This is a genomic window from Pseudomonas sp. NFACC51, from assembly GCF_900103575.1.
Classification (GTDB): Bacteria; Pseudomonadota; Gammaproteobacteria; order Pseudomonadales; family Pseudomonadaceae; genus Aquipseudomonas; species Aquipseudomonas fluorescens_Q.
On record NZ_FMXH01000006.1, the window covers coordinates 115,344 to 173,014 of the forward strand.

At 60.9% G+C, this 57,671-nt stretch carries 39 protein-coding genes and 1 pseudogene (2 of these 40 cut by a window edge); 24 read left to right on the forward strand and 16 right to left on the reverse strand.

The features are described 5' to 3' along the window. The 5 genes and pseudogenes from selO to BLT00_RS32505 form a co-directional block, all read right to left on the reverse strand. Nucleotides 1-1,041: the 5' portion of a protein adenylyltransferase SelO gene (gene selO, locus BLT00_RS14065; RefSeq protein ID WP_092146720.1), read on the reverse strand. The gene continues 423 nt to the left of window position 1, outside the view; the window shows 1,041 of its 1,464 coding nt (coding positions 1-1,041); the start codon lies at nucleotides 1,039-1,041; the stop codon falls past the left edge of the window. A 37-nt stretch (nucleotides 1,042-1,078) separates the two neighbouring features. Continuing rightward, a complete protein-coding gene (gene mscK / locus BLT00_RS14070) occupies nucleotides 1,079-4,441 on the reverse strand; it encodes a mechanosensitive channel MscK (RefSeq protein ID WP_092146718.1) in 3,363 nt (1,120 codons plus the stop codon). A gap of 34 nt (nucleotides 4,442-4,475) precedes the next feature. Next, nucleotides 4,476-6,218, reverse strand: coding sequence for a potassium/proton antiporter (locus tag BLT00_RS14075; protein ID WP_092146716.1), 1,743 nt, complete (start codon nucleotides 6,216-6,218; stop codon nucleotides 4,476-4,478). A 278-nt stretch (nucleotides 6,219-6,496) separates the two neighbouring features. Continuing rightward, entirely contained in the window at nucleotides 6,497-7,369 is an 873-nt protein-coding gene (locus tag BLT00_RS32500; RefSeq protein ID WP_371914213.1) for a methyl-accepting chemotaxis protein, read from the reverse strand. Nucleotides 7,370-7,399: 30 nt separating this feature from the next. Further along, nucleotides 7,400-8,122: pseudogene (locus BLT00_RS32505) on the reverse strand (MCP four helix bundle domain-containing protein); the annotation flags it as partial. A gap of 268 nt (nucleotides 8,123-8,390) precedes the next feature. Between BLT00_RS32505 and BLT00_RS14085 the strand changes: the two are divergent. Together BLT00_RS14085 and BLT00_RS14090 are read left to right on the forward strand one after the other, a co-directional pair. After that, nucleotides 8,391-8,621 (forward strand): hypothetical protein, encoded by a 231-nt coding sequence (locus tag BLT00_RS14085; protein WP_063323244.1) that lies wholly within the window; start codon nucleotides 8,391-8,393, stop codon nucleotides 8,619-8,621. Continuing rightward, entirely contained in the window at nucleotides 8,618-8,920 is a 303-nt protein-coding gene (locus BLT00_RS14090; protein WP_003197073.1) for a cell division protein ZapA, read from the forward strand. Before BLT00_RS14085 ends, BLT00_RS14090 begins: the two co-directional genes overlap by 4 nt. Nucleotides 8,921-9,134: 214 nt before the next feature. Here the strand turns inward: BLT00_RS14090 and BLT00_RS14095 are convergent, their stop codons facing one another. Both BLT00_RS14095 and putA read right to left on the reverse strand, forming a co-directional pair. After that, nucleotides 9,135-10,937 (reverse strand): acyl-CoA dehydrogenase, encoded by a 1,803-nt coding sequence (locus BLT00_RS14095; RefSeq protein ID WP_092146712.1) that lies wholly within the window; start codon nucleotides 10,935-10,937, stop codon nucleotides 9,135-9,137. 156 nt (nucleotides 10,938-11,093) lie between these two features. Further along, nucleotides 11,094-15,047, reverse strand: a complete 3,954-nt coding sequence (gene putA, locus BLT00_RS14100; RefSeq protein WP_092146710.1) for a trifunctional transcriptional regulator/proline dehydrogenase/L-glutamate gamma-semialdehyde dehydrogenase — start codon at nucleotides 15,045-15,047, stop codon at nucleotides 11,094-11,096. A gap of 463 nt (nucleotides 15,048-15,510) precedes the next feature. Here putA and putP point away from each other — a divergent pair, with 463 nt between their 5' ends. Then, complete coding sequence (putP, locus tag BLT00_RS14105) at nucleotides 15,511-16,995, forward strand: sodium/proline symporter PutP (RefSeq protein ID WP_092146708.1); 1,485 nt, start codon at nucleotides 15,511-15,513, stop codon at nucleotides 16,993-16,995. Nucleotides 16,996-17,134: 139 nt separating this feature from the next. On the opposite strand, the gene BLT00_RS14110 is transcribed toward putP, so the two are convergent. Together BLT00_RS14110 and BLT00_RS14115 are read right to left on the reverse strand one after the other, a co-directional pair. Next, nucleotides 17,135-17,899 (reverse strand): heparin lyase I family protein, encoded by a 765-nt coding sequence (locus tag BLT00_RS14110; protein WP_092146706.1) that lies wholly within the window; start codon nucleotides 17,897-17,899, stop codon nucleotides 17,135-17,137. A gap of 90 nt (nucleotides 17,900-17,989) precedes the next feature. Next, nucleotides 17,990-18,484: a DUF2165 family protein gene (locus BLT00_RS14115; protein ID WP_063323239.1), complete on the reverse strand. Its 495-nt coding sequence runs from the start codon at nucleotides 18,482-18,484 to the stop codon at nucleotides 17,990-17,992. A 268-nt stretch (nucleotides 18,485-18,752) separates the two neighbouring features. Here BLT00_RS14115 and BLT00_RS14120 point away from each other — a divergent pair, with 268 nt between their 5' ends. From BLT00_RS14120 to BLT00_RS14130, 3 genes are all read left to right on the forward strand, one after another. Beyond that, entirely contained in the window at nucleotides 18,753-20,807 is a 2,055-nt protein-coding gene (locus BLT00_RS14120; protein WP_092146704.1) for a type VI secretion system Vgr family protein, read from the forward strand. Next, on the forward strand, nucleotides 20,804-21,535 hold the full coding sequence (locus tag BLT00_RS14125; protein WP_175456237.1) for a DUF4123 domain-containing protein: 732 nt from the start codon (nucleotides 20,804-20,806) through the stop codon (nucleotides 21,533-21,535). The genes BLT00_RS14120 and BLT00_RS14125 overlap by 4 nt, the downstream gene beginning before the upstream one ends. Nucleotides 21,536-21,616: 81 nt before the next feature. Next, nucleotides 21,617-22,456, forward strand: a complete 840-nt coding sequence (locus BLT00_RS14130) for a 23S rRNA (adenine(2030)-N(6))-methyltransferase RlmJ (protein WP_003197086.1) — start codon at nucleotides 21,617-21,619, stop codon at nucleotides 22,454-22,456. A gap of 213 nt (nucleotides 22,457-22,669) precedes the next feature. On the opposite strand, the gene msrA is transcribed toward BLT00_RS14130, so the two are convergent. From msrA to aceE, 5 genes are all read right to left on the reverse strand, one after another. Beyond that, nucleotides 22,670-23,317, reverse strand: a complete 648-nt coding sequence (msrA, locus tag BLT00_RS14135) for a peptide-methionine (S)-S-oxide reductase MsrA (RefSeq protein ID WP_072340029.1) — start codon at nucleotides 23,315-23,317, stop codon at nucleotides 22,670-22,672. Nucleotides 23,318-23,402: 85 nt separating this feature from the next. Then, the gene (locus BLT00_RS14140; protein WP_092146702.1) at nucleotides 23,403-26,096 is read right to left on the reverse strand and encodes a putative bifunctional diguanylate cyclase/phosphodiesterase; all 2,694 of its coding nucleotides are present in this window, start codon (nucleotides 26,094-26,096) and stop codon (nucleotides 23,403-23,405) included. 182 nt (nucleotides 26,097-26,278) lie between these two features. Beyond that, nucleotides 26,279-27,670 (reverse strand): alkaline phosphatase D family protein, encoded by a 1,392-nt coding sequence (locus tag BLT00_RS14145; RefSeq protein WP_092146700.1) that lies wholly within the window; start codon nucleotides 27,668-27,670, stop codon nucleotides 26,279-26,281. 396 nt (nucleotides 27,671-28,066) lie between these two features. Beyond that, on the reverse strand, nucleotides 28,067-29,707 hold the full coding sequence (gene aceF, locus BLT00_RS14150; RefSeq protein ID WP_092146698.1) for a dihydrolipoyllysine-residue acetyltransferase: 1,641 nt from the start codon (nucleotides 29,705-29,707) through the stop codon (nucleotides 28,067-28,069). A gap of 11 nt (nucleotides 29,708-29,718) precedes the next feature. Next, nucleotides 29,719-32,364, reverse strand: coding sequence for a pyruvate dehydrogenase (acetyl-transferring), homodimeric type (aceE, locus tag BLT00_RS14155; protein WP_063323231.1), 2,646 nt, complete (start codon nucleotides 32,362-32,364; stop codon nucleotides 29,719-29,721). A 382-nt stretch (nucleotides 32,365-32,746) separates the two neighbouring features. On the opposite strand from aceE, the gene glnE reads away from it, so the two are divergent. The 11 genes from glnE (at nucleotide 32,747) to BLT00_RS14210 (ending at nucleotide 47,421) form a co-directional block, all read left to right on the forward strand. Next, nucleotides 32,747-35,698, forward strand: coding sequence for a bifunctional [glutamate--ammonia ligase]-adenylyl-L-tyrosine phosphorylase/[glutamate--ammonia-ligase] adenylyltransferase (gene glnE / locus BLT00_RS14160; protein WP_092146696.1), 2,952 nt, complete (start codon nucleotides 32,747-32,749; stop codon nucleotides 35,696-35,698). 187 nt (nucleotides 35,699-35,885) lie between these two features. Beyond that, nucleotides 35,886-36,920, forward strand: coding sequence for a lipopolysaccharide heptosyltransferase II (gene waaF / locus BLT00_RS14165; protein WP_092146695.1), 1,035 nt, complete (start codon nucleotides 35,886-35,888; stop codon nucleotides 36,918-36,920). 1 nt (nucleotide 36,921) lies between these two features. Next, on the forward strand, nucleotides 36,922-37,980 hold the full coding sequence (waaC, locus tag BLT00_RS14170; RefSeq protein ID WP_063323228.1) for a lipopolysaccharide heptosyltransferase I: 1,059 nt from the start codon (nucleotides 36,922-36,924) through the stop codon (nucleotides 37,978-37,980). Next, entirely contained in the window at nucleotides 37,980-39,104 is a 1,125-nt protein-coding gene (locus BLT00_RS14175; RefSeq protein WP_092146693.1) for a glycosyltransferase family 4 protein, read from the forward strand. Before waaC ends, BLT00_RS14175 begins: the two co-directional genes overlap by 1 nt. Then, nucleotides 39,101-39,907, forward strand: coding sequence for a lipopolysaccharide core heptose(I) kinase RfaP (gene rfaP, locus BLT00_RS14180; protein WP_092146691.1), 807 nt, complete (start codon nucleotides 39,101-39,103; stop codon nucleotides 39,905-39,907). Before BLT00_RS14175 ends, rfaP begins: the two co-directional genes overlap by 4 nt. After that, entirely contained in the window at nucleotides 39,907-40,641 is a 735-nt protein-coding gene (locus tag BLT00_RS14185; protein WP_092146689.1) for a lipopolysaccharide kinase InaA family protein, read from the forward strand. The genes rfaP and BLT00_RS14185 overlap by 1 nt, the downstream gene beginning before the upstream one ends. Next, nucleotides 40,638-41,390, forward strand: coding sequence for a lipopolysaccharide kinase InaA family protein (locus tag BLT00_RS14190; protein ID WP_092146687.1), 753 nt, complete (start codon nucleotides 40,638-40,640; stop codon nucleotides 41,388-41,390). The genes BLT00_RS14185 and BLT00_RS14190 overlap by 4 nt, the downstream gene beginning before the upstream one ends. Next, nucleotides 41,390-42,850 (forward strand): lipopolysaccharide kinase InaA family protein, encoded by a 1,461-nt coding sequence (locus tag BLT00_RS14195; protein ID WP_092146685.1) that lies wholly within the window; start codon nucleotides 41,390-41,392, stop codon nucleotides 42,848-42,850. Before BLT00_RS14190 ends, BLT00_RS14195 begins: the two co-directional genes overlap by 1 nt. 644 nt (nucleotides 42,851-43,494) lie before the next feature. Further along, nucleotides 43,495-45,243 (forward strand): carbamoyltransferase family protein, encoded by a 1,749-nt coding sequence (locus BLT00_RS14200; RefSeq protein ID WP_053181410.1) that lies wholly within the window; start codon nucleotides 43,495-43,497, stop codon nucleotides 45,241-45,243. Beyond that, the gene (locus BLT00_RS14205) at nucleotides 45,236-46,138 is read left to right on the forward strand and encodes a glycosyltransferase family 2 protein (protein WP_092146683.1); all 903 of its coding nucleotides are present in this window, start codon (nucleotides 45,236-45,238) and stop codon (nucleotides 46,136-46,138) included. The genes BLT00_RS14200 and BLT00_RS14205 overlap by 8 nt, the downstream gene beginning before the upstream one ends. An 8-nt stretch (nucleotides 46,139-46,146) precedes the next feature. Further along, entirely contained in the window at nucleotides 46,147-47,421 is a 1,275-nt protein-coding gene (locus BLT00_RS14210) for a glycosyltransferase family protein (RefSeq protein ID WP_256572772.1), read from the forward strand. Between the two features lie 17 nt (nucleotides 47,422-47,438). On the opposite strand, the gene BLT00_RS14215 is transcribed toward BLT00_RS14210, so the two are convergent. Further along, nucleotides 47,439-48,071: a BUD32 family EKC/KEOPS complex subunit gene (locus BLT00_RS14215; RefSeq protein WP_092146681.1), complete on the reverse strand. Its 633-nt coding sequence runs from the start codon at nucleotides 48,069-48,071 to the stop codon at nucleotides 47,439-47,441. A 220-nt stretch (nucleotides 48,072-48,291) separates the two neighbouring features. Between BLT00_RS14215 and BLT00_RS14220 the strand changes: the two genes are divergently transcribed. The 7 genes from BLT00_RS14220 to hldE all read left to right on the forward strand — a co-directional run bounded on the left by BLT00_RS14220 (nucleotide 48,292) and on the right by hldE (nucleotide 57,084). Further along, a complete protein-coding gene (locus BLT00_RS14220; protein WP_092146679.1) occupies nucleotides 48,292-49,398 on the forward strand; it encodes a capsular polysaccharide export protein, LipB/KpsS family in 1,107 nt (368 codons plus the stop codon). 12 nt (nucleotides 49,399-49,410) lie between these two features. After that, on the forward strand, nucleotides 49,411-50,595 hold the full coding sequence (locus BLT00_RS14225; protein ID WP_139199620.1) for an O-antigen ligase family protein: 1,185 nt from the start codon (nucleotides 49,411-49,413) through the stop codon (nucleotides 50,593-50,595). A 133-nt stretch (nucleotides 50,596-50,728) separates the two neighbouring features. Next, on the forward strand, nucleotides 50,729-52,519 hold the full coding sequence (gene msbA / locus BLT00_RS14230; protein ID WP_092146675.1) for a lipid A export permease/ATP-binding protein MsbA: 1,791 nt from the start codon (nucleotides 50,729-50,731) through the stop codon (nucleotides 52,517-52,519). 53 nt (nucleotides 52,520-52,572) lie between these two features. After that, nucleotides 52,573-53,415, forward strand: a complete 843-nt coding sequence (locus tag BLT00_RS14235; RefSeq protein ID WP_371856958.1) for a GNAT family N-acetyltransferase — start codon at nucleotides 52,573-52,575, stop codon at nucleotides 53,413-53,415. Nucleotides 53,416-53,431: 16 nt separating this feature from the next. Next, nucleotides 53,432-54,847, forward strand: a complete 1,416-nt coding sequence (locus tag BLT00_RS14240) for a PIG-L deacetylase family protein (protein ID WP_092146673.1) — start codon at nucleotides 53,432-53,434, stop codon at nucleotides 54,845-54,847. A 121-nt stretch (nucleotides 54,848-54,968) separates the two neighbouring features. Then, a complete protein-coding gene (gene cysC / locus BLT00_RS14245; RefSeq protein WP_063323215.1) occupies nucleotides 54,969-55,577 on the forward strand; it encodes an adenylyl-sulfate kinase in 609 nt (202 codons plus the stop codon). A gap of 85 nt (nucleotides 55,578-55,662) precedes the next feature. Then, entirely contained in the window at nucleotides 55,663-57,084 is a 1,422-nt protein-coding gene (hldE, locus tag BLT00_RS14250) for a bifunctional D-glycero-beta-D-manno-heptose-7-phosphate kinase/D-glycero-beta-D-manno-heptose 1-phosphate adenylyltransferase HldE (RefSeq protein WP_092146671.1), read from the forward strand. Nucleotides 57,085-57,229: 145 nt separating this feature from the next. Here hldE and BLT00_RS14255 read toward each other — a convergent pair whose 3' ends face one another. Beyond that, on the reverse strand, nucleotides 57,230-57,671 hold the final stretch of the coding sequence (locus tag BLT00_RS14255; RefSeq protein ID WP_092146669.1) for a metal ABC transporter ATPase. It continues 524 nt past the right edge of the window; only the last 442 of its 966 coding nucleotides appear in the window; its start codon lies off the right edge, out of view; its stop codon occupies nucleotides 57,230-57,232.

A 57,671-nucleotide genomic window follows, 5' to 3' on the forward strand; every position in this document is an offset into this window, starting at 1 on the left:
GTCTTCTTCGGCTCGGCTCAGGCCGAGGCGGCGGCGCATCAGGTCCAGGTAGTGGGCCTGGTACAGCGGCAAGTACAAACCGAGGGTCTCACGCAGGGCTTCGACGCTGATGAACGGCGTCAAGGCCTGGGCCAGGGCGCTGAGGTTCCATTGGCCGATGGGCACCTGGTTGCTGAACGAGTAACGGCCCTGGTCATCAGAGTGGTTGCAGATGAAGTTGGCGTCGAAGTCATCAAGGAAGGCGAACGGCCCGAAGTCGAAGGTGATGCCCAGGATCGACATGTTGTCGGTGTTCATCACGCCATGGCAGAAACCGTAGGCCTGCCATTTGGCAATCAGCTCGGCGTTGCGCTCGATGATTTCGCGGAACATCGACAGGTACGGCTCCGGTTGTTCACGGCACTCGGCAAAGTGCAGGTTCAGCACATGCTCGGCGAGGGCCGCGTGCAGCTCGGGCTTCTTGGTGTAGTAGAAATATTCGAAATGCCCGAAGCGCACATGGCTGGGGGCCAGGCGCAGCACCATGGCGGCGCGTTCCTGCTTTTCCCGCCACACCGGGGTGTCCGAGCCGATCACACACAAGGCCCGGGTGGTGGGGATACCGAGGGCGTGCAGGGCTTCGGAGGCGAGGAATTCGCGGATCGAGGAGCGCAGCACCGCGCGCCCGTCGCCCATCCGTGAGAACGGCGTCTGGCCGGCACCCTTGAGGTGCAGGTCCCAGTGCTCGCCCGCCTCGTTGTACACCTCGCCCAGCAGCAATCCTCGACCGTCGCCCAGTTGTGGGTTGTAGTGACCGAACTGATGCCCGGAATACACCATCGCCCGTGGCTCGGTTTCGGCCCAGAGCTTGTGGCCGCCAAAGATCTCGGCGAACAGCGGTGCCTGGGCTTCTGCCGGGTCCAGGTCCAGCAACGCCATGGCCGCCGGGCTGGCGACCACCAGCCGTGGATTGTCGATGGGCTCGGGCAGCACGTGGGTCGAGAAACCGTCGCCCAGGCGGGCGAAACGGTTATCGAAGGTCAGGGTTTCCAGCGTTTTCATGGCCGTCTCCGGCGGGACGCCCGCAGGCAACCCGCAATCAGTCGAGTGTGCCTTGCGGCGGCTCAGGCACCGGCTTGATGCTGGCGACAGCCGACGGCACGGGCGTGATGGTCTTTTTGTCGGGCTCGGCAGGCACCAGTTTGTATTCCTGGCCTTGCAGGTTCTTCAGATAGATTTCCATCTGCCGGAAGGAGATGTTGATGTGCTCCTTCTTGAACTCACGGTTGATGAAGCGGTTGATCTCGTCCAGTACCGGGTTGCGGTCACCGAGGTCGCGTACGTGCATGCGCAGCTCATGGTCGAGAGTGCTTTCACCAAAGTTCAGGAAGTACACGATCGGCTCCGGTTCCTTCAGCACCCGTGGGTTGTCGCGTGCGGCCTTGAGCAGCAACTCACGCACCCGGTCCAGGTCCGAGCCGTAGTCCACGCCCAGTTTCAGGGTTACCCGGGTGACGGTGTCGGTCAGCGACCAGTTGATCAGTTGCCCGGTGATGAAGGTCTTGTTCGGGACGATGATGTCCTTGCGGTCGAAGTCGGTGATGGTGGTCGCGCGGATGCGGATCTTGCTGACCGTGCCCGACAGGTTGCCGATGGTGATGGTGTCGCCGATGCGCACCGGGCGCTCGAACAGGATCATGATCCCGGAGATGAAGTTGGCGAAGATCTCCTGCATGCCGAAGCCCAGGCCCACCGACAGCGCGGCCACCAGCCATTGCAGTTTGTCCCAGCTCACGCCGAGGGTGGACAGGGTGGTGACGAAACCGACACCGGCGATCACATAGGACAGCAACGTAGTGGTGGCGTAGGCGCTGCCCTGGGCCAGGTTCAGCTTCGACAGCACGAACACTTCCAGCAGGCCCGGCAGGTTGCGCGCCAGGGCGAAGGTGATGCCGATGATGATCAGCGCGCCGAGCATGTCGCCGATGCTGATGGGCACCATGCTCATGTTGGCGCCAGTGCCGCTGGTATATTCGTAGAGGGTGATGTTGTCCAGGTACGAGAACACGCTGATCAGGTCCGACCAGACCCAGTACAGCGCGGCGATGAAGCCGCCCAGCAAGGCCAGGCGGATCAGGCGCAGGGACTGTTCGTTGACCTTCTCGATATCCAGTGTCGGCTCTTCGATCACCGCTTCGCCGTCGCCGGCCTCCTTGGCCGCCTGACGCTTGGCCAGCGCGCGCTGGTAGGCCAGGCGCCGCGCCGCGACCGACAGGCCACGGACGAAGGTGGCCTCGATCACCAGCCAGAACATCAGCAGGTACAGGGTGTTGATCAATCGATCGCTGAGTTTCAGCGCGGTGTAGTAGTAGCCGAAGCACACCGCCACGAACAGCGCGATCGGCAGCGCGGTGAACAGCACCCCGACCGCCTTGCGGAACAACGAAGTGTTCTTGTGGGTCGGGCTGCTCAGCAGCAGACGGCTGAGTAACCACGCCATCAGCGCGTAGCAGGTCAGCACTACCGGCATGCCGAGCACGTCATCGGCCAGGGTCGAGGGTTGCAACTCGGCCACGGCCACCACAGCCACCAACGCCAGCACCACCAGCCCGAGCCGGCGAATCCAGCCCTGGAGGAATTCGACCTGGGGTTTCTCCCAGCGGAAATGCAACTCGGCCACGCCGCCGGGGGCCAGCACGCGATAGGCCGTGTAGAACACCAGCCAGGCCTGGCCGATCTGCAGCAGCGCCGCACCGAGGTTGGCGTTCTGGCCGCGGGCGTCGATCTGCAAGGCGTAGCCGCAGAGGGTCAGTGCCAGGGCCACCGGCATCGCCAGCAGGATATTGATCAGGATAGCCTGGGGGGTGTGCCACTGGCTGTCGCGCTTGAAGTGACCGACGTCCTGGTGAACCTTGTTCAGGCGAGCATAGAGATTCTTGCGCCGCCACAGCAACGCCCCGATCAGCAGCGCCAGGGGCAGGAACAGCAGTGGCCGCTGGGTCAGGCCATCGGCCAGTTCACTGAGGCTCGAAGCCCAGGGCAGCGAGTCGATCTGTTTTTCCAGGCGCGTCGGCACCGCACGCATCCATTCGAAATCCAGCGGTTTGTTGCTGGGAATCCAGAACATCTGCTCTTCGAGGGTCGCCCGCAGGTTCTGGGCGGTGCTGAGCAGCTGTTTCTGGTTGAGCTGCAAGGTGATCGATTCGTTGAGCACTGCGCTCAACTCACGGTTCAGCCGTTCCAGCAGGTCGACACGGGTCAGGGCCAGTTCCAGCAAGGTCTTGCGCAGTTGCGGGGTGACTTGTTCCGAGGGCTGGGAGGCCAGCAGGCTGTCGACGTAGGCGCTGGGGTTGTTCAGCAGTTCACGTTGCTGGCTGACTTCGAACTGGTACAGGCGGATGTCGGCGATCTGGTCGGCCAGGTTCTGGTCCAGCTTGAGGCGCGGCAAGGTCTGGCGCTGCTTGTAGAGAATCTTGGAGAGCAGCAGGCTGCCCTTGAGCACGCTGATCTGCTCGTCCAGTGCCGCGTCGGTCTGGGTCACGCTGTCCAGCAGTTGCTTGGTCTGCAGGTTCTGTTGGGTGACCTCGTTGAGGCGGTCGGTGCTTTTGAGCAGGTAGTCGGAGAGCTTCAGGTTGGCCGCGCTCTCGGTCGCCAGCAAGCTGCTGCCACCGGCCTTCTGGGCTTCGATGGATTGCTGGGTCACCGTCTCCTGGGACTGGGCCAGGCGCTTCTGGTTGATCAGGTTTTGCAGGTCCTGGATTTCCTGCTCCGTGCGGGCGATTTTTTCCATCAGCAAGTCGTGCTGGCCGTTGCCCAGATCCTGCAGTTGGCTGTTGCCGGCCAGTTCCTGGCGGCGCAGCGGAATCAGCGCATTGAGGGCCGCCAGCTCGGCGGTGAGCTGGTCGCGTTGCTCGCCACTCAGGGTCTTGCCGGCATCCCGGCCGGCCTTGAGGATGGCGTTGATCTGCTGGATGCGGGTCTGGCTGCTGGAAATTTCCGCCTGGGCCCGCTCGGGACGGGTCTGGGCGGTGATGATCAAGCTGTTGGCATCGGCCAGGGCTTTTTGCAGATCGCCCTGCTGGGTGGAGCGATCCGTGAGCATTTGCTCGAGCTGGGGAATCGGCAGGTTGGCGTAGCGTTGCGCCACCGGCACCACCGCGGTGCCTTTGAGCCGCGCCAGTTCGCGCTGGTTTTCGATGTTCTGCTTGGGGGCGGTAGCCAATTGCTGCTTGAGGGCGAGCAGCTTCTGTTCGTAGTCGGCCTTGTTGTTGAGCTGGGTCAGGGTGTTTTGCAGCACCGCCTGCAAGGCCTTCTGCTCGGCTTCCGGCAGTTTGCGGTCGGCGATTTTGTCCAGGCTGGCTTCTACCGAGGCGCTGGTCAGCGGTTCAGCGGCTTGCAGCGTGCAGATGGAAAGACTCAGGCCCAGCAGGGCGATGGTGATAAAGGAGCGCAGGGTAGGCATAGAGACCGGTCAAGCAAGTGAGAGTGGGAGCAGTTTAGAGGAACAAGCCGGGACCCGGGCGACTTCCTTCGGGGAATCTGACGCCCACTTTGCCTATCTTGTTCCCGTCCATGACCGCGACGGTCCACAGGGTGTTATTCCATTCCACCTGGTCGCCGACCACCGGCGCGCCACCGACTTTCTGAGCGATGAAGCGCCCCAGGGACATGTCTGGATCGATGCCGTCCAGTTGCAACCCGTACAACGCCGCAACCGCGGCCAGCTGGGCGTCTCCTTCGAGTACGAAGTCGCCGAAGAAACGCAGATCAAGGCCCCGCTGAGGCGCTTGGCTGAACAGTTTTCCAAGGGCTGGCAAGTCGTGTTCATGGCCGATAACACACAGCAAATCACCGACTTCCAGCACCGTACTGCCCGACGGATGGAGCAGTTGCTGGCCACGAAACAGTGCCGCGATGCGGGTGCCATCGGGCATTTTCAGGTCCCGCAGGGGGGAGCCGATGCACCATTTTTCAGCGCCCAGGCGATAGATGAACAACTCCCACTCGCTGGTGACGTGCACTTCCAGCGCGGCCCGGGAAATCGGCAGGGGCTCGGGTGGGACGGTCACGTGCAGCAGCTTGGCGACCCACGGCAGGCTCGTGCCCTGCACCAGCAGCGAGACCAGCACGATAAAGAACGCCAGGTTGAAATAGAGCTGGGCGTGAGGCAGGCCGGCCATCAACGGGAACACCGCGAGGATGATTGGCACCGCGCCGCGCAGGCCGACCCAGGAGATAAAAGCTTTTTCGCGACCGTGGAATGCCTTGAATGGCAACAGGCCCACCATGACCGAAAGGGGCCGTGCAAACAGAATCATCCACAGCGCCAGGCCCAGGGCGGGCAGGGCGATGGGCAGCAGGTCATGAGGCGTGACCAGCAGCCCTAGCACCAGGAACATGCCGATCTGTGCCAGCCAGGCCATGCCATCGAGCATGTGCAGGATGCCGTGGCGGCTGCGCACCGGACGGTTGCCGATCACCAGGCCGCACAGGTAGACCGCGAGGAAGCCGCTGCCGTGCAGGGCGTTGGTCAAGGCGAATACCGCCAGGCCGCCGCTGATGACCAGGATCGGGTACAGGCCGTTGGCCAGATTGATGCGATTGACCAGTTGCAACATCAGCCAGCCACCGCCCAGGCCAAGCACCGCGCCGATACCAAACTCGCGCACCAGATGCCCCAGCAGGCTCCAATGCAGGCCGGTTTCGCCACTGGCGAGCATGCCGATCAGGGTCACGGTCAGGAATACTGCCATGGGGTCGTTGCTGCCAGACTCGATCTCGAGGGTGGCGCTGACCCGTTCGTTCAGGCCCTTGCCGCCCAGCAGCGAGAACACCGCCGCGGCATCGGTCGAGCCGACGATGGCGCCGATCAGCAGGCCTTGGATCAGGTTCAGGTTGAACAGCCACGCCGCCGCCAGGCCGGTCAGCCCGGTGGTGATCAACACACCGACCGTGGCTAGCGACAACGCCGGCCACAGTGCGACGCGGAAACTCGAGACCCGCGTGCGCAAGCCGCCGTCCAGCAGGATGACGGCCAAGGCGAGGTTGCCGACCAGATAAGCCGTGGCGTAGTTATCGAAAAGAATACCGGCGCCGTCGACACCGGCCACCATGCCCACGGCCAGGATGATCACCAGGATCGGGATGCCCAGGCGGGACGAAAGGGAACTGACCAGGATGCTCGCACCTACCAGCAACGCGCCGATCAAGAACAGGCTGTTGATGGTCGTAGCAGTCAAAGGCAGTACTCCGGAAAAGCTAAGGGCGGGCGCAGACTGACCATGCAGTCTGCGTGCCAGCGATTCTAACCTGTTGAAATGTGATGCTGTCAAAAAAGGTTGGGAGGGAGGGGAGCTGATCATACCGTGGCGAGGGAGCTTGCTCCCGCTCGGCTGCGAAGCAGTCGTCGCTTTTGAGGTCCTGGGGCCGCTTCGCAGCCCAGCGGGAGCAAGCTCCCTCGCCACAAAAGCTGGAGGGTTGATCGCTCACGGTCTGTGGACGATCAACCGTTAGTGGGTTACAGGCTGAACCGCCCAACCATGTTGTTCAAGTCCACGGCCAAGCGCGACAGTTCCGCACTGGCGGCGCTGGTCTGGTTGGCGCCGGTGGCCGATTGCACCGACAGGTCGCGGATGTTCACCAGGTTGCGGTCCACTTCACGGGCCACTTGGGCCTGCTCTTCGGCGGCGCTGGCAATCACCAGGTTGCGTTCGTTGATCTCGACGATGGCGGTGTTGATGGTGTCCAGGGACATGCCGGCGCCGCGGGCGATGTTCAGCGTCGACTCGGCGCGCTCGGTGCTGTTGCGCATCGAATCCACGGCGTGTTCGGTGCCGCTCTGGATGCTGCCGATCATGCGTTCGATCTCGCTGGTCGACTGCTGGGTGCGATGGGCCAGGGCGCGGACTTCGTCGGCCACCACGGCAAAACCACGACCGGCCTCACCGGCACGGGCGGCTTCGATGGCGGCGTTCAGGGCCAGCAGGTTGGTCTGGTCGGCCAGGCCACGGATCACATCCAGCACCTTGCCGATGTCACGGGACTCATCGGCCAGGTTGCCGATCAACGCCGCGGTGCTTTGCACATCGGCGCTCATGCGTTCGATGGCGCTGACGGTTTCCTGCACCAGGTCGCGACCGTCGCCTGCGGAGGTGGTGGCGTTTTTCGATGCTTCGGAGGTGCTCACTGCATTGCGCGCGACTTCTTCCACGGCGCTGGTCATTTCATTGACTGCGGTGGCGGCCTGTTCGATTTCGTTGTTCTGCTGGGTCAGGCCACGGGCGCTTTCATCGGTGACACTGTTGAGTTCTTCGGCGGCGGAGGCCAGTTGTGTGGCCGAGCCGGAAATCCGCTGCAAGGTGTCGCGCAGTTTTTCCTGCATGGTCGACATTGCCCGCAGCAGGCGACCGGCTTCGTCGCTGCCATCGACGACAATCGGTCGAGTCAGGTTGCCCTTGGCGATTTCTTCAGCCGCATCCAGGGCGTTGGCAATCGGCTTGGTGATGCTGTTGGTCAGGAGCCAGGCGAACAGCAGGGTCAGGCCGGTGGCAACCACCAGCAGGACCACCACCATGTTGAAGGCCGAGCCGTACTGATCGACCGCCTGCTTGTTATACCCTTCGGCCTGTAGATTATTGATCTGCAGGAGACGGTCGAGCGCCGTGTTGATCGCTTCGGAATTACTCAGCAGTTCAGTGTTCAGCAGCACCTTCAGTTCGTCGACCTGGTTGTTGCGCGACAGGGTTTTCATACGGTCTTCGAGTTGACGGTATTGGCTCAGCAATTGAACGTACTGATTGTAGGCGGCGCGTTCATCGGCGGCGGCGATGAGTTTTTCGTACTCAGCCTGGACTACGCTGATCTGCTGGCTGCGCTGGTCAAATTGTTCGAGGGTTTTTTTCTGGAGGTCTGGTTCGCGGCTGCTCAGCAGGCGATAGGACAGCACCCGCAGGCGCAGGGTGAGTTGGGTCAGGTCGTTCAGGGCCTTGATGCTGGGCACACTGTTGGCAACCACGCTCTCGCCGGCTTCGCGAATTTTGCTCATCTGGTTGAGGGCAAACACCCCGAGAACCAGCATCATGGCGCCAATCATGGCGAACCCCAGGAACGCCCGCGGCGCGATGTTTATATTGCGTAACGACATGACAAAGTACCAGACAGGTGCACGTTCGTGCTGGGTTGGAGGACTTACTTAAAGCTATCGGGACAGCGGCTGGAGTCTTGAGAGATGTGTGCGCTTGGGCGGCCTCGGGGCGACGAAATGCAGGAACCAGATAGTCTGTCCATAGTCTTTAAGGCTCACCAGGAGAGTCTAGTCGCTTCGCCGACACAGGCTTGGCCTGAATAAAGCGTGGCATCGACCAGGACTTTTCCTTATCGTACGCGCCCCTTGAAAAAGCCTGGAAATCAACATGTTGGAAACATCCCTCAGCCAACTGGAGCAACTGGTCAATGACCTGGTGCAACAGAACCGTCACCTCACCGGCCTGAACGAAACCCTGAACACCGAGCTTGCCAAGGCCAAGGATGAAAACGAAAGCCTGCAACTGAGCCTGATGGAACAGGAAGAACTGCACGGCACCACCGCGGCCCGCATCCAGGCCCTGATCGAGCGCGCCAGCGCCGGTCCTGTCAGCGCATGAAGCACGGCGCCGATGGGGTGACAGTCATCTCGATCCTGGGAGAAGACTATTCAATCAAAGCGCCGGCCGGGCAGGAACAGGCCCTGTTGGACGCCGCTTCGATGCTCAAGGCCGCACTGGCCGATACGAAAAGGAAGTACCCGACGCTGATCGGTGATCGCCTGCTGGTGCTGGCGGCCATGAACCTGTGTTCGCAGCAGATGGAAATGCAGAAGCAACATCAAGCGGAACTCGACCGTTACCAAGAGCAAGTCAGCGCCACGGTCGATGTGATTGCCAAGACGATCCAGCAGGCCTGAACCGGTTAGCGAATGTTGACTGTGGGGCTTGTGTGGGAGCGAGCTTGCTCGCGATGGCGTCAGCCCAGCTACCTGTGTGTTGGCTGAAACACTGCTATGGCGAGCAAGCTCGCTCCCACAATGGATCGGTGGTGAACGCAGATGTCGCGTCCACTTGGAACCCCTTGTGGAAGCGAGCCTGCTCGCGATTGGATGTCAGCCGCACCAAGCTGGCTCAGAACCACTCATCCCGCATCCCCAGGCACGTATCATCCCGCGCTTCGAGAATCGCCAGCTCATGATGACAACCCGGCACTTCCCAGGTCAGGAAGTAGCGCGCCGCTTGCAGCTTGCCTTTATAGAAGTCGCTGTCCGCGGTATTCCCCTTGGCCAGGCCCTCCTCGGCACGGATCGCCTGTTCCAGCCAGCGCCAGCCAATCACCATATGGCCAAACACTTTGAGGTACAGGGCCGAGTTGGCCAGGCTGCTGTTCACCTTGCCCTGGGCCAGGTCCGTCAGCAGTCCGAGGGTGACGGTTTGCAGGCGTGCCACGAGGGCTTCCAGTGGTTGGCGCAACGGCGTTAACGATGGGTGCGCCTGGGCGCGTTCGGTGGTGTCGGCCACCAGGCGGACCAGTTGCTTGAGCCCGGCACCGCCGTTCTGCGCCAGTTTTCGCCCCAGCAGGTCCAGGGACTGGATGCCGTGGGTGCCTTCATGGATGGGGTTCAGGCGATTATCGCGGTAATACTGCTCCACTGGGTATTCGCGGGTGTAGCCGTGGCCCCCCAGAATCTGGATCGCCAGCTCGTTGGCCTTCAGGCAGAACTCAGAGGGCCAGGATTTGACGATCGGGGTCAGCAGGTCCAGCAGCTCATGGGCGCGTCTGCGCTCGGCTTCGCTTTCCAGGGTGGTGGTGTCGTCGAACAAGCGCGCCGCGTACAGGCCCAGGTCAAACGAACCTTCAACGTAGGCCTTCTGGGTCAGTAGCATGCGGCGCACGTCGGCGTGCTGGATGATCGCCACCGGGGCGGTGGTCGGGTCCTTGCTGTCGGGCACCCGGCCTTGCGGGCGTTCGCGGGCGTATTCCAGGGAATACAAGTAGCCGGCGTAACCCAGCATTACAGCGCCCATGCCGACGCCGATCCGCGCCTCGTTCATCATCTGGAACATGTAGCTCAGGCCGTGGTGCGGTTTACCTACGAGGTAACCGACACACGCGCCGTTGTCGCCGAAGTTCAGCGCGGTGGAGGTGGTGCCGCGCCAGCCCATCTTGTGGAACAGCCCGGCCAACAGCACGTCGTTACGCTGGCCGAGGCTGCCGTCATCGTTGACCAGGAACTTGGGCACGATAAACAGCGAAATGCCTTTCACACCCGGCGGCGCGTCCGGTAATTTCGCCAGGACCATGTGCACGATGTTTTCCGACAACGGATGATCGCCGCCGGAAATGAAGATCTTGTTGCCCTTGAGTCGATAGGTGCCATCGGATGCCGGCTCTGCACGCGTACGAATATCCGCCAGCGAAGAGCCTGCATGGGGTTCGGTCAGGGCCATGGTGCCGAAGAAACGACCGTCGATCATCGGTTGCAGGAAGCGTCTTTTCTGTTCTTCGCTGCCGAAGCTTTCGATCAGGTTCGCCGCGCCCATGGTCAGGAACGGATAAGACGTGGACGCGGCGTTGGCCGACTGGAAGTGCGCGAAGCAGGCCTGGGACAGCAACGTCGGCAGTTGCATGCCGCCTGCCTCGAAACTGCGTGCGGCGTTGAGAAAGCCCGCCTCGAGGAAGGCATCCACCGCCGGTTTCACCTCGGGAATCAGAATCGCCTCGCCGTTCTCGTAGCGCGGTTCGTTTTCGTCATTCTTGCGATTGTGGGGGGCGAAAAATTTCTCGGCGATGTTTCGCGCCGTCGCGAGGGCCGCGTCGAAGGTTTCGCGATTGTGTTCGGCGAACCGCTCGCGCTGGGTCAGGCCCTCGGCATCGAGGACTTCATACAGCTCGAAAGCCAGATTGCGGGAACTGAGCAGCGTCTCGGACATGGCGGCTTACCTTTTTTTGGGATGGGCCGAGTCTAGGCGTGCTGATAAAGGCTGAACAGGATGATTGATGGGGGTGATAGAGCAGCACAAGCTGCAAGCTGAAGCAAAAGCATCTGCTTTTACTTGCCGCTTGTAGCTTGCCGCTCGCAGCTGCTTTCAGCCGATAGTCATCAAGCTGGCGTTACCACCCGCGGCCGCGGTGTTGACGCTCAAGGCTCGCTCGATCACCAGACGCTCCAGCGCCACGCTGGTCTCGCCCTGGGACAAACCATGGACCCCGACGATGGCACCGGCACGCTTGGCCACTTGCTGGCAAACGCTGCGCAGTTGATCCGAATCGCCGTGGTGCAGGACTGCGTCGAACAGCACCTCGTCCTTGGTCCAGTCGGCCACCCGCTGGATGCGCGCCTGAATCTCTTTCGGCAAGCGGGCGAACAAGGCCTTGCTGGTGTCGGTTTCCGGCCACACGGCCGAGCCGCCCACGGCCAGTACGGCCGCCAGTTGCGTCAGCAGGTCGCCTTCCACGTCGGCCAGGCACAACACGTGCTCGCGGGGCAGGATGGCGTAGCTGTTGCGTTCGCCGGTCGGCCCGGTCAGAGTCCGGGTAATACCGCTTTGCGATTGAGCCGCGAACTGCACGCACAGGGCGCTCAGCTCGGCGAGTTTCTGGCTGTCGGCCCAGGCTTGCAGGGCGGTCAGCGGTTTGCTCATGGCGTCGCGCAAACGCAGGTCCGGCGCGGTGAGGGCATCACCACGGGCGAAGGATTGCTGGATCGCATCGGTAGGACGTGTCGACAACAGGCGGTACAGGTACAGCGGACCACCGGCCTTGGGACCGGTGCCCGACAGGCCTTCGCCGCCAAACGGCTGCACGCCGACCACCGCGCCGACAATGTTGCGGTTCACGTAGACGTTACCGGCATGGACATTGTCGATGACCTTGGCGATGGTCTCGTCGATGCGCGTGTGCACGCCCAGGGTCAGGCCATAGCCGGAGGCGTTGATCTGGTTGATCAACTGGTCCAGCTCCTTGCGCTTGTAGCGCACCACGTGCAGCACCGGACCGAAGATCTCGCGTTGCAGCTCGTCGAAGCTTTCCAGCTCGATCAGGGTTGGCATCACGAAGGTGCCGCGCTTGCACTCGTCACTGTCGGCGATTGCCATCTGGTACACGGTGCGACCTTTATCGCGCATGGCCTGGATGTGTTTCTCGATGCCAGCCTTGGCTTCGGCGTCGATCACCGGGCCGATGTCCACCGACAGGCGCTCAGGGTTGCCGAGGCGCGATTCGGCCATGGCGCCCTTGAGCATTTCGATGACGCGGTCGGCGGAATCTTCCTGCAAGCACAGGACCCGCAGGGCCGAACAACGCTGGCCGGCACTGTCGAAGGCCGACGACACCACGTCGATGACCACTTGTTCGGTGAGCGCCGAGGAGTCGACGATCATGGCGTTCTGGCCGCCGGTTTCGGCGATCAGCGGGATCGGACGGCCCTGGTTGTCCAGGCGCCCGGCGATGTTACGTTGCAGCAGGCGAGCGACCTCGGTGGAGCCGGTGAACATCACGCCCTTGACCCGCTCGTCACCCACCAGGCGGGCACCGACGGTTTCGCCGCGCCCCGGCAGCAATTGCAGCACGCCTTCCGGAATGCCGGCTTCGAGCATCAGGCGCACCGCCTGGGCAGCCACCAATGGCGTCTGCTCGGCGGGCTTGGCCAATACCGGGTTACCGGCGGCCAGAGCGGCGGCGACCTGGCCGCTGAAAATCGCCAGCGGGAAGTTCCACGGGCTGATGCAGACCACCGGACCCAGTGGGCGGTGGGCATCGTTGGTGAAATCGTTGCGGGCCTGCACCGCGTAGTAGCGCAGGAAATCCACGGCTTCACGCACTTCGGCGATGGCGTTGGCGAAGGTCTTGCCGGCTTCGCGGGCCAGCAGGCCCATCAGCGGCTGGATCTCGCCTTCCATCAGGTCGGCGGCACGTTCGAGGATCGCGGCGCGCTCGGCTGGCGGCGTGGCTTGCCAGATCGGTGCGGCGTTGAGGGCGCACTGGATGGCGTTGTCGACATCGGCGACCGTGGCTTCCTGCACATGGCCCACCACGTCGCGGTGATCGGACGGGTTCAGTACCGGGGCCGGGGTTTCTTCGCTGGCGGCGCAGCCGAGCATCGGCACGGCTTTCCAATCGTTATGGGCAGTGGCAAGCAGGGCGCAGGACAGCGACGCCAAACGATGTTCGTTGGCCAGGTCGATGCCGCTGGAGTTGGCGCGGTCGCTGCCATACAGGTCGCGCGGCAGTGGAATGCGCGGGTGCGGCAGGCCGAAACCGCCTTCCAGCGTCGCCATCTGCTCGATGCTGGCCACTGGATCGGCCACCAGTTCCTGAATCGAGATGGACTGGTCGGCGATACGGTTGACGAACGAAGTGTTTGCGCCGTTTTCCAGCAGGCGACGTACCAGGTACGCCAGCAGTGTTTCGTGAGTGCCGACCGGAGCGTACACACGGCACGGACGGTTCAGCTTGCCTTCGGAAACCTTGCCTACAACCTGTTCGTACAGGGGTTCACCCATGCCATGCAGGCACTGGAATTCGTACTGGCCCGGGTAATAGTTCTGACCGGCGATGTGGTAGATGGCTGCCAGGGTATGGGCGTTGTGCGTGGCGAACTGCGGGTAGATGACTTCCGGCACCGACAGCAGTTTGCGGGCGCAGGCGATGTAGGACACGTCGGTGTACACCTTGCGGGTATAGACCGGATAGCCTTCCAGGCCTTCGACCTGGGCGCGCTTGATTTCGCTGTCCCAGTACGCGCCTTTTACCAGGCGAATCATCAGGCGATGACGGCTGCGACGAGCCAGGTCGATCACATAGTCGATCACGTACGGGCAACGCTTCTGGTAGGCCTGGATCACGAAGCCGATGCCGTTCCAGCCGGTCAATTGCGGCTCGAAGCACAGGCGCTCGAGCAGATCCAGCGACAGCTCGAGGCGGTCGGCCTCTTCGGCGTCGATGTTCAGGCCGATGTCGTATTGCTTGGCCAGCAGGGTCAGCGACAGCAGGCGTGGGTACAGCTCGTCCATGACGCGCTCGTACTGGGCGCGGCTGTAACGTGGGTGCAGGGCGGACAGCTTGATGGAAATGCCTGGGCCTTCATAAATCCCACGACCGTGGGACGCTTTGCCGATCGAGTGGATGGCTTGTTCGTACGAGGCCAGGTACTTCTGCGCATCGTGTTCGGTGAGTGCGGCTTCACCCAGCATGTCGTAGGAATAGCGGAAGCCTTTGGTTTCGAACTTGCTGGCGTTGGCCAGGGCCTCGGCGATGGTTTCGCCGGTGACGAACTGCTCGCCCATCAGGCGCATGGCCATGTCGACGCCCTTGCGGATCATCGGCTCGCCGCTCTTGCCGATGATGCGGCTCAGGGAAGAGGTCAGGCCTGCTTCGTTATGGGTAGCGACCAGCTTGCCAGTCAGCAGCAGGCCCCACGTGGCGGCGTTGACGAACAGCGACGGGCTGTTGCCCAAGTGTGGCTGCCAGTTGCCGGTGCTGATCTTGTCGCGGATCAGCGCGTCGCGGGTGCCTTTGTCCGGGATGCGCAGCAGCGCCTCGGCCAGGCACATCAGTGCTACGCCTTCCTGGGACGACAGGGAAAATTCCTGCAGCAAACCCTGAACGATACCGGCACGGCCGCCGGCACTTTTCTGGTTGCGCAGTTTTTCAGCAATCGAAGCCGCCAGTTTGTTGGTGGCTTCGGCCATTTGTGCCGGCAGGCGGGCCTGTTCGATCAGCATCGGCACCACTTCCGGCTCTGGGCGACGGTAAGCGGCCGTGATGGAGGCGCGCAGGACCGATTGCGGCAGGATGCTCTCGGCAAATTCGAGGAAGCATTGGTGAGCATGGTCGACTTGCACATCGCCAGCATCGTCGCTGTCGGTGCGAGGTGAACCGTTCAGCTCGGTCAGGGTTGCACCACCCTCGAGTTTTTCCAGGTAATTGAAAATTGCCTGCTTGATCAGCCAGTGCGGCGTGCGATCAATCGAGGTTGCGGCCGCCTTGAGGCGTTCGCGGGTCGGGTCATCGAGTTTGACCCCAAGGGTGGTGGTAGCCATATTTTTATCCTCATGTTTACCACGTATCGCGTGGCATCAGCTGGCGGCAAGATTAGCTGCGGGATGATTGAGGTGCAACCGGGTGCAACCCTTTTTTTTCTCGAAATGACAGGCAGCTCATCCGGAAGCAAATATCGTCCGGCTGATCCTGCACCGGCTTAGTGCTTTAGCTTCTAGCTGAGTGCTGGGAGCTGCACTAAAAGGGAGCAAAAAACTCGAATCTTGCGATAAAACCGATCAGGTGCAACTTATTCGAGCGAAACTGGTTGCACCTTATTTGATTTGTTGAATAGCATTCGCGGCCAAGGTGCAACCGGTTCAAAGCCGAGGGGCATCGGCTGATGGCTTTCCTGGGGAAACATCAGTCATAAATTCGCGGGACTGCAAATCGTCGCTACAACATCTGTGTTGTCGATGCTTTCAACTGCCACCGCTACATAAAAACAAAGCCAGGGCGTAACTCATGAGTGTTAGTAATCCCACCTTGATCACTTTCGTGATCTATATCGCAGCCATGGTCCTGATCGGTCTGATGGCTTACCGCTCCACCAACAACCTTTCCGATTACATCCTGGGCGGTCGTAGCCTGGGCAGCGTGGTGACGGCACTGTCTGCAGGTGCTTCCGACATGAGCGGTTGGTTGTTGATGGGTTTGCCCGGTGCAATCTACATGTCCGGCCTGTCGGAAAGTTGGATCGCCATCGGCCTGATCGCCGGTGCCTACCTGAACTGGTTATTCGTGGCCGGTCGCCTGCGGGTTCAGACCGAGCACAACGGTGACGCACTGACGCTGCCGGACTACTTCTCCAGCCGTTTCGAAGACAAGAGCGGCGTGCTGCGGATCATCTCTGCGGTGGTGATCCTGGTGTTCTTCACCATCTACTGCGCTTCCGGCATCGTGGCCGGTGCCCGTCTGTTCGAAAGTACCTTCGGCATGTCTTACGAGACGGCGCTGTGGGCCGGTGCTGCAGCAACCATTGCCTACACCTTCGTCGGTGGTTTCCTGGCCGTGAGCTGGACCGACACCGTACAAGCCACCCTGATGATCTTTGCGCTGATCCTCACGCCGATCATCGTGCTGCTGGCTACCGGTGGTGTGGACACCACGTTCCTGGCCATCGAAGCAAAAGATCCTACGTCGTTCGACATGCTGAAAAACACCACCTTCATCGGCATCATCTCGCTGATGGGCTGGGGCCTGGGCTACTTCGGCCAGCCGCACATCCTGGCGCGCTTCATGGCGGCGGATTCGGTCAAGTCGATCGCCAATGCCCGTCGCATTTCCATGACCTGGATGATCCTGTGCCTGGGCGGCACCGTGGCTGTGGGATTCTTCGGTATCGCTTACTTCTCGGCGCACCCTGACGTGGCCGGTCCCGTGACCGAGAACCCAGAGCGGGTGTTCATCGAGCTGGCGAAGATCCTGTTCAACCCATGGGTTGCCGGTGTGTTGCTGTCGGCCATCCTGGCGGCGGTGATGAGCACCCTGAGTTGCCAGTTGCTGGTGTGCTCCAGTGCCCTGACCGAAGACTTCTACAAGACCTTCCTGCGCAAGGGCGCTTCCCAGCTGGAACTGGTCTGGGTCGGCCGCGCCATGGTGCTGCTGGTGGCCCTGGTCGCCATTGCCCTGGCCGCTAACCCGGAAAACCGCGTACTGGGTCTGGTGAGCTACGCCTGGGCTGGTTTCGGTGCTGCCTTCGGCCCGGTTGTCCTGATCTCGGTAATCTGGAAGAACATGACCCGCAATGGCGCGCTCGCCGGCATCCTGGTGGGTGCGATCACCGTGATCGTCTGGAAGCATTTCGCGTTGCTGGGCCTGTACGAAATCATCCCGGGCTTCATCTTCGCCAGCCTGGCTATCTACTTCGTCAGCAAGATGGGCACGCCTACCGCGGGTATGCTGCAGCGCTTCGACGCGGCGGAAAAAGATTTTCGCCTGAACCAGTAAGGCCTTCGGCGAGGCCTTGATGGCTCGCAGGACGACTTGCATGAAAACGGCCCGTCTCCAATGGAGGCGGGCCTTTTTTACGGGTGTCAGGTGGGATGGGACTGGCAAAACGTGTGGCTCACCGAGCGAATCCAGCCCCTCAATGACAGGACTGTTCGACATCGGCGTACGTGGTGCCGATCTTCAGGCCGGAAATATAGTTCTTCACATCCTCCATGACGCCTGGCTGATGCTTATTGTAAACGCCCCATTTAGGCTCGTTCGCACCTATGTTCGCGCCGTCCCAGGTTCTTCCGGAAAAGCGTTTCTGGCCGTTGCTGAAGGTCTGTGCCTGACCCTCGAACCATAACTGCGTCCAACCGCTGCTTGATTGATTGGAAGTATGGATGGCCAAGACCAGGCAGTACCACTTCAGCGGTTCAATGGGTTGGGTCCAGATCACACCGGATGTCTCGCCTGGCATGCCGTAGTAGAAAAGCCTCAAGTTGCCGTCCTTGGCACTCATCAGGAACGGATAGTTTTGTTGATGCCCCGCTTCATAGGACTTCCACTGGAATGGATGATGATTGCTCTGGGTGTCATTCAACCTGAATGACCAGCCAATAAAATAGGTTCTGTCCTTTTCGAATCGATAGGGTGTGTGATTGGCGCCAGTCCTGATATTGCGTGCTTCGCAGCGGGGCTCGCCGGCGCCTTTATGGAATAACCAGGATTTGCCTCGGTCATCATCGTCTACCACGGTGATGCTGGACGGGGCTGGGCATTCACTCACGGCATTCGCGAATATTTTTTCTTTACCGATAGGATTGGCGGCGTCTCCATTCCAAATCAAGTGGGCCTCCGCGGGGGGGCAAAGATGAAAGGCAGTGATCAGGCTCGCAGCGGCGAGCAGGGGAAATTTCATCAGTGAGTTTCCTGAAGTTCTTGATGTTGTTGACGTGAAACTTTCGACACTTATGGGAGGCGTGATGTGGGCCCGCGATGCTCACGGCGCTCACGCCATGTCGGGATCCGCCTGGTTGAGGAAGATCAGCACGCCCAGGATCGCCATGTAGAATCTGAACGCGGCATCCTGGCCATTCCAGATTTCTGACTGCCACATCAGAAACCATTCGCCGCCAACGACCATGAAGCCGAAAAACCAGACGAAAAAACCCACCGTCAAGCCGGCGATGGCCCACCCCTTGGCACGTGCGAACACCGCGCCCTCGGCCTTGCGCGCCTGCCACAGCAGCAGCGCGCCGTAGCCCAGCAGCCCTGCCGTGATGGCTTCACCGAGGATGATCAGCCAATAGGCTCCGTGCCACACCCAGGGTTGGTCGATCGCACGATACCGGGCGGCATTGTCGGGGAAGGTGGTGTCCATACTCAGCACGTGATGGACGAAATTGAAATTGGAGCTGTAGTCCGTAATGTTGTTGAACACGGTCAGGAAGGCGAATGCGGCGAGCGCCAGGATCATTGCAATCTTTGCGTAGCGAATGGTCATGGGTTGCGTCCTTTGCTTTTTGTAATCGGGTAAAAAACGGTATCACGCGAACTTGCAGTCAGAGTCCTGTTGCGTTGTAAGAAGTTGCTGATTCATTCGTGCGACGGTTTCTGAAGGGCGTGATGCAAGGATTGTCTGTCGGAAAGCGCCACACGTTTTGCAGCTTTTAGCTTTGTGTATGTAAGGAAAATCTGTTTTTCCTGAGCGCCGATCAACTTTCCGATGGCTGATGCAGAATCGCTGGCCTCCACTCAGCAAAGGACATCGGATGTTCGCGCCTGCCAATCCATCACGTTTCACGCTAACGCTCGACAGCGGACCGAGTGAACTCAAAGTGCTTGAGTTCAAGGGGCAGGAGGCCATCAGCCAACCCTATCGCTTTGATCTGGAGCTGGTCAGCGAGCGGTCTGACCTGGCGCTGGAAGAGCTCCTGCATCGCCAGGCATTTCTGGGGTTCGATGATCGGGACAGTGGCGTACACGGTCAGGTCTATAGCGTGGCCCAGGGGGATTCGGGCAAACGCCTGACCCGTTACCAGATCAGCCTGGTGCCCCGCCTGGCCTACTTGCGCCATCGCATCAACCAGCGGATTTTCCAGCGCCTGAACGTACCCGATATCGTCGCCCGGGTGTTGAAGGAGCACGGGATCCTGGCGGATGCCTGCCAGTTCACGCTTGGCGGCCAATATCCCGAACGCGAGTATTGTGTGCAGTATGGCGAAAGCGACCTGGCCTTCATCGAGCGGATCTGCGCCGAAGTCGGTATCCATTATCACTTCAGGCACCGCCCTTGCGGTCATCTGCTGGTGTTCGGTGACGACCAGACGGTGTTTCCCCGCCTGCCTGAGTCGACGCTATACCTGCCGGACAGCGGCATGGCTGCCAACGAGCCGGCCATCAAGCGCCTGGCGGTGCGGCTCCAGACCCGTACCACTGCCGTGACGTTGCGCGATTACGACTTCCGCAGGCCCGGTTCGTTACTGCAAACCCAACTCGACAATCGACAGCGTCCTGTGCTCGAGGACTATCACTATCCCGGTGGTTTCTGCGCCCGTGACGACGGCAAGCATCTGACCCGATGCGCCCTCGAGCGCCACGGCGCCGACCACTGCGTGGCAGAAGGCGGCAGCAATGAAAACGCCCTGGTCAGCGGACATTTCATGCGTATCAAGGAACATCCCCGAGAGCCGTGGAATGATCTCTGGCTCCTGACGCAGATCGACCATCATGGCCGCCAACCGCAGGTGCTGGAAGAAACCGCCGCCGGCCCGGATGAATTCCAGGGCTACAAAAATACCTTTCTTGCCACGCCATGGGACGTGTTCTTTCGGCCACCCTTGCATCACGAAAAGCCCCGTGCCCAGGGCTATCAGTTGGCGGTGGTGACCGGACCGGTGGACAGCGAGATCTATTGCGATGAGTTCGGACGGGTCAAGGTGCAACTGGTCTGGGATCGCGACGGTCAACGCGACGAGCATTCCAGCTGCTGGCTGCGCGTGGCCTCCGGTTGGGCTCACGATCGCTATGGCGCAGTGATGATTCCCCGAGTCGGGATGGAAGTCCTGGTGGGGTTCATCGATGGCGACGTGGACAAGCCGTTGGTCGTCGGTTGTCTGCCCAACGGCGCCAACCCGGTGCCACTGGACTTGCCTGCGGACAAGACCCGAAGCGTGTTGCGCAGCCAGAGCAGCCCCGGCGGGGGAGGCTACAACGAATTGCGCATCGAGGATCGCAAGGGCGCCGAGGAGATCTACCTGCGGGCCCAGCGCAACTGGACCCAGCATGTGCTGCATGACCAGCGGGTGCAGGTCGATCACGAGCGCAGCATCGTTGTCGCCGGTACGGCACGGCACGAGCTCAAGGCCGATGAGCAGCGCCTCACCCACGGTCAACGCCGGGCAGAAGTGCGGCATGACGATCATCTGCTGGTGAGCGGTGAGCGGCATATTCGTGTCACCAGCCAGGTCCTGAATGCCAGCCAGCAGTTTCATGTCAGCGCCGGCCAGCAGGTAGTCTTGGATGGGGGCGCGAGCGTGACCCTTCAGGCTGGCGGTCATTGGATCAACATCGGTGCCGGCGGGATTTCCAGCAGCGTACCCATCGAGGTCGGTGGCGCGCCGATGGCGGTCATGAGCGCGGCATTCGGCTCTCCAGGCGGCGCCGAGAAGCGGGTCGCTGCGGCGGCACCTGCGCTTTCCCTTGCGCAGATTCTCAGTTTCCAAGGTTCGGCGCCGTTCTGTGAGGAGTGCGAGCGTTGCAGAAATGGCGCCTGTGCGGCGGCGCCGGTCTTTCACAAACCTGTCGATGTCCGGAGGCGTCCATGAACAGCGATCAATCTCCTCGCGCCTGGCTTGAGGAGCACCCCTTGCAGGCCTCCGAGCAACTATTCGCCATTTTCAGCAATGCCAGTAGCGCCGGGGCGTTGTCGGCCTGGAGGCGCTCGATGAACTCGGTCGCCAGCCCGATCTGGGCCGACACGCCGTACGCCGGGTGGGAAGCGGTCATGCCCTATGTAGGGCTGGTCAGCGCAGACAGTGGGTTTCTTGATTGGATAGCCGCCACCGATTCCCTCGATTGGGGTTGGCTGGCGGTTTCGTGCGTGAGTCAAGAAATCCTTGTCGAACACTTGCGAGGGCTCACACAGGTACTGTTGCCCGGTGGCAAGCCGGTCTTCCTGCGTTTTTGGGATGGGCGCTTCATGCGGCCGATCCTGCAATCGACGGAGGTGGAGGCCGGGCAACTCTTGCCGGTTATCAAACGTTGTCTGATCAATGGCCGATCCCTTGAGGTCGTGGGAAATACCCAGCGGCCGGCCCAGGCTTTTCCTTGGTGGCCAGTGCCCATCACCCTGTTGGCCGCAACGACCGAGGGGCCGACGGACTGTCTGCTGGACAACGTGCTCACTTGGCTGGGTGAAGAGCATCCGCATGTGTTCGAGCGGGTCGACGGCAGCGTCCTGCGCTGCAAGATTGCCCACTTTCTTGAGCGATCGGCGGTGGCTGAGGCGAAAATGGCGCCATTGCAGGCCTATTTGCTGCGAGAGCTGGGCTGATGATGGCCTGTCCGCTGGGCTGCGAACCCCTGACGTTCGACGCACTTCAAGGTAAACTCGTCGCCCTTCGCAGGAGCCGCCATGAATTATCGCCACGCCTTCCACGCCGGCAATCACGCCGATGTATTCAAACACCTGACCTTGACCCGCCTCATCGCCTTGATGTCGCGCAAGGAGCAGCCCTTCGCCTACCTCGATACCCACGCGGGCATCGGGTTGTACGACTTGCAGGGTGACCAGGCCAACCGTACCGGTGAGTATCTGGAAGGCATTGCGCGGTTGTGGGGCGAGAGCGATCTGCCGCCGCTGACCGCCGACTACATGAAGGTGCTGCACGAGATGAACCCGGACGGGCAGTTGCGCTACTACCCGGGCTCGCCGGAGTTGGCGCGGCGCCTGACCCGTTCGCAGGACCGTGTGCTGCTCAACGAGAAACACCCTGAAGACGGCGTGTTGCTCAAGGACAACATGAAAGGCGACCGTCGCGTGGCGGTCCATCTGGGTGAGGGCTGGCATGTGCCGCGGGCGCTGCTGCCGGTGGCGGAGAAGCGTGCCTTGATGCTGATCGATCCGCCCTTCGAACAGCTGGACGAGATGCAGCGCTGCGCCGCCTCCCTCAAGGAAGCCATTGGCCGGATGCGCCAGACGGTGGCGGCGATCTGGTACCCGGTCAAGGACCAGCGGATGTTGCGCCGCTTCTACCAGGACCTGGCCGGCACGGGCGCGCCGAAGCTGTTGCGGGTGGAACTGCTGGTGCATCCATTGGCCACGCCCAACAGCCTGAACGGCTCCGGCCTGGCGATTGCCAACCCGCCGTGGGGGTTGGAGGAAGAGTTGCGTGAACTGCTGCCGTGGCTGTCGAAAAAGCTGGGGCAGACCCAGGGCGGGTGGCAGATGGATTGGTTGATCGCTGAGAGCTGATACATCAATGGCGCCTGGAAAGTCGCCATCGCGAGCAAGCTCCACGTGGGTTGCGGGGTGTTCACAGCGCTGCAACTGACAAAAATCCCTGTGGGAGCTGAGCTTGCTCGCGGTGGCATCGCCTTGGTCTATGAGATGCACCGAGGTGTTTGCATCGCGAGCAAGCCTTGCTCCCACAAGCTCAGCTTCCACACTGGGTCTGGGGTGTAAAGGTCAGATCGGGCAGGTCACGCCGGTCCCGCCAATCCCGCAATAGCCTTCAGGGTTCTTCGCCAGGTACTGCTGGTGATAGGCCTCGGCGAAGTAGAACGTTGGCGCTTCTTCGATTTCGGTGGTGATGGTGCCTTTGCCGGCCTTGGTCAACTCGGCCTGGAAGACTTGCTCGCTGTGTTTGGCCGCCGCCAGTTGGGCTGGGGTGGTGGCATAGATCACCGAGCGGTACTGGGTGCCGATGTCGTTCCCCTGGCGCATGCCCTGGGTCGGGTTGTGCAGTTCCCAGAACATCTTCAGAAGCTGTTCGTAGCTGACTTTCGCCGGCTCGTAGACCACCAGCACCACTTCGCTGTGGCCGGTAAGGCCCGAGCAGACTTCTTCGTACGTCGGGTTCGGTGTGAAACCACCGGCGTAACCCACCGCGGTACTGACCACGCCTTCGCGCTGCCAGAACTTGCGTTCCGCGCCCCAGAAACAGCCGAGGCCGAAGATCGCGAAATCCACGTCCATGGCAAACGGCCCCAGCAGCGGTGCGTCGAGGACGAAGTGTTTTTCCGGCACGGTCATCGGGGTTTCACGGCCAGGCAGGGCTTGTTCTTGAGTAGGGAGCACGTTTTTGTTCACCAGGATTTCCGAGCGCAAGACCATTTATCAGTCCTTTCAGTCAGATTGAGTTGAGCGAAATAGACCGTCAGTGTGCCTCAGAAAAGCCGCCGCAAGCTATACGCAGCTGTCAGACCAGAGGCCCACGCGGGTAGCGCTTGAGCTTTTCGATCAGCTCCGCGCCCGGGATTGGCCGGTCGAACAGGTAGCCCTGGCCGACGTCGCAGCGGTGGCGCCGTAGAAACGCCAGTTGTTGGGCGGTCTCGATGCCTTCGGCCACGACCTTGAGTTTCAGGTTGTGGGCCATGGCGATCACCGCCGAGGTGATTTCCATGTCGTCCTGGTTGTCCGGGATTTCGTGGATGAAGCTGCGATCGATCTTGATAATGTCGATCGGGAATTTCTTCAGGTAACTGAGGGACGAGTAACCGGTGCCGAAGTCGTCCATGGCCAGGGTCAGCCCCAGGCGCTTGAGCTGGTCGAGCTGCAAGTGGGTGTCTTCGGTGGCTTCCAGCAACAGGCCTTCGGTCAGTTCCAGCTCCAGCAACCGGGCCGGCAGTTGTTCTTCCTTGAGGATGCTGGCGATAGAGGCGACCAGGTCCGGGTCGGAGAACTGCTTGGGCGACAGGTTGATCGCCACCTGCAGGTTGCCCAGGCCGGCGGCGGTCAATTGCTTGCTCATGCGGCAGGCCTGGCGGGCGATCCATTTGCCGATGGGAATGATCAGGCCGGTTTCTTCGGCCACGCTGATGAACTGGTCCGGGCGGATCATGCCCTTTTCCGGATGGTTCCAGCGCAGCAACGCTTCCATGCCCAGCAGACGGCCGCTGCGCAGGCACAGCTTGGGTTGGTAGAACACGTCCAGTTCATTCTGGGTCAAGGCGCGACGCAGGTTGTTTTCCACGAACAGCTTGTAGCTGGCCTCGGCATTCAGTGCTTCGGTGAACACTTGGACCTGGTGTTTGCCGTTGGCCTTGGCCTTGTGCAAGGCGAGGCCGGCGTTGCGCATCAGGGTCTGCGGATCGCGGCCGTGCAGCGGCGCGCAGGCCAGGCCCACGGAGCCGGTCACGCTGATCAACTGGTTATCGACGAACATCGGCTTGTCGAGGGTCATCAGCAACTGACTGGCGATCTGTTGCCCGGCTTCCAGGCTCGTGTCGTCCAGCAGGACCGCGAATTCGTTACTGGCAAATCGCGCCAGGCTGCCGCTGGGGCTCAAGCTGTTGCGCAGGCGCCGGGCCAGGCTGATCAGCAGTTTGTCACCGGTTTGGTGGCCGAGGCTGTCGTTGATGCGCTTGAAGTTGTCGATGTCCACCAGCAGCAGGCTGATGGGCGAATCACTGTCCCGGGCGAAGCGTTCATCGAGGTTGCGAATGAACGCCGGACGGTTGCCCAGGTTGGTCAGGTTGTCGGTGTACGCCAGGCGCTCGATGCGCTGCTGGGCCAGCTTGGTCTGGGTGATGTCTTCGTAGATGCCGATGTAGTGGGTCAGCTCGCGGTTATCGCCGTAGACCTTGGAAATCGACAGCTGGCCCCAGTAGGGCTCCAGGTTCTTGCGTCGACTCTTGAACTCACCCTGCCAACTGTTGCTCTGGGCCAGCGCCGAGGGGGCGTCGAACAGCAGTTCGCTGAGGTTCTCCAGGGCCGGCAGTTCCGAGAGGCGTTGGCCGTGGACTTCCTCGGTAGTGTACTGGGTGATCGCGGTGAAGCTCGGGTTGACGTACTCCACCACACCGTCGCAATTGACCAGCAGGAACGCGTTGGCGCTCTGTTCCACGGCGCGCTGGAACAAGTGCAGGGCGCTGGTGGCGGTGCGTCGGTTATGGTTGTTGATGACTTGGGCGAACTGGTCCGCGAGCTCGCCGGCAAAGGCGATTTCATCCGACTGCCAGGCGCGGGTGACGCCTACTTGCTCCAGGCACAGCACGCCCACCACCTGGCCGTCGATACGCACGCTGGCGTCGAGAATGGCATTGACGTCGCGGGCGCGCAGGTTCTCGGCCATTTCTCGGGTGCGTGGGTCGCGCATTGCATTGTGGGCGTCAATGGCGCGGCAGGTCTGCAGCGCCTCCATGTAGTCGGGAAAGTCGTTGGCGTCGATCACCGCGGGCAGGAAGTACGCCTGGGACGCGCGGTTGTAGGCGGAAATCGGTACCAGTTTGCCATCGTCCAGATTCCAGAGGCTGGCGCAGTCGATCTGGTAGATGTCACAGGCGCTGCGGGTGATGAGTTCGGCGGCTTCGAGCAGGGAGTTGTTGGCGCTGTAGCGTTGACGGGTCAGCAGCAGGATCAAGTCCTGTTGGGCGCGTACCCGGTCCAGGTGCTGGAGTTGTTCTTGCTGGGCGCGCTGGTTCAGTTCCAGGGCGATCTGCAGGCGTGAGTTCTGGGTTTCCAGGTCCAGTGCCGGCACGGAGGGTTCGCCTTGCAGCAAATTGTCCACTGCCAGCAGGTAACCGCGCAGCAGATGACGATTGTGTTGCTTATAGGCCTCACCCGTCTCCAGCACGTTCATCGGGCCCTTGGCGGTGTGGAGCGTGTAGCGAATCTGGTAATGCGCGGCCTGGGCCAATTGTTGCTGGATGGTGTCGTGCAGTTGATAGCGTGCTTCGGGTTCCATCAAGCTGGCGTAAGGCGCACTGACCAGCGAGCACAGCTCTACGGCGGGCAGGCCGAAGTATCGCTCGCAGTTGGGATCGAGGAACAACAGCGCCCAGCTTGCTTCATTCAGCCGTTCGAAACGCAGCATACCGAGCCGCGAGGGCACCGGTAACTGCGTCACTACCTCGGCCGCCATACGGCTGGCGGCATCGGGTTGGCTTTTCATGGGGAAACTCGCTTCGAAAATGCTGATCGCGCCGGGCTGACGCCCTCGTTATTACGGATTGGCGCAAGGTTGCATCATTGCGGCACTGGCTGACAAGAGAGATGAAGGCCAAGTGCTATAAACCTTTTATCGGCCGACGAGAGGATTTCTCCAGTCGCCGACCGATCAGAGGGCATGGAAGATCATTGCAGTGGGATGTCGACCGTCTGCAAGGGGTTGCCGTCCCGGTCGTGGAAGGTGACTTGAAGGCTCTGGGCCGTGACATGCAGGCGGGCGAAGTTGTCCTGGCTCACCACTTTGCTGGTCAGTTCATAGCGGTACTGGCCGCTTTGGGTACGGGCCATGGGCCTGTGGAAAATAAAATCCGAGGCTTTTGCAAAAGGCAGCAATTTACTGTTGTAGAACGGTGAGGAAACGACGGTGTTGACCTCGAAATCAGGATCCTCGCTGTGACGCAGGCGGCTGGTCATGGAGCCGTGGACATCGCCCGAGACGAAAATCACGTTTTTGATCCGGTGGCGGCGTATGGTTTCCAGCAGGCGCAGGCGTTGTTCCGGGAAGGCCTGCCAGGCGTCGCCGTCATCGTGCTTGCTGTCAGGGAAGAACATGACGCTGGTCACGACGAGTTTGACCCTGGCGGGGCTGTCGATGAGCCATTGGAGCAGGGACTGTTCCTGTTCTTCGTCGAGGATGCGCCGGTCATTCGCCGACAGGTTGCGTTGCGTCCGGCTGTCGGTGACGAACCATTGGATATCGCCGTGGGAGAAGGTGTACCAGTAACGGGTTAACGACTTGTGTAATGTTCCGTCGCTCGACAGTTCATGGGCTGGCCCGTGGCTGGCCTGATAAAGCCTATAAGCGCCCATGGCATTTGCGTAGAGGATGTCGTCGTTGACGGTTTTCCTGGCGGGCCAGTTGTCTTCGATCTCATGGTCGTCAAGGATCATGTAGGTAGGGGTGCCAGACATCAGTTTCCGGATATGCGGCTGGGCAAATACCGATCGGTATCTGAAAAGGATGTTCTGATAGGTTCGGTCCGGTCCGATGACATTCAGGTCATCCAGATAAACCTGGTCGCCGGTCATCAATACCGCGCTGATCGGTGGGTTGGCCTGCGCCACGAGGCGGTTGATGCCGGCAAAGGTGCGGTCGCCAAGCCCAGGTAGCAATGGGATGCCGGCGGCGATTCGCAAGTAGCGACAAGAGCCCACGATATAAGCGCGTGGCGCATCGGTTTTGCTGGCCGGCGTGCGTAAGCAGTAGGTGGTCCTGGGCCATTGCAGCGGCAGTTCCTGGACGGTTTCCACGGTATGGGTCGGGCTCAGGGGGCTGAACCAGCCGGCCTGGTACTCGTAGGCGGTATCGGGTTGAAGGCCTTTCAGCACGATGACATCGGACATGTCGCGGTAGGCCTTCAATTGGACAAAGTGCCCTTTCGACCAGCGTGTATCGCCTTGGCGCCGATGGCGAATACCGGCGAATACCCGGTTGTTGTCGCGATCGCCGCGCAGGAATATCCGGGCGTGGTCGGTTGTCGTGTGGCCAACAATGGGGCCAACGGTAGGTTTGAACATATTCGAATCCATTCGAAGTTTCAGCAGTGGGGGCAAACATCAAGTTGCCTTGAGGCTCCGATGCTAAAGCTCGATGCAGGATAAATATTGATCGAGGAGAGGGCGCAAGTTGTGGGTAATGACTAACAGGGGGCGTAGTCATTTCAAGCTTGCGAGGTAGGAAAGTTGCCGCGGTGCCTGATTTTCCGCCATCGCGAGCAAGCTCGCTCCCACAAAGGACTTGTGTTGTCCCTGTGGGAGCAAGCTCGCGATGAGGCCGGGACATCCAGCATCCAGGCAGCCTGTCTGGAATTCCAGGCAAAAAAAGCCCCGCCAAACGGGCGGGGTTGAGGTACGAGCGTGGCGCTCGGAAAACAGTGCTCCGAATGGCCCTCCCCAAGGGAGGGCCGTGCGGTGTTACAGCAGGATGGTGCGGATGTCGCCCAGCAGGTCGCTCAGACGCTTGGTGAAGCGTGCAGCGGCGGCGCCGTTGATCACACGGTGATCGTAGGACAGCGACAGTGGCAGCATCAGCTTCGGCTGGAAGGCCTTGCCGTCCCAGACAGGCTGGATGGTGGCCTTGGAAACACCCAGGATCGCCACTTCCGGCGCGTTGACGATCGGCGTGAAGCCGGTGCCGCCAATGTGGCCGAGGCTGGAGATGGTGAAGCAGGCGCCTTGCATGTCGTCGGCGGTGAGCTTCTTGTTCCGGGCTTTTTCGGCCAGGGCAGCGGCTTCGGCAGCCAGCTGCAAGAGGCTCTTCTGGTCGACGTTGCGGATGACCGGTACCAGCAGGCCTTCCGGGGTGTCGACGGCAAAGCCGATGTGCACGTATTTCTTGCGGATCACAGCCTTGCCACTCGGGGCCAGGGAGGCGTTGAAGTCCGGCAGTTCCTTGAGCAGGTGCGCACAGGCCTTGAGCAGCAGGGGCAGTACGGTCAGCTTCACGCCGGCCTTTTCCGCCACGGCTTTCTGCGCAACGCGGAAAGCTTCCAGCTCGGTGATGTCGGCCTGGTCGAACTGAGTCACGTGCGGGATGTTCAGCCAGCTGCGATGCAGGCTCGACGCGCCGATCTGCATCAGGCGAGTCATGGCCACTTCTTCGGTTTCGCCGAAGCGGCTGAAGTCCACCGCCGGGATCGGCGGGATACCCGCGCCACCGCTGGCGCCTTCGGCCGGTGCGTTCTTGGCCTTCTGCATCATGGCCTTGACGTAGGCTTGCACGTCTTCTTTCAGCACACGACCGTGAGGGCCGCTTGGGCCGACGGCGGACAGCTCGACACCGAACTCACGGGCCAGCTGACGCACCGCAGGGCCGGCGTGCACCTTGGCACCGCTTGGGGCTGGTGCGGCGGCCGGGGCGGGCGCGGCTTCGGCCTTGGCGGCAGGTGCGGCAGCAGCCGGAGCCGGAGCGGCTTCGGTCTTGGCAGCGGGTGCCGCGGCCTGGGCTGGCGCGGCCGGAGCGGCGGCGCCGGCTACTTTCAACTTCAGGATCAGGTCACCGGTGCCGACTTCGTCTTCCAGCTTGATCTCGACGCTTTCCACCACACCGGCGGCCGGCGACGGGATTTCCATGCTGGCCTTGTCGGATTCCAGGGTGATCAGCGACTGGTCGGCTTCGACCGTGTCGCCGGCCTTGACCAACACTTCGATGATCTTGGCCTTGCCCGACGAACCGATGTCCGGAACGTGAATGTCCTGGACCGTGGCCGCCGCAGGCGCAGCAGCCGGAGCGGGAGCCGCCTCGGCAGCCGGTGCCGCGGCGGGCTTTTCAGCCGCCGCCGGGGCCGCTGCAGGCGCTGCCGCTTCAGGTGCCGCAGCGGCGCCCTCGACTTCCAGCTCCAGCAGTTCGTCGCCTTCTTTCAGGCGATCGCCCAGCTTCACTTTCAGGCTCTTGATCACACCGGCCTTCGGCGCAGGCACTTCCATGCTGGCCTTGTCCGATTCAAGTGTCAGGATGCTCTGGTCGGCTTCGATACGGTCGCCGACCTTCACAAACAGTTCAATTACTTCACCTTCACCGCTGCCGATGTCAGGTACGCGAATGAGTTCGCTCACGAAAATTCTCCTCAGCAGTCCAGTGGGTTGCGTTTTTCTGGATCGATGCCGAACTTGACGATGGCCTCGGCCACCACTTTAGGTTCGATATCGCCACGGTCAGCCAGGGCTTCCAGGGCTGCCAACACAACGAACTTACGGTCGACTTCGAAGAAGTGACGCAGCTTCTTGCGGCTGTCGCTACGGCCGAAACCGTCGGTGCCCAGCACTTTGAATTCCTTGGAAGGAACCCACTGGCGGATCTGCTCGGCGAACAGCTTCATGTAGTCGGTAGACGCGATGACCGGACCTTTGCGGCCGTTCAGGCATTCTTCGACGTAGCTCAGCTTTGGCTTCTGGCCTGGGTGCAGGCGGTTGCTGCGCTCTACGGCCAGGCCGTCGCGACGCAGTTCGTTGAAGCTGGTGACGCTCCAGACGTCGGCGCCGACGTTGAACTCTTCACGCAGGATCTTCGCTGCCTCACGCACTTCGCGCAGGATGGTGCCCGAGCCCATCAACTGGACGTGGTGCGCCGCTTCGCGGGTGTCTTCTTCGAGCAGGTACATGCCCTTGACGATGCCTGCCTCGACACCGGCCGGCATGGCTGGCTGCTGGTAGGACTCGTTCATTACGGTGATGTAGTAGAAGACGTCCTGTTGTTCTTCGGTCATCTTCTTCATGCCGTCCTGGATGATCACCGCCAGCTCGTAGCCATAGGTCGGATCATAGGTGCGGCAGTTCGGGATGGTCCCGGCCAGCATGTGGCTATGGCCGTCTTCGTGCTGCAGGCCTTCACCGTTCAGCGTGGTCCGGCCTGCGGTGCCGCCGATCAGGAAGCCGCGGGTACGGCTGTCGCCGGCCGCCCAGGCCAGGTCGCCGATACGCTGGAAGCCGAACATCGAGTAGAAGATGTAGAACGGCAGCATCGGCTGGTTGTGGCTGGAGTACGAAGTACCGGCGGCAATGAAGGAGCTCATGGCACCTGCTTCGTTGATGCCTTCTTCGAGGATCTGGCCCTTCTTGTCTTCGCGGTAGAACATCACCTGGTCTTTATCGACTGGCTCGTAGAGCTGGCCGACGGACGAGTAGATGCCCAACTGGCGGAACATGCCTTCCATACCGAAGGTACGGGCTTCGTCCGGGATGATCGGAACGATGCGCTGGCCGATTTCCTTGTCCTTGACCAGTTGCGCGAGGATCCGCACGAAGGCCATGGTGGTGGAAATTTCACGGTCGCCCGAGCCGTCCAGGATCGCCTTGAGGGTCTCCAGTGGTGGGGTCGGAACGCTGAAGCTCTTGGCGCGACGCTGCGGCACGAAACCGCCCAGTGCGGCACGGCGCTCGGCCAGGTAACGGGCTTCGGCGCTGCCTTCTTCAGGCTTGAAGAACGGCAGGTTTTCCAGCTCGCTGTCCTTGACCGGAATGTCAAAGCGGTCGCGGAACAACTTCAGGCTGTCGACATCGACTTTCTTGGTGTTGTGCGCGGTGTTCTTCGCTTCGCCGGCGCCAGTGCCATAACCCTTGATGGTCTTGGCCAGGATGACGGTTGGTTGTTCCTTGTGGTTGACCGCTTCGTGGTACGCCGCATAGACCTTGTACGGGTCGTGGCCGCCACGGTTGAGTTTCCAGATCTCGTCGTCGGACAAGTCGGCAACCATCGCCTTGAGTTCAGGCGTGTTGAAGAAGTGCTCACGGACGAACGCGCCGTCCTTGGCCTTGTAGTTCTGGTACTCGCCGTCGATGACTTCGTCCATGCGACGTTGCAGGATGCCGTCGACGTCCTTGGCCAGCAGTGGGTCCCAGAAACGGCCCCAGATGACTTTGTTGACGTTCCACTGGGCGCCACGGAACACGCCTTCGAGTTCCTGGATGATCTTGCCGTTGCCGCGAACCGGGCCGTCGAGGCGCTGCAGGTTGCAGTTGATGACGAAGATCAGGTTGTCCAGCTTCTCGCGGCCGGCCAGGGAAATCGCGCCCAGGGATTCTGGCTCGTCGCACTCGCCGTCACCCATGAAGCACCAGACTTTCTGCTTGCCTGGCTGGATGAAGCCACGGGCTTCCAGGTACTTCATGAAGCGTGCCTGGTAGATCGCCTGGATCGGGCCCAGGCCCATGGAAACGGTCGGGAACTGCCAGAAGTCCGGCATCAGCCAAGGGTGCGGGTATGAAGACAGGCCGTTGCCGTCCACTTCCTGGCGGAAGTTGTTCATCTGGTCTTCGGAGATGCGGCCTTCCATGAACGCACGGGCGTAGACGCCTGGCGATGCGTGGCCCTGGAAGTAGATCAGGTCGCCGCCGTGTTCGTCGGTCGGGGCCTGGAAGAAGTAGTTGAAGCCGATGTCATACAGCGTCGCGCTGGAGGCGAAGCTGGAGATGTGACCGCCCAGGTCAGAATCTTTCAGGTTGGTACGCATGACCATGGCCAACGCGTTCCAGCGTACCAGCGAGCGAATGCGGCGTTCCATGAACAGGTCGCCAGGCATGCGTGCTTCGTGGGTAACGGGGATCGTGTTGCGGTACGGCGTGGTGATGGCGTAGGGCAGTTGCGAACCGCTGCGGGTTGCGAGTTCGCCCATACGGGTCATCAGATAATGAGCACGGTCTTCGCCTTCTTTGTCGAGAACCGATTCCAGGGCGTCCAGCCATTCCTGGGTTTCGACGGGATCGAGGTCTTGCATGGCTTGCTCCAGGGCGGAAAGGCTACCAGAATCGGTTGCCTGAGTTTGCGACTGGCCTTGTGGGCAGACGATATAAATTCTTGGATTGCCGAAGGTTGTTTCGGCGGCGTGTAGTTTTACTACAAATCGTCGACCGTTTCAGCCTTTCGAATGTATAGACGAGTAGTAAAACTACACATGAGCGGCTTATGGCCCCTCGTTTCGTTGTGAGAATAATCGTTACTGTTGGTCATTAGCCAACTCGTACAGGTAAAAACTTGATGCCGGCTGCCAATAAAATCAGATTTTCAGCTATTTATCATCTTTGTTCGACAGTCGATCAGGTAGTGTATTTGGAAAAAACACTACATCCAGCCTCTCCCGTGCCGATCAAGGATAGACCATGAGCCTGCCCTCGCTTGTCCCAATATCGGAAACGGTGCCGGCCATTCTCCAGTCATTGGTCAGTCGTGCCGAACAGTCGTTCCGTGCGGTGGTCGCCTTGCTCGACGACGACCACGGGCTGTCGGCCTGGACCCCGCAGCGCTGGGAGGCGTTCAACCGTATTGCCGCCGCCAGCGACTTTGTCATCGAGCAGAGTCTCCGCGACCCGGTAATGCTGCTGGAGCTGGTGCGCAGCGGCGAGCTGGACCGCAGCCTGGCGTCCGGTGAAATGTGCGCGCAGATCGGTGCCGCCGTGCGGGCCGCCGAGACTGAAGAAGAACTGGGCCGCGTCCTGCGCCGCCAGCGAACCCGCCAGCAGGTACGGATCATCTGGCGTGACCTGACCCGCCAGGCCGACCTGGTCCAGACCTGCCGCGACCTCTCGGACATGGCCGACACCTGCATCGACCAGGCCTATCGATGGTTGTACCAGCGCCTCAGCCAGCAATTCGGCACACCCACCGGACGGCGCAGCGGCGAGCCGCAGCAGATGGTCATCCTGGGCATGGGCAAGCTGGGTGCCGTGGAGCTGAACCTGTCGTCGGACATCGATCTGATCTTCGCCTACCCCGAGGGCGGCGAAACCGTTGGCGTCAAGCGACCACTGGATAACCAGGAGTTTTTCATTCGTGTCGGCCAGCGCCTGATCAAGGCCCTGGACCCGATGACCGTCGACGGTTTTGTGTTCCGCGTCGACATGCGCCTGCGCCCCTATGGCTCAGCCGGTGCCCTGGTGCTGAGTTTCAATGCCCTGGAGCAGTATTACCAGGACCAGGGCCGCGACTGGGAACGCTACGCCATGATCAAGGCGCGTGTGGTGGCGGGCGACCAGGTGGCCGGTGCCCAGTTGCTCGACATGCTGCGCCCGTTCGTCTATCGCCGTTACCTGGATTTTTCCGCCATCGAAGCGTTGCGCACCATGAAGCAGCTGATCCAGCAGGAGGTGCGGCGCAAGGGCATGGCCGACAACATCAAGCTGGGCTCGGGCGGCATTCGTGAGGTGGAGTTCATTGCCCAGGCGTTCCAACTGATCCATGGCGGCCGCGACCTGAGCTTGCAGCAGCGTCCGCTGCTCAAGGTGCTGGGGACACTCGAAGGCCAGGGCTATCTGCCGGCCAAGGTGATCGACGAGCTGCGCCAAGGCTATGAATTCCTGCGTTATACCGAACATGCGATCCAGGCCATCGCCGATCGCCAGACCCAGATGTTGCCGGACAACCCGCAGGACCAGGCGCGCATTGCGTTCATGCTGGGTTTTGCCGACTGGTCGGCCTTTCACGAGCAATTGATGTACTGGCGCGGGCGTGTGGCCTGGCATTTCGGCCAGGTCATCGCCGACCCGGATGAAGAGGCGGGTGGCGAAAGCGAAGTCGTGGTGGGCGGTGAATGGTTGCCGTTGTGGGAAGACAGCCAGGATGAAGAGGCGGCGTGTCGTCAGTTGGAGGAGGGTGGCTTCGTCGATGCACCCAAAGCCCTCAAGGCCTTGGCCGCCCTGCGCGGCAGCCCGCAACTGCGCGCCATGCAGCGCCTGGGACGCGAGCGTCTGGATGCCTTCATTCCACGCCTGCTGGCCCAAGCCGTGGAACATGCCGATCCGGACCTGGTGCTGGAGCGGGTGCTGCCCTTGGTCGAAGCGGTAGCCCGCCGCTCGGCCTACCTGGTGTTGTTGACGGAAAACCCTGGCGCCCTGCGCCGTTTGCTGACGTTGTGCGCGGCGAGCCCGTGGATTGCTGAACAAATCACCCGTTTCCCCTTGCTGCTCGATGAATTGCTCAATGAGGGCCGGCTGTTCAAGCCGCCCTTGGCGCCGGAGTTGGCGGCAGAGTTGCGTGAGCGCCTGACGCGCATCCCCGAGGATGACCTTGAGCAACAAATGGAGGCGCTTCGGCATTTCAAGCTGGCGCACCGCCTGCGGGTGGCCGCCTCGGAAATCGCCGGCAGCCTGCCGCTGATGAAAGTCAGCGATTACCTGACCTGGCTGGCCGAGGCGATTCTCGAACAAGTGTTGGCCCTGGCCTGGCGCCAGACGGCCGCCAAGCACGGCGTGCCTTTGCGCACCGATGGCAGTCTGTGCGATCCGGGCTTCATTATTGTCGGTTATGGGAAAGTCGGCGGCCTGGAATTGGGACATGGTTCCGACCTGGACCTGGTGTTCATCCACGATGGCGATCCGCACGCGGAAACCGACGGTCCCAAACCCATCGATGGTGCGCAGTTCTTCACCCGGCTCGGCCAGCGGATCATTCATCTGCTGACCGCGCAGACCAACTCCGGGCAGTTGTATGAAGTGGATATGCGCCTGCGGCCATCCGGGGCGTCGGGGTTGCTGGTCAGTTCGCTCGGGGCGTTTGCCCGTTACCAGGAGAATGAAGCCTGGACCTGGGAGCATCAGGCGTTGGTGCGGGCGCGGGTGCTGGTGGGCAGCCAGGACGTGGGCCAGGCGTTCGAGAAGGTCCGCGGCCAGGTGCTGGGGCGCAAGCGTGACTTGCCGACGCTGCGCCAGGAGGTCAGCGAAATGCGCGCCAAGATGCGCGACAACCTGGGCAGCAAGGTCACCGCCGCCGGAACCGCGCCAAATGCCTTCGAGGCCACGGCGCCCTTCGACCTCAAGCAGGATGCCGGAGGTATCGTCGATATTGAATTTATGGTGCAATACGCGGCTCTGGCGTGGTCCGAGGAACACCCATCGCTGGTGCGCTACACCGATAACATCCGCATTCTGGACGGGTTGCAGGAGGTCGGGCTGATGTCGGCCGAAGATGCCACGCTGTTGCGCGAAGCCTACAAAGCCTATCGCTCCGCCGCTCACCGCCAGGCCTTGCAGAAAGATGCCGGGGTGATCGCAGGCGACCAGTTCGTGGAGGAGCGTCGGCAGGTGCTGCGGATCTGGCGGGAGCTGGGGCTGAGCTGAAGCTTAAAACGTGGGAGCGGGCTTGCTCGCGAAGGCGGAGTGTCAGTCAACTGGGATGTTGAATGTGCCGGCCTCTTCGCGAGCAAGCCTGCTCCCACAGTAGATTGCCGGTGTTTTCGCGACCTGAGCCACAGTGATTCTCGAGGCGGGGAGGCGTAGGCCTCCCCGTAGCGTTTTTGGAAACTACATGAATATTCTGATCGTTGGGCCCAGCTGGGTCGGTGACATGGTGATGGCGCAGACACTGTTCCAGTGCCTGAAACAGCGTCATCCGCAGTGCGAAATCGACGTCCTGGCCCCCGAGTGGAGCCGGCCGATCCTTGAGCGTATGCCCGAGGTACGCAAGGCCTTGAGCTTCCCGCTCGGCCACGGCGTGCTGGAGCTGGCGACCCGTCGGCGCATTGGCAAATCCCTGGCCGGTCAGTACGACCAGGCGATTGTGTTGCCCAATTCGTTGAAATCGGCACTGGTGCCGTTTTTCGCGGGCATCCCCAAGCGCACCGGCTGGCGTGGCGAGTTTCGCTACGGCCTGCTCAACGACGTGCGCACCCTGGACAAAGAGCGCTACCCGCTGATGATCGAGCGCTTCATGGCCTTGGCCTACGAGCCTGGGACCGAGTTGCCCAAGCCGTATCCACGACCGAGCCTGCAGATCGACCCGCTCACCCGCGAAGCGGCGCTGGCCAAGTTCGGCCTGAGCCTGGACCGACCGGTATTGGCCCTGTGTCCGGGGGCCGAGTTCGGTGAGTCCAAGCGCTGGCCGGCCGAGCATTACGCCCAGGTTGCCGAGGCGAAGATTCGCGAAGGCTGGCAGGTCTGGCTGTTCGGCTCGAAAAAAGATCATCCGGTGGGCGAGGACATCCGCTCACGGCTGATCCCGGGCCTTCGGGAAGAGTCGGTAAACCTCAGCGGCGACACGTCCCTGGCCGAGGCCATCGACCTGTTGTCCTGCGCCGATTCGGTGGTCTCCAACGACTCCGGCCTGATGCACGTGGCCGCGGCCCTGAGCCGCCCATTGGTGGCGGTCTACGGTTCCACCTCGCCGGGCTTTACGCCACCGTTGGCCGACCAGGTCGAAGTCGTGCGGCTGGGTATCGAGTGCAGTCCGTGCTTCGACCGCACCTGTCGCTTCGGTCATTACAATTGCCTGCGCCAGCTCATGCCATCGTCGGTGAACGAGGCCTTGGAGCGTTTGCAGGGTACACCCGTGGAGGTTCGGTAACTTGCGGGTATTGCTGATCAAGACCTCTTCGCTGGGGGATGTGGTCCACACCCTGCCGGCGCTGACCGACGCGGCGCGGGCGATTCCCGGCATCAAGTTCGATTGGGTGGTGGAAGAAGGCTTTGCCGAAATCCCCACCTGGCACCCGGCCGTGGGCAAAGTCGTTCCGGTAGCGATCCGTCGCTGGCGCAAGAACCTCTGGCAAACCATCAAGAGTGGCGAATGGCGACGCTTCAAGCAGAGCGTGCGGGCCGAAAAGTACGACCTGGTCATCGACGCCCAAGGCCTGCTGAAAAGCGCCTGGCTGACTCGCTACGTCAAGGCTCCGGTGGCCGGTCTGGATAAAAATTCGGCGCGTGAACCCCTGGCGGCGCGCTTTTATTCCCGGCGCCTGGCGGTGGCCCGTGGTCAGCATGCGGTCGAGCGCGTACGGCAGCTGTTTGCCCTGGCGCTGGGGTATGACTTGCCGCAGACGCTGGGTAACTATGGCCTCAACGTCGATCGATTGGTGGAATTGCCACGCCCCTATCCCTACGTGGTGTTCCTGCACGGCACGACCTGGGAGTCCAAGCATTGGCCCGAACTTTACTGGCGCCAGCTCACCGAGCGCATGGGGCAGTTCGGCGTGGTGGTAAAACTGCCGTGGGGCAACCCCGCCGAAAAGGCCCGGGCCGAACGCATCGCCAACGGGTTGCGCAACGCCCTGGTGCTGCCGAAGCTGAACCTCGGCGGCATGGGCAAGGTGCTTGCCGGTGCCCAGGCCTGTGTGGCCGTGGACACCGGTCTCGGTCATCTGGCTGCGGCCCTGGACGTACCGACCATTTCGTTGCTTGGCCCGACCAATCCGGTGCTGACCGGCGCCTACGGCAAGGGCCAGATCCATCTCGCCAGCGATTTCCCCTGTGCGCCTTGCATGCAAAAGCAGTGCACTTACCCACCCACCGCCGAAGATGCCCGGCGGTTTGACCTGAAACGCGAGCAGCCCCTGTGCTTCACGCGTCTGAACCCCGAGCGTGTTGCCAGCCACCTGAGCACGTTATTGGCTGAGGAGTCGCGCTGATGCAATTGGCTTTTGTCCTTTATAAGTACTTCCCCTTCGGTGGCCTGCAGCGTGACTTCATGCGCATCGCCCTGGAGTGCCAGCGACGCGGTCACCAGATCCGCGTCTACACGCTGATTTGGGAAGGTGACGTGCCGCCCGGCTTCGAGGTGCTGGTCGCGCCGGTCAAGGCGCTGTTCAACCATCGCCGTAACGAGAAGCTCAGTGCGTGGATGGAGGCCGACCTGGCCAAGCGCCCGGTGGACCGTTTGATCGGCTTCAACAAAATGCCCGGCCTGGACGTGTACTACGCTGCCGACGGCTGCTTCGAAGACAAAGCGCAGAACCTGCGCAATTCGCTGTACCGGCGCTGGGGCCGCTACCGGCATTTCGCCGAGTACGAGCGGGCGGTGTTCGCCAAGGATGCCAAGACCGACGTGCTGATGATTTCCGAAGTCCAGCAGCCACTGTTCATCAAGCACTACGGCACACCGCTTGAGCGCTTTCACCTGCTGCCGCCGGGCATCGCCCAGGACCGGCGTCGGCCCACCGACGCCGACGAGATCCGCGCGGCGTTCCGGGCCGAATTCGAACTGGCCGATGACGACCTGCTGCTGGTGCAGATCGGTTCCGGGTTCAAGACCAAGGGCGTGGATCGCAGCCTCAAGGCCCTGGCCGCGCTGCCCGCCGAATTGAGAAAACGCACCCGGTTGTTTGTAATCGGCCAGGACGACCCCAAGGTATTCCAACTGCAGAGCGCCGCACTGGGGCTCGGTGATAATGTGCGGTTCCTCAAGGGGCGCAGCGACATCCCGCGTTTCCTGCTGGGTGCCGACCTGTTGATCCATCCAGCGTACAACGAGAACACCGGCACCGTACTGCTCGAAGCGCTGGTGGCCGGATTGCCGGTGCTGGTCAGCGCGGTGTGTGGGTACGCCCATTACATCGCCGAGGCCGACAGTGGCCTGGTGCTGGACGAGCCGTTCGAACAAGCCCAGCTCACCGAGTATCTGGGCCGCATGTTGAACGATGCCGATGCCAGGACGGCCTGGAGCCGCAACGGTCTGGCCTTCGCCGAGACGGCCGACCTCTACAGCATGCCGCAGCACGCGGCCGATGTGATTTTGGCGGAGCACACACAATGAAGTTGATGCTGGCCGAACCGTTCAAGAGCCTTTGGGCCGGGCGCGATGCGTTCACCGAAGTCGAAGCGCTCAAGGGCGAGGTCTATCGTGAACTGGAAGCCCGGCGCACCTTGCGCACGGAGGTGGACGGTCGCGGCTTTTTCGTGAAGATCCACCGTGGCATCGGTTGGGGCGAGATCTTCAAGAACTTGTTCACCGCCAAGCTGCCGGTCCTCGGGGCAGGGCAGGAGTGGAAGGCTATCCAGCGTTTGCAGGAGGCTGGCGTGCCGACCATGACCGCTGTCGCCTACGGCGAGAAGGGCAGCAATCCGGCGGACCAGCACTCGTTCATCGTCACCGAAGAGCTGGCGCCGACCGTCAGCCTCGAAGACTTCAGCATCGACTGGGTCAAGCAGCCGCCGCCACCGGCACTCAAGCGTGCCCTGATCGCCGAAGTGGCGCGCATGACCGGCATGATGCACCGCGCCGGGGTCAACCATCGCGACTGCTACATCTGCCACTTCCTGCTGCACACCGACAAGCCGGTGACGCCTGCCGACTTCAAGCTTTCGGTGATCGACCTGCACCGTGCCCAGACCCGTCCAGCCATTACCGCTCGCTGGCGCAACAAGGACCTGGCGGCGCTGTATTTCTCGGCGCTGGACATTGGCCTGACCCGGCGCGACAAATTGCGTTTTCTCAAGGGCTATTTCCAGCAGCCGTTGCGCCGGATCCTCGCTGAAGAGGCGTCGCTGCTGGCCTGGCTCGAAGGCAAGGCCAACAAGCTGTATGCCCGCAAGCAGCGATACGGGGACGCGCTCTGATGTCAGGTTGGACACTGGAGCCGGCCTACGCCGACCTGGCGCAGGATTTCGGCAGCCTCGAGGCGGTCTTCGCGTTGCAAGGGGAGCGTTTGACCCGTGATCCGTTGTCAGAGGTGATCCGGGTGCAGCGCAACGGTGTGAATTACTACGTCAAGCGCTACGTCGGGGCGGGCAAGGGCTTGCGCCGTTACCTGGGCAGGCCGCGGGTCAAGTCCGAATGGCAGAACCTCAAGCGCTTCGCCAAGTGGGGCATCCCTACCGCCGAAATCGTCGCCTGGGGCCTGGAGCGAAACGGCGCGGCCTATGCCCGTGGCGCGATGATCACCCGCGAACTGCCGCATACAGAAGACCTCTCGGCGCTGGCCGAGCGTTGCGATCCGAGGCTGGCCGACCGCGCCTGGGTTGAAGGCGTGAGCCGGCAACTGGCCGGTTACACACGGACCATGCACGAGCAGCGCTTCACCCATAATGATCTGAAATGGCGCAACCTGCTGGTCGATGACCAGGCGAAGCTGTTCCTGATCGACTGCCCGAACGGCGACTTCTGGCGCGGCTTCTGGCTCAAGTACCGCATCACCAAGGATTTGGCGTGCCTGGACAAAGTGGCCAAGTATCACTTGTCGGCCACGCAGCGCCTGCGGTTCTACCTGCAATACCGCCAGCGCGACCGGCTCAATGCGTGCGACAAGAAACGCATCCGTCACGTGGTGAGATTTTTCGAGGGGCGTGAATGACTGATTTTCTGGCCGCTGAAGACCGGGCGTTGTTGCAACGTCATGGGCTGGACAGCTTCGAGGCCTTGTGGGCGCGGCAACTGGACGCGGTGGACGTTCCCAACACCTTGGGTGACGGCTGGAGCAGTGTGTTCCGGCTGGACCTGGAGGGGCAGGGCTATTACCTCAAGCGCCAGAGCAATTACCTGACCCGGACCTTGTCCCACCCGTTTGGCGAGCCGAGTTTTTCCCGGGAGTTTCGCAACATCAGCCGATATCGCCAGTTGGGGATTCCGGCCCTGCAAGCGGTGTTCTATGGTCAGCGCAAGGTGAATGGCGAGGTGCGAGCGGTCTTGCTGACCCGAGCCCTGGACGGCTGGGATGACCTGGACTCACTGCTGCGGCGCTGGTCGACCCTGACGGCGGCGCAACGCACCACCATTTTGAAAGCCTGCGGCCAGTTGGCGCGGCGTCTGCACGGCATGCATCAGGTGCACGGTTGTTTCTATCCAAAACACATCTTTCTGCAAGCCAGCGATAGCGGTTACCAGGCGCAATTGATTGATCTGGAAAAGACCCGGCCACTGCTGTTCGGCCTGCGAGATCGGATCAAGGACCTGGAGCCGTTGCTGCGTCGCGCCTCGATCTGGAGTCACGACGAGGTGCGCCAATTGCTGTCTGTTTATCTGGACCAGCCGCTCGACGGAGCGCTGGTCGATAACTGGATGACCCGCCTGACCATCCGGCGCAGCCACAAGGAAGCCCGTTGATGCACTTGTCCGAATTGAAGAACGCCGGCCGCAGTCCCAGCCTGCCCCTGAGCCTGGAGCTGGCCGATGCCGCCGGTCCGGCGAAGTTGCAGCTGCTTTCGCTGTTGCGGGTGTTGCCGGGGCAGCGTTACGTTGGCGCGGGCGTCTGGCGCGGCCGGCCGGTGCTGGCCAAGTTGTTGGTGGGCAGCAAGGCCGCCCGGCATTTTCAACGGGAACTGCAAGGCGTGCGCCTGCTGGCGGAGCAAGGGTTGACGACGCCGCTGTTGCTCGCCGATGGCCTGAAAGAGGGTGAAGGCGGCTGGTTGTTGTTCCAATTGCTCGAAGGCGCCGAGAGCTTGGGGGATGCCTGGAAACAGGTCGAGCACCTGCCATTGCTGGCTGACGAGCAAACGGCGGTATTGGCCGAAGCCCTGGGCGCTATCGCGCAATTGCACAGCAAAGGCCTATGGCAGGAAGACTTGCACCTGGACAATCTGCTGCGTCACGACGGCAACCTCTACTTGATCGACGGCGCTGGCATCCGTGCTGAAACCCCAGGTCAACCGCTGTCGCGGCAGAAAGTCCTGGAGAACCTGGGAGTGTTTTTCGCTCAGCTTCCCAAAGCCCTCCAGCCGTTCAATGAAGAGCTGTTGGTGCATTACCTGCTAGGCAACGCCGAACACGCGCTGCCCATGGAAGCGCTGCAAAAACAGATCGACAAGGTGCAAGCCTGGCGCCTGAAGGATTTCCTCGCGAAAGTCGGGCGCGAGTGCAGCCTGTTCAGCGTGCAACGCGGGGCGTTTGGCCTGCGGGCGATCCGCCGTGATGAAGAAGCGGCCATGACACCGGTGCTAGAGCAGGCCGATGCATTGCTCGACCAGGGACACCTATTCAAGACCGGCGGCGCGGCCAGTGTCGGCAAAGTCGAGGTGAACGGTCGCACCTTGGTGATCAAGCGCTACAACATCAAGAACTTCGCCCATTGGCTCAAGCGCTTCTGGCGCCCGAGTCGCGCCTGGCATTCCTGGCGCGAAGGCCATCGTTTGGCCTTTCTCGGCATCGCCACGCCCAAGCCCCTGGCTCTGCTGGAAAAGCGTTTCCTGTGGCTGCGTCGCGGTGCGTACCTGGTGACCGAATACCTGTCCGGGTCCGACATCATCGAGCGTTTTGCTCCCTACGTGGAAAACGGTGACGCCCCCGAGACGGAATTGCTGGCGCTGGATCGCTTGTTCGCGGACCTCATCCGCGAACGCATCAGTCACGGCGACTTCAAGGGCCACAACCTGTTCTGGCAGCAAGACCGCTGGGCGTTGATCGACCTCGACTCGATGTGCCAACACCGCACCCACGCCAGCTTCGCCCAGGCCTACGCCCGTGATCGCGCGCGGTTCATGCGTAATTGGCCGCAGGACAGTGCGTTGTATCGGATGATTGATGGGCGGTTGCCGAAGGGCGTCGATACCGCGCCATCTGTCTTGTAACCGGTCACCGTGGCGAGGGAGCTTGCTCCCGCTGGGCTGCGCAGCAGCCCCAAAACCATTCAACGCGGTGTGCCAGGAAAAAATAGACGGTAGGTCTTGCGGCTGCTGCGCAGCCGAGCGGGAGCAAGCTCCCTCGCCACGGACCGCGTACACCTTCAGGCCGAGAAAGGGGCGGATTCGGGTTTGAAATGGACTGCCGCTATCGGCTATCGCGAGCAAGCTCGCTCCCACAGGTTTTTGTATCGTCTGCAAACATTGTGAGCATCCGCAAAACCATGCGGGAGCGAGCTTGCTCGCGATAGCGGTGGTTCAGCTACAGGGATGCTGACCGCACTACGGGGAGGAAGGTTTGGGGGGAGGGGTATTTGCGCTCCAGAAAGCGAAAAGCCCCGATGAAACTCACCGAGGCTTAGACGCCGACCGGGATCTCCCAGTCCATTTGCGTGAAGCCTATGTTGGTGGCCATGGACTGTCAATGAACGCCCGAGCGGCAAAACCCACAAGCTCCCCACTCACCGCTAGAGGCTTAATGCCGCTTTTAAGCTATAATCCCGCCCTTTAGCTGCCCCGTGCCCTGGGCGCGCGGCACATCAATTTTTCGCGGCGCTTGTCGCCCATATGCAGACATAAGAGGCTAGACCCCTGTGGCATTGACGATTCTTGGCCTGTCCGGCGCCCTTAGCCATGATCCTTCCGCTGCGTTGTACATTGACGGCAAGCTGATCGCAGCGGCCGAGGAAGAGCGCTTCGTACGCGATAAACATGCAAAGAACCGCATGCCCTACGAGTCGGCGAAGTTCTGCCTGGAGCAGGCCGGTATCAAGCCTTCCGACGTCGATGTAGTGGCGATCCCCTTCGCCCCGATCAGCCTGTTCGGCGAGGCGCGCTGGCACTATGCCAAGCGCTACTGGTACGCCCCGGACCGGGCCCTCGACGCGATCCTGATGGGCAACCGTCGCTACAAGCGCTATCGCCGCAAGATCGTCTGGTGCCTGGAGCAACTGGGCTTCGATCCGAAAAAAATCAAGATCGAGCCGGTCGAGCATCACCTGGCCCACGCCTCCAGCGCCTATCACTGCTCGGGCTTCCAGGAGAAAACCGCGATCCTGGGCATCGACGGCAAGGGCGAATACGCCACGACCTTCTTTGGCTACGGCGAAAACGGCAAGATCCACAAGATCAAGGAATTCTTCGACCCGGACTCCCTGGGCGGCCTGTACGGCGCGATCACCGAATTCCTCGGCTTTGAAATGCTTGACGGTGAGTTCAAGGTCATGGGCATGGCGCCCTATGGCGATGCCAGCAAGTACGATTTCTCGCGTTTGGCCTCGTTCGAAAACGGCGAACTGGTGATCAACACCGACTACGCCAACGTGATCGGCCTGCGTCGCTATAAAGAGAAGGGCAAGGGTTTTTACTTCTCGCCGAAGCTGATCGAATGGCTCGGCCCGAAACGCGAAGGCGACATCGCCGACGAGCCGTACATTCACTACGCGGCGAGCATGCAAGCGCTGTTCGAGAAGCTCGCGCTCCAGATGATCGACCACTACCTGGGCGACGTGCTCAAGGAGACCGGCAAGCTGGCCTTCGCGGGTGGCTGCGCGTTGAACGTCAAGTTGAACCAGAAAATCATCGCCCGTGACGACGTCAAGGAGCTGTTCGTGCAACCGGCTTCCGGCGACGCCGGTACTGCTGTGGGTGCTGCGGCTTATGTGTCCCACGCCCGTGGCGTACCCGTAGAGAAGATGGAACACGTCTACCTCGGCCCGGCCTACAGCAACGAAGATGTGATCGCTGCATGCGCCCGTCATCCGAGCAAGCCTGCGTGGCGCAAGATCGACAACACCCCCGAGCGCATCGCCAGGATCATGGTCGACGGCAACCCGGTGGCCTGGTTCCAGGGGCGCATGGAGTTTGGCCCGCGGGCCTTGGGCGGTCGTTCGATCATCGGTTGCCCAAGTGCCAGCGGCGTGGCCGATCGCATCAACGAACAGATCAAGTTCCGCGAGCGCTGGAGGCCTTTCTGCCCGTCGATGCTCGACACCGTTGCGCCGCAGATGATCAAGGTCGACCACCCGGCGCCGTTCATGACGTTCACCTTCGAAGTGGCCGAAGAATGGAAAACCCGCGTGCCGGAAGTCGTCCATGAAGACGGCACGTCTCGGGCCCAGGTGCTCAAGCGCGAATACAACCCGCGCTACTACGACATGATGAAGGCCCTGGAAGTCCTGACCGGCAACGGCGTGTCGCTGAACACTTCGCTCAACCGTCGTGGCGAACCGATGATCTGCTCGCCCACCGACGCGCTGAACATGTTCTTCGGTTCCGACCTGCAGTACCTGATCATGGAAGACATCCTGGTGGTCAAAGATGGCGTGGACGCTTATGACTGAGACGTTGATCAGCGTTGTCATCCCTGCTTATAACTACGCCAAGACATTGCCGCGTGCGGTGAACTCTGTTGTGGCGCAGTTGGGAGATGCTCCAGCTGAACTGCTGGTGATCGATGACGGTTCAACTGACGCGACGCCACAAGTGCTGGAACAGCTCCAGGCTGAACATGCGAATTGCTTTCGAGTTCTGCGTAAACCCAATGGTGGTCTATCTTCGGTTCGTAATCGCGGGATCGAGGAGGCACGAGGGCCATACATAATCTTCCTGGATGCCGATGATGAGATGGCTCCAGGCGCGCTGGCTGCGGTGGCCCAACATATCGCCAGTCATCCCGAGAGCCGTTTTATCATTGGTGGGCACTGGTCGGTGTTTGCCGATGGCCGTCGGGTCCAGCATCGCGTAAAACCCTTGCCTGCCACACCGCGCGAACGTGTGCGTGGCTACTTGCTGGACAAGACGGTGACGCTGTCCAACGGTGCCTGCGTGATGCATCGCGATGTGTTTGCGCCGGGCAATTACCCCGAGCACTTGCGTAACGTCGAAGATATCCCGGTGTTTGCCCAGGTGTTGGCGCGTTTCCCGTGCAGCGTTCTCGATCAGCCGCTGGCGTTGATCTATAAGCATGATGACAGTATGCGGCACGACCTCAAGCAAAGCCTGGCGGCGGGCATTGGGATGGTTGACGAGGTGTTTTCCCCTGCGCGCTTACCTGAACTGCAGGACTTGCGCCAGGCTTTCATGGCTCAGCGCTGCCTGTCGTTGTTCCGTGATTGCTACACCGCTGGCGATTATGTCAACGCCAGGGCTTTTTATGTTCAAGCTGTGCGCACCGATATTCGTTCTCTCACGCGTTGGCCCTATACCCGCAAGGCCATTCGGTTGTTGTTCAAATGAGTGCGCCGTTGTCCGGCGAAGGAGTGCTCCAGGTTGATGGATGCTGGGCGCAAAAGGCACGGGAGCTGGATCGTTATCGTTGGAAGTTGCTACGCGAGCGTCATGGTCGCTTTGGCAGCCTGCTGCGCCTGGTTCGTGATGTGCTCGTCGATGTTGCTGTCGGGATACGCGCCAAAGCGTGCTTGAGTGGTTCGGTCGACCCCATGCACTGTGAGGTGCTGTTGCTGCATTCGGCCCCCAAGTCCATGGCATTGCAGCGCAAGAATATTTTGATCGAGGCCCTGCGTGAGCGCGGACACCATCTGAAGGAAGCCGCTTTACGCTCGCCGTCAGATGCTTGCGCGCAGCGAATGCTTGTGGCACCTGCGCAGTCTGTACCGCTGCGATATCTGGTATACGCGGCCCATGCCCAGTGGTTAGTGATGACCTATCAGCCCAAGGTGTTGATCAACGAGCGCAACGGTAGTCTCCATGCGCCATTTCTGCGCCTGGCATTGGCTGCGCGTGGCGCTCGACTGCTGCATCTGGCCCACGCCGCGACGCTGGAGTCTTCTCGGCGGCTGGCGATGAACGACTTTGATTTCTACGGCGTCTTTGGGCGCAGTTCGCTCGTTGCCTTGCAAGAGCGAACCTTGCGGTTTGGTGAGTCGACAGTCGTGCTGGTCGGGTCCTACCTGGTCGATGAAACCTATGATCTGCCTGTCGCCGACCCGGCGCTCCGAACGGTGTTGGTTTTGGGGGTTGGTCCTGATCGGGAGAAAGACTCGGGCTACCAGAACACCTATCAGCTATTGTGCGATTGGGCCGAACGCAATCCGCACTATCGCGTACTGTTCAAGCGTCACCCGCGTAGCAAGGCGCAATTCTGGAGCGCTGCTGCCGAGCGATTGGCCAACGTAGAACTGCTGGATATCACGTGCTCGCTAGCCCAGGCGCTGGCCCAGGCCAGCGTTGTGATCAATATCATGTCCAATGCCGGTATCGAGGCAGGGTTGGCGGGCCGGCCGGTGATCCATGTGAACGCGGGCAGTGATCAGGACATTTTTTCCCATTCGCTTTTTTTTGGACCTCAAGTTCGTGATGAACCTGAATTGTCCCGTCAGTTGCAGGCGCTTGAGTGCGACTACCAGGGGCATGTGGCCCGAGCCCGCCATTTCGCCGATTATCACTTGGTGTACGGTTCTCAGGGGTTGGCGAAAACCGTTCAACTAGTCGATAACCTGTTGCACGACGTAGAGCCTGTGCGGGACTTCGAGACCTTCAGGCTGCCTGCAGTCGGTTGACCTCGGGGGTAGATGGCTTAAGCGTTGAGCGCCAGCCTCACTTCCAGTTCATTGCACAGGTGTTGGTGGGTCATGTAGTGCTCCAGGAACTGGTTGTCCTTGAGTAGCCAATCGCGCTCCTGCCGATAGCGCAACATATGCTTGAAATTGCGCAGGCGCAGGCCTTTGCGAAGCGGCTTGCGGTAGGTGCGCAGATCAGCAATGTCGATCAGTCCCAACGTGTTTTGCGGCGTCAATACGACGTTGCCCAGGTGCGCGGAGCGAAAGTAGATGCCGTTCTGATGCAACCGTGCAACGAACTCTCCCAATCGCGCCTGAAGATCCTCATTAGTATCCACGTTCAGCAGTTGACGCAGGGTGTAGCCAGGCAGTGGAGTGTAATGGACGGCATCGCACTTGATGCTGGGGATGCGATAAACCTGGAGAATTTCCGGGCACTCGATGCCGCGTTCGCGCAGCGTTCGGCAGTTATCGGCGAAGCGCTTGGCGTAAGGAGCCCAGAGCGCGGAGGTCAGCAGGCGTTTGCGACGAAACAGCTTGAGTATCGAGCCATCAGTCAGGCGCAGGACTTTATCCCCTTTACCATCGGCTTCGAGAACCTCGGCACCTTCGCGCAGGCTGAGATAAAGTGCATGGTCGAGCGTTTGCATCAGTGCTCCAAAAACTGGCCCGATGGATGAGCCGCAGGCTATGTTACCGCAGTGTGCATGCTGCAAAAACAGCTGTGGTATAGTCGCGCCACATTTCAAAGGATCCCGGCGCTGTCCATGGGGTCGCCTGGACTCTGTCACAGAGTGTTGGTTCTGATCCATGTTGCTATTCGCCATGCGTCGGCTGGCGTGTAGGTGCTGCCTATCTTCTGGACACTCCATGACGACAATGCTGTTCATTTCCTTGGCCGCTCATCAAGGCCTTTACTTCAATCGGTTGCTCAACGAAACAGAACTACAAGGCAAAGTAGTTACCCCTTCACAGATGCCTTGGTTTGGGGCGCTCCAGATATCCAGGATCCTTTCTCGCATCGACTGGGAGAGCTTGATCGAAGAGAAATGCGAGGAGCGTCGCGTCAAGAACAAGAGCAATGGTCGGCTTTACCGCCTATTGCTACGTCTTGAACTTTTTGGGATGGCACTGCGGGCCCAGGCTTTGCTCAATCGTGAGCGTCCTGATGCGTTGGTATTCTGGAATGGTTCCCATCGCTATTGCCGATTGCTGACGGCGCTGGCCCCGTCGAGTTGCAAGACGTTCTTTTTCGAGAATGGCCTGTTGCCCGATACCACGACGGTGGACCCCAAGGGCGTGAATTACCTGAATGCGGTTCCGCGTGAGGCCGATTTTTACCTCAACTATCCTTACCTCGTGCCTGAAAACCAGGCCGCCCCAGTGCTGATCCCCCGTCCGCCTCGTACCACTGGCCCGGCACCCATTGCGCTGCCGCAGCAGTTCGTCTTTGTTCCGTTTCAAGATGACCGAGATAGCCAGGTTCGGCTGTTTTCTCCCTGGATCAGCAACATGCGCGAGATGTTTGCCTTGGGCGAACGACTGGCTAAAGAGACGGGGCTGACAGTGGTGTTCAAGGAGCATCCGTCCAGTCGAGAGACGTATCCAGAACTGCATGAGCGTACCGGTGATCGTGTGCTGTTCGCCAACGGTAACTCTACCCAGCAATTGATTGAGTCCAGTCTTTTTGTGATGACGATCAATTCGACGGTTGGCCTGGAAAGCCTGCTCCTGGGCAGGCCTGTGCTTACCTTGGGCCAAGCGTTTTTCAACATAGAGGGGCTGGTGATGCATGCCGACACCGCTGAACAGGCGGTGGAATTGGCGCGTGCATTCCCGCGATGGCCGCTTGACGAGCAATTAAGACGTAACTTCCTGCACTACCTTAGCGAGCACTATTGCATTAAGGGGGGCTGGAAGAACGCAGATAAAGCTCAGTTGCAACGAGTTGCCGATCGAATGCTGGGGAAAAGTTAAGTGCTGTCAGAAATGAAAAGGTTTATTAGCAAGGATGTCCTGGCGGTGTGGGCATCCATCGGGTTCCTCATTTTGTTATGTGGCCCGTGGGTACTGCCGAGCAACAAGCTTTATCACCAGATGTTGATTGTACTGCTCTGGCTGCCCGCCTTGCTGGCGCTGGTTCATCGGGATTTTCGCCTGTTACTCAAACAGCCGGAGTGCATTTTTTTCCTCTTGTTCGTTGCCTGGACGTTCCTGGTATTGGCGGTCGAAGGGGGCGATAACGTCTTCGGCAAGGTCAAGGTGACATTCTATGTAGCCTTGACCCTGGCAGGCGTGTTGCTGGCGGCACAGAACCGCCAATGGCGGCTAGAGTCCATGTTGTTGTACGCATCGATTATCGGTGGTGTTTTTGCGGCCGCTTCTTGGGTGTATTTTTATGGTCTATCCGCGCGGTCTTTGCACTCCCGGGTGATCGCCATCGGCTTATGGGACACCGCGATCATGGCGGCGCACGCGGTGGGCGCCTTGGCAATCATGGGCGCGTTCACACTGCGAACCAGGCGCTTCCCTCCTGTTGTGATGGCGTTGCTGCTGATCCCAGCGATCGGATATGCGCTGTTTCTGGGCTTCAGCCAAACGCGTGGTGTTTGGATCGGCTTGGTCGTCTGTTTTTTCGTTATGGCCGTAGCGCGACCGTCACGCCTGGGAAGCGGCCTGATCCTTCTGGGGGCGTTGGGAGTGGCGTGCATTGCTCTATTCAAACCCGAGATTCTATTGCAGCGTGGCGTCTCTTACCGTCCCGAGCTATGGCGAGGTGGTATTCAGTTGATTCTGGACCACTGGGTAACGGGGTTGGGATTCAATGAGTACCTGATTCCGGTCCCTGAAATAGCGAGGTCCTTCAAGCATCCCCATAACCTCTTTCTGGATACCGGAGTGCGTCTCGGGGTGCCTGGCCTGCTGTTGTTCGGCTGGCTGTGGCTGGCGGCTGGCTGGCGCGGCTGGATTTCGCGAGCCCAGCCGCTGGGTCAAGTGTTGCTGGCACTCTGGGTTTTTTCCGGAGCGTCGTTGCTGACCGATGGCATCGGTCTCTGGCTCAAACCGAACGCCGATTGGTTGATCACTTGGCTGCCGATTGCTTTGAGTATTGTGTTGGCCGCTCGGGGGAGCGCTGAAACCGAACGCTCCACCCAGAGCGTTTCTGTTTCCTGATGCTTATGACGCGAAAGCGAATTGCTATCGCTGTGCTGCCCAGTCGTTCAGTCCTGACTGCGCCGGTGTTGTAATTCGTTCGCTGTTACAATCTACATCTTGTCTCTTTTTTCAAACGTCCGAGGCGCACCGAATGGCCAATTCCGACCAGCAGTCGAGCATGACGATTTACCTGCGGTTGCTGAAATACGTGCTCCCGTACTGGGGTGCTTTCGCCATCAGTATTATCGGTTTCGTGCTGTTCGCATCCAGCCAGCCGATGCTGGCAGATATGCTCAAGCATTTTCTCGATGCCTTGCAGAAGCCCAACGACACTCAGTTCATGGGCGTTTCGCTGGTGCTCGGCGTGCCGTTGTTGATCGTGCTCATTGCCGTCTACCAAGGCATAGGCTCATTCCTGGGTAATTACTACCTGGCCAAGGTTGCCCGTGGCGTTGTCCACGACCTGCGTTGCGCCCTCTTCGACAACCTTTTGACCCTGCCCAACCGTTACTTTGACAACCATAACTCCGGCCATCTGATATCCCGTATTACCTATAACGTGACCATGGTCACCGGTGCCGCCACCGATGCGATCAAGGTGGTGATCCGTGAGGGCCTGACGGTGGTGTTCCTGTTCGGTTATTTGCTGTACAGCAATTGGAAGATGACGCTGGTATTGCTGGCGATTCTGCCGGTTATTGCCATTCTGGTGAGTAGCGCGAGCAAGAAATTTCGTAAACAGAGCAAGAAAATCCAGGTGGCGATGGGCGATGTGACCCACGTGGCCTCGGAGACGATCCAGGGCTACCGTGTGGTTCGCAGCTTTGGCGGTGAAAGTTACGAAATCGAACGGTTTCACAAGGCCAGTGCCGATAACATGAACCGCAGCCTGGGTATGACCCGGACCCAGTCGATCTATACGCCGATGTTGCAGTTGGTGATCTACATCGGCATGGCCGTGTTGATGTACCTGGTGCTTTACCTTCGCGGCGACGCTTCTGCCGGCGAATTGGTTGCTTATATCACCGCCGCCGGTTTGTTACCCAAGCCCATCCGTCAGTTGTCGGAAGTCAGCGCCACGATCCAGAAAGGCTTGGCCGCAGCGGATAGCATTTTCGAGCAGCTCGACGAAGAACCGGAAGTCGATACGGGGACCAAGGAGATGGCTCGTGTCAACGGGCGTCTGGAAGTGCGTAACCTGAGCTTTCAGTATCCGGGTACCGAGAAGATCGTGCTCGATGACATTTCCTTTACGGCCGAAGAAGGTCAGATGATTGCTCTGGTGGGGCGTTCGGGCAGTGGCAAGTCGACCTTGGCTAACCTGATTCCGCGTTTCTATCACCATGACCAGGGCCAGATCCTGCTCGATGGCGTGGATGTCGAGCAATACAAGCTCACCAACCTGCGACGCCACATCGCCCTCGTGACCCAACAGGTCACGCTGTTCAACGACAGCGTCACTAACAACATCGCTTATGGTGACCTTGCCGATGCGCCGTTCGAAGCTGTGCGCAAGGCGGCCGAAGATGCCTACGCCGCCGAGTTCATCGAGCAGATGCCTCAGGGGTACGACACGCTGGTGGGCGAAAACGGCGTCCTGCTTTCCGGAGGGCAGCGTCAGCGTCTGGCGATAGCCCGTGCGCTGCTCAAGAACGCACCGTTGTTGATCCTGGATGAGGCGACCTCGGCCCTTGATACCGAGTCCGAGCGCCACATCCAGGCAGCTTTGGATCAAGTGATGAAAGGGCGCACCACGCTGGTGATTGCTCACCGCTTGTCGACTATCGAGAAGGCCGACTTGATCCTGTTGATGGACAAGGGGCGCATCGTCGAGCGCGGTACTCATGCCGAGTTGCTGGCACTCAATGGCTTCTATGCCCGGTTGCACGAGAAAGATTTCGTCGAAGGTGCCGAAGAGGCAGCGAAGGAGTCCTTCGTTTGATTTTGAGTTACTGGCGGTCTTGGCGAGAAAGCGGTTGGACCCCCATTGATGCGATGGCTTACGCCCAGGCCTGGCAACAGTTTGGCGGCAGTGTGGCCACTCACCCTGATGTGGTCGAGCGGCTGGCCGGGTTTGTAGGTATTCCAGTGCGTTATCTGGGCTGGTTCGTTGACGGGCAATTGTGTGCGGCGATCCCGACCTGGGGACGTCATGTGGCCTTATCCAAGGATGTGCTCAAGCGTGAAGGCAAGCGTGGCATGCTCGATCTTGGCAATGCCGAGGTCATCCTGCCGGTTGCCGAAGACGCTCGGATTCGTGTACGACATCGCATGCGCTATGTGTCCGAGCTCAATGCCCGGAACATGACCGGCCTTGTTGAGCAGCCTGAAGGTTTGGCGCTGGCCCGTGAACCCGAGGAATACAGTAAGAAGTTTCGTTACAACCAACGTCGCGAGCAGCGTTTGTTGGAGGATGCGGGTGGCAGTATCCGGCCTATGCTGGAGCTGAGCGCCAGCGAACAGGCGGCCATCTATGCAGACCTGTTCCAACGCCGCTGGAACTTCGAAGCCCCGGGCAAAAAACATCTGGCTGACGTGTTCGGCCTGATGCGAGAGTTCATGACCGGGTCCTTGATTTACCTGAACGACGAGCCGGTGGCTATTCAGATCCTGTACCGGGTCGAGGCACCCAAGTGGACCAGCCTTGAATACATCAACGGCGGCGTCGACCCGCAGAGTCGCGAGTTCAGTCCTGGCAGCGTGCTCAGTTTCGTCAATACCCAAACCGCTTGGGAGCAGGCCCGCGCCCTGGGCAAGCCGCTGCGTTATTCGTTCGGCCGTGCCGATCGCGAATACAAGGATCGCTGGTGTCACCGGGTTCCGGTCTATCAGGTTTGAGCGAGGGTAAACAGCCATGAGCGGACGCAAACAGCAATTGCTCAAACGCCATCGTCAACGCAAACGCCTGATACTGATTGGCATGTTGCTGGTGGCGTCGGCACTGGGTTTTTTTGTGTCGTGGTGGGCGTCGCCGCTTTTCCTGCTGTTGGGCTGGGTCGCCCACGAGGCCTGGTTTTGCGATCATCTGTTCTATGCTCCGGACGACGACTATCGTTATGACTTCCCTGCAGGCACGCTGCAGTTTTCTGCCATTTTGAACGATGGCCTCTTGCAGGTGGCGGGCGCGTTCAGCGCGGGGCAGACCCTGATTCTGCAAGTGCGGGTCAAAAGCCATTGGTTGGGGCGTTTTTTCGATCCTCAGGTATGGATCGGTGACGATCGCCAGGATCTGGAGCGTGGTGCCGCGGGGGAACGTTTCCTCAATCTGTCCGGACAGGATTCGCTACTGGCAAGCGGCGCCCTGAGAGTGCACGGCCGTTTTTGCAGCCTGGCGTCACAGGCGACCCTTCATGTCCTGAGCAACCCGGACTTTGGCCAGCAACGTTTGCTTATCATTGCCCCTCATGCCGATGATGCCGAACTCGCGGCTTTTGGTCTCTATAGTCGGGCGAGCGATGTGGCCATTGCCACGCTCACCCAGGGTGAAATCGAAGCCGATAACTATCGCGATATGGGCCTGGACATGGCTCAAGCCGCTCGTCTGAAGGGCCGCCTGCGTAGCTGGGACAGCCTGGCGGTACCGCTGTGGGGCGGGGTGGGGCAGCAGCAGTGTGTGCAATTGGGCTACTACTGCCTTCAGTTAGGGGCAATGGCGCAACAACCGGAGCGAAGCTTCGGCTCTCTGGAGTCGGGCGATAGTGATACTCGGGACGTGCGCCGGTTCAACGCCCTGAGTCTGCCCGGTGACGTTGACGGCCAGCCCAGTTGGCGCAACCTGGTGGCCGATCTGGTAGGACTGCTTGAGCATCACCGACCGGACGCGGTAGTGACACCTCATCCCGAACTGGATCCTCACAGCGACCATGTTGCCGCTACTCGCGCCTTGATGGAGGCAATTGAACTCAGTACCTGGCGCCCACGTACCCTGCTGCTGTATGCCAACCACCTGCACGATAACGACCGTTGGCCAATGGGTCCGGCAGGCTATGGTATCGCCTTGCCGCCAGCCATCGAGCCGTTGCCGGCCGATGGCCTATGGAGTCCGCTGCTGGATGCACCAACCCGTATGGACAAGGCGATGGCCTTAGGCATGCAGCACGATTTGCAGGGTCGTCCACCCTTCAAAAGACAGCTGCGGCGAATGATCCAGCGGTTGTTGGCCGGGCGTCGCTGGCCTCGTACCGGGGAGGATGAGTTTTTCCGCAAGGCGGTTCGTCGACATGAGCTTTTCTGGACGCGCCCACTGGATGTGTCGCCAAAGGATGATTAGCGAACCGTCGACATGCGGTGTTCAGCCTATGCTTTGCTCTGGGCAATAAGTCGGTATGCGCGCGATGCAGCGCGGAGGCCGGTAAACCCCCAGGATTTCGATTTCAGGGAGAGACTCGGTTATGGACAGGACGACAAAGATATCGACATCACGGCCGGCTATCGGGCCTTCTGCGTTGACAGTCTCAGCGCAGGCCCGGGCGGCGATCAAATCCCAGCGACCGCGATGTATTTGGCTGACCGGTTTGTCCGGCGCGGGAAAGTCAACATTGGCCAATGCGTTGGAAGTACGCTTGCACGAGCTAGGCCTCCACACCTGCCTCCTTGACGGGGACAACCTGCGCCAGGGGTTATGCAGTGACTTGGGCATGAGTCCCGAGGCGCGCAAGGAAAACATCCGACGAATCGGTGAGGTGGCGCGATTGATGGTCGATGCTGGACTGATCGTCATTGTCGCGGCCATTTCCCCGTTTCGGGCTGACCGTGAGGCCGCACGGCAATTGTTCGCCCCGGACACTTTTCTCGAAGTCTATGTGAGCACGCCTTTTGACGTGTGTGCCAAACGAGATCCAAAAGGACTGTATCGGGAGGCGCGCGCGGGTAGGCTCAAGAATTTCACCGGGCTCGACAGTCCATACGAAGTGCCGCTGACACCCGCTTGCGAAATCGACACCGACAAGCTGGAGCTGGGCCAGGCCTGCGACCGGCTGTGGGCGCTATTGCACGACTAACGCATCCCGTCACCGCCATAGAAGAGCCTTGCGCCAACCCTGTGCTAATATCCCCGCCCTGTTCATTTTGTATGTGGGATGCTCCATGAAGTTGTCCATGCCGCGATTCGATCAAGCCCCTGTATTGGTGGTCGGCGATGTCATGCTCGACCGCTACTGGCATGGCGGTACCTCACGAATTTCCCCTGAGGCGCCGGTACCGGTGGTCAAGGTCGAGCATATCGAGGATCGTCCCGGTGGTGCCGCCAACGTTGCCTTGAACATCGCCGCCCTCGGCGCGCCGGCTTCCCTGGTGGGCGTGACCGGCGACGACGAGGCTGCCGACAGCTTGACCAACAGCCTCAAGGGCGCGGGCGTACGTGCGATATTCCAGCGTGTTGCGCACCAGCCGACCATCGTCAAGCTGCGGGTCATGAGTCGTCACCAGCAACTGTTGCGCATCGATTTCGAAGAGCCGTTCGCCACCGACCCCCTGGCCCTTGGTGCCGAGGTCGACAGCCTGCTCGAAGGCGTCAAGGTCCTGGTGTTGTCGGACTACGGCAAAGGCGCGTTGAAAAACCACCAGGCGCTGATCCAGGCCGCGCGTGCCCGTGGCATTCCGGTCCTGGCCGATCCCAAGGGCAAGGATTTTTCCATCTACCGTGGCGCCAGTCTGATCACGCCGAATCTCAGCGAATTCGAAACCATCGTTGGCGGTTGTGTCGATGAGCACGAACTGGTGAGCAAAGGCGCCCAGCTGATGCAAGACCTCGATCTCGGCGCCTTGCTGGTGACCCGTGGCGAGCATGGCATGACCCTGCTGCGCCCCGATCACCCGGCGTTGCACCTGCCGGCCCGTGCCCGTGAAGTGTTCGACGTGACGGGGGCCGGCGACACCGTGATCTCCACCCTGGCCGCCGCCATCGCCGCAGGGGAAGAACTGCCCCATGCGGTAGCCCTGGCGAACCTGGCGGCCGGCATCGTTGTTGGAAAACTGGGTACGGCAGCGATCAGCGCCCCGGAACTGCGCCGCGCCATCCAGCGCGAGGAAGGCTCCGAGCGCGGTGTGCTGGGCCTGGAGCAACTGTTGCTGGCCGTTGACGACGCCCGTGCCCACAACGAAAGAATCGTCTTCACCAACGGTTGCTTCGACATCCTGCACGCAGGCCACGTGACCTACCTCGAGCAGGCCAGGGCCCAAGGTGATCGTCTGATCGTCGCGGTCAATGACGACGCCTCCGTCAGCCGCCTCAAAGGGCCGGGGCGGCCGATCAACAGCGTCGACCGACGCATGGCGGTCCTGGCCGGCCTGGGCGCGGTGGATTGGGTGATCAGTTTCAGCGAGGGCACGCCGGAAAACCTGCTGCGCGAAGTCAAGCCGGACGTGCTGGTCAAGGGCGGTGACTACGGGATCGACCAGGTTGTGGGCGCGGACATTGTCACCGCCTACGGCGGCACAGTGAAGGTGTTGGGGCTGGTGGAAAACAGCTCGACGACGGCGATTGTGGAGAAGATCCGCAATCACTGAGCCTGTGTACTGCAGCCAGCTTGCTTTTTGTGGCGAGGGAGCTTGCTCCCGCTGGAGCGCGTAGCGGTCCCAGTTCCAGTGGGCGCTGCGCACCCAAGCGGGAGCAAGCTCCCTCGCCACAAAAGCGCTCTGAGTGGTGTGGTTTCTAACGAGCCGCCTTGCGCGGCACGATCTTCTTGAGCAATTGCCGGGCCTTGCCCTTGAGTCGAGTCAGGCCTGACTCCTTGCCCGGTGGCGTCAGCCCTTGTTGGCGCAGCCAGTCCTTCCAGCGAATCCGCTCGTCTCGCACCAGCCAGCCGTCCTGCTTGGCAAAGCTCTCCGCCAGGTACAGCCCACGCGTGCTGGCCGGGTATAGCTGGTCCTTTTTCAAGGTGTACAGCTCGGGCATGGGTTGGCCGTCCTGTAGCGGCATCAAGTAGAGATCAGGTCGCTTGCGGTCCAGGCGCGCCACCAACTGGTCGCCCTCCAAACGCTCATCGACGTGAAACAGGCTCAGGGACTTGGCTTCCTTGGGCACATCCAGGCGCAAGTCATAGATCAATTGCAGCGATGCCGTCGGCAGATGCACGTAGGCCCGTGGTCGCTCG

Bases quoted from the DNA above. Each gene is read 5' to 3' on its own strand.
- mscK (WP_092146718.1), bottom strand. From the start codon at position 4,441: ATGCCTACCCTGCGCTCCTTTATCACCATCGCCCTGCTGGGCCTGAGT.
- BLT00_RS32500 (WP_371914213.1), bottom strand. From the start codon at position 7,369: ATGTCGACCATGCAGGAAAAACTGCGCGACACCTTGCAGCGGATTTCC.
- BLT00_RS14085 (WP_063323244.1), top strand. From the start codon at position 8,391: ATGTTGGAAACATCCCTCAGCCAACTGGAGCAACTGGTCAATGACCTG.
- BLT00_RS14090 (WP_003197073.1), top strand. From the start codon at position 8,618: ATGAAGCACGGCGCCGATGGGGTGACAGTCATCTCGATCCTGGGAGAA.
- BLT00_RS14095 (WP_092146712.1), bottom strand. From the start codon at position 10,937: ATGTCCGAGACGCTGCTCAGTTCCCGCAATCTGGCTTTCGAGCTGTAT.
- putA (WP_092146710.1), bottom strand. From the start codon at position 15,047: ATGGCTACCACCACCCTTGGGGTCAAACTCGATGACCCGACCCGCGAA.
- putP (WP_092146708.1), top strand. From the start codon at position 15,511: ATGAGTGTTAGTAATCCCACCTTGATCACTTTCGTGATCTATATCGCA.
- BLT00_RS14110 (WP_092146706.1), bottom strand. From the start codon at position 17,899: ATGAAATTTCCCCTGCTCGCCGCTGCGAGCCTGATCACTGCCTTTCAT.
- BLT00_RS14115 (WP_063323239.1), bottom strand. From the start codon at position 18,484: ATGACCATTCGCTACGCAAAGATTGCAATGATCCTGGCGCTCGCCGCA.
- BLT00_RS14120 (WP_092146704.1), top strand. From the start codon at position 18,753: ATGTTCGCGCCTGCCAATCCATCACGTTTCACGCTAACGCTCGACAGC.
- BLT00_RS14125 (WP_175456237.1), top strand. From the start codon at position 20,804: ATGAACAGCGATCAATCTCCTCGCGCCTGGCTTGAGGAGCACCCCTTG.
- BLT00_RS14130 (WP_003197086.1), top strand. From the start codon at position 21,617: ATGAATTATCGCCACGCCTTCCACGCCGGCAATCACGCCGATGTATTC.
- msrA (WP_072340029.1), bottom strand. From the start codon at position 23,317: ATGGTCTTGCGCTCGGAAATCCTGGTGAACAAAAACGTGCTCCCTACT.
- BLT00_RS14140 (WP_092146702.1), bottom strand. From the start codon at position 26,096: ATGAAAAGCCAACCCGATGCCGCCAGCCGTATGGCGGCCGAGGTAGTG.
- BLT00_RS14145 (WP_092146700.1), bottom strand. From the start codon at position 27,670: ATGTTCAAACCTACCGTTGGCCCCATTGTTGGCCACACGACAACCGAC.
- aceE (WP_063323231.1), bottom strand. From the start codon at position 32,364: ATGCAAGACCTCGATCCCGTCGAAACCCAGGAATGGCTGGACGCCCTG.
- glnE (WP_092146696.1), top strand. From the start codon at position 32,747: ATGAGCCTGCCCTCGCTTGTCCCAATATCGGAAACGGTGCCGGCCATT.
- waaF (WP_092146695.1), top strand. From the start codon at position 35,886: ATGAATATTCTGATCGTTGGGCCCAGCTGGGTCGGTGACATGGTGATG.
- BLT00_RS14175 (WP_092146693.1), top strand. From the start codon at position 37,980: ATGCAATTGGCTTTTGTCCTTTATAAGTACTTCCCCTTCGGTGGCCTG.
- rfaP (WP_092146691.1), top strand. From the start codon at position 39,101: ATGAAGTTGATGCTGGCCGAACCGTTCAAGAGCCTTTGGGCCGGGCGC.
- BLT00_RS14185 (WP_092146689.1), top strand. From the start codon at position 39,907: ATGTCAGGTTGGACACTGGAGCCGGCCTACGCCGACCTGGCGCAGGAT.
- BLT00_RS14190 (WP_092146687.1), top strand. From the start codon at position 40,638: ATGACTGATTTTCTGGCCGCTGAAGACCGGGCGTTGTTGCAACGTCAT.
- BLT00_RS14195 (WP_092146685.1), top strand. From the start codon at position 41,390: ATGCACTTGTCCGAATTGAAGAACGCCGGCCGCAGTCCCAGCCTGCCC.
- BLT00_RS14205 (WP_092146683.1), top strand. From the start codon at position 45,236: ATGACTGAGACGTTGATCAGCGTTGTCATCCCTGCTTATAACTACGCC.
- BLT00_RS14215 (WP_092146681.1), bottom strand. From the start codon at position 48,071: ATGCAAACGCTCGACCATGCACTTTATCTCAGCCTGCGCGAAGGTGCC.
- BLT00_RS14220 (WP_092146679.1), top strand. From the start codon at position 48,292: ATGACGACAATGCTGTTCATTTCCTTGGCCGCTCATCAAGGCCTTTAC.
- BLT00_RS14225 (WP_139199620.1), top strand. From the start codon at position 49,411: ATGAAAAGGTTTATTAGCAAGGATGTCCTGGCGGTGTGGGCATCCATC.
- msbA (WP_092146675.1), top strand. From the start codon at position 50,729: ATGGCCAATTCCGACCAGCAGTCGAGCATGACGATTTACCTGCGGTTG.
- BLT00_RS14235 (WP_371856958.1), top strand. From the start codon at position 52,573: ATGGCTTACGCCCAGGCCTGGCAACAGTTTGGCGGCAGTGTGGCCACT.
- BLT00_RS14240 (WP_092146673.1), top strand. From the start codon at position 53,432: ATGAGCGGACGCAAACAGCAATTGCTCAAACGCCATCGTCAACGCAAA.
- cysC (WP_063323215.1), top strand. From the start codon at position 54,969: ATGGACAGGACGACAAAGATATCGACATCACGGCCGGCTATCGGGCCT.
- hldE (WP_092146671.1), top strand. From the start codon at position 55,663: ATGAAGTTGTCCATGCCGCGATTCGATCAAGCCCCTGTATTGGTGGTC.